The sequence below is a fragment of the Pseudomonas sp. 31 R 17 genome (assembly GCF_900004915.1).
GTDB classification, from domain to species: Bacteria; Pseudomonadota; Gammaproteobacteria; order Pseudomonadales; family Pseudomonadaceae; genus Aquipseudomonas; species Aquipseudomonas orientalis_A.
The window spans coordinates 1-57,671 of the sequence record NZ_CVTN01000035.1 but is presented as its reverse complement, the minus strand read 5'-3'; the positions used below and the strand labels follow the sequence as shown (position 1 = coordinate 57,671).

53 protein-coding genes (1 of these 53 running past the window's edge) are annotated in these 57,671 nt (G+C 60.1%); 24 read left to right on the top strand and 29 right to left on the bottom strand.

The window, feature by feature from the left end:
* A protein-coding gene (locus BFP89_RS02060; RefSeq protein ID WP_065883698.1) for an AEC family transporter crosses the window boundary here: on the bottom strand, window positions 1-491 show its 5' portion. Its footprint begins 451 nt before the window's first position; only the first 491 of its 942 coding nucleotides appear in the window; its start codon is at window positions 489-491; its stop codon lies off the left edge, out of view.
* A gap of 307 nt (window positions 492-798) precedes the next feature.
* On the opposite strand from BFP89_RS02060, the gene BFP89_RS02055 reads away from it, so the two are divergent.
* The 3 genes from BFP89_RS02055 to BFP89_RS02045 all read left to right on the top strand — a co-directional run bounded on the left by BFP89_RS02055 (window position 799) and on the right by BFP89_RS02045 (window position 2,991).
* Window positions 799-1,398: a GNAT family N-acetyltransferase gene (locus BFP89_RS02055; RefSeq protein WP_065883697.1), complete on the top strand. Its 600-nt coding sequence runs from the start codon at window positions 799-801 to the stop codon at window positions 1,396-1,398.
* A gap of 313 nt (window positions 1,399-1,711) precedes the next feature.
* Window positions 1,712-2,290, top strand: a complete 579-nt coding sequence (locus BFP89_RS02050) for a hypothetical protein (RefSeq protein ID WP_141689025.1) — start codon at window positions 1,712-1,714, stop codon at window positions 2,288-2,290.
* A complete protein-coding gene (locus BFP89_RS02045) occupies window positions 2,287-2,991 on the top strand; it encodes an HAD-IB family phosphatase (RefSeq protein ID WP_065883694.1) in 705 nt (234 codons plus the stop codon). The genes BFP89_RS02050 and BFP89_RS02045 overlap by 4 nt, the downstream gene beginning before the upstream one ends.
* Window positions 2,992-3,005: 14 nt before the next feature.
* Here BFP89_RS02045 and garD read toward each other — a convergent pair whose 3' ends face one another.
* The 4 genes from garD to kdgD form a co-directional block, all read right to left on the bottom strand.
* Complete coding sequence (gene garD, locus BFP89_RS02040; RefSeq protein WP_065883692.1) at window positions 3,006-4,559, bottom strand: galactarate dehydratase; 1,554 nt, start codon at window positions 4,557-4,559, stop codon at window positions 3,006-3,008.
* Window positions 4,560-4,569: 10 nt separating this feature from the next.
* Entirely contained in the window at window positions 4,570-5,934 is a 1,365-nt protein-coding gene (locus BFP89_RS02035) for an MFS transporter (RefSeq protein ID WP_065883689.1), read from the bottom strand.
* A gap of 178 nt (window positions 5,935-6,112) precedes the next feature.
* Complete coding sequence (locus tag BFP89_RS02030; protein WP_065883688.1) at window positions 6,113-7,558, bottom strand: aldehyde dehydrogenase family protein; 1,446 nt, start codon at window positions 7,556-7,558, stop codon at window positions 6,113-6,115.
* A gap of 54 nt (window positions 7,559-7,612) precedes the next feature.
* A complete protein-coding gene (gene kdgD / locus BFP89_RS02025) occupies window positions 7,613-8,524 on the bottom strand; it encodes a 5-dehydro-4-deoxyglucarate dehydratase (protein WP_065883685.1) in 912 nt (303 codons plus the stop codon).
* Window positions 8,525-8,964: 440 nt separating this feature from the next.
* Between kdgD and BFP89_RS02020 the strand changes: the two genes are divergently transcribed.
* Window positions 8,965-9,168 carry a hypothetical protein gene (locus BFP89_RS02020; protein WP_065883683.1) on the top strand — a complete coding sequence of 68 codons (204 nt, stop codon included), beginning with the start codon at window positions 8,965-8,967 and terminating at the stop codon, window positions 9,166-9,168.
* An 8-nt stretch (window positions 9,169-9,176) separates the two neighbouring features.
* On the opposite strand, the gene BFP89_RS02015 is transcribed toward BFP89_RS02020, so the two are convergent.
* The 8 genes from BFP89_RS02015 to rplM form a co-directional block, all read right to left on the bottom strand.
* Complete coding sequence (locus BFP89_RS02015) at window positions 9,177-9,926, bottom strand: FadR/GntR family transcriptional regulator (protein WP_065883681.1); 750 nt, start codon at window positions 9,924-9,926, stop codon at window positions 9,177-9,179.
* Between the two features lie 158 nt (window positions 9,927-10,084).
* Complete coding sequence (locus tag BFP89_RS02010; protein ID WP_065883679.1) at window positions 10,085-10,504, bottom strand: ClpXP protease specificity-enhancing factor; 420 nt, start codon at window positions 10,502-10,504, stop codon at window positions 10,085-10,087.
* Window positions 10,505-10,521: 17 nt separating this feature from the next.
* Window positions 10,522-11,139, bottom strand: a complete 618-nt coding sequence (locus BFP89_RS02005) for a glutathione S-transferase N-terminal domain-containing protein (protein WP_065883677.1) — start codon at window positions 11,137-11,139, stop codon at window positions 10,522-10,524.
* A 147-nt stretch (window positions 11,140-11,286) separates the two neighbouring features.
* A complete protein-coding gene (locus BFP89_RS02000; RefSeq protein WP_065883675.1) occupies window positions 11,287-12,066 on the bottom strand; it encodes a cytochrome c1 in 780 nt (259 codons plus the stop codon).
* The gene (locus tag BFP89_RS01995) at window positions 12,066-13,277 is read right to left on the bottom strand and encodes a cytochrome b (protein ID WP_003188526.1); all 1,212 of its coding nucleotides are present in this window, start codon (window positions 13,275-13,277) and stop codon (window positions 12,066-12,068) included. Before BFP89_RS01995 ends, BFP89_RS02000 begins: the two co-directional genes overlap by 1 nt.
* Entirely contained in the window at window positions 13,277-13,870 is a 594-nt protein-coding gene (petA, locus tag BFP89_RS01990; protein WP_065883673.1) for a ubiquinol-cytochrome c reductase iron-sulfur subunit, read from the bottom strand. Before petA ends, BFP89_RS01995 begins: the two co-directional genes overlap by 1 nt.
* 266 nt (window positions 13,871-14,136) lie before the next feature.
* Window positions 14,137-14,529 (bottom strand): 30S ribosomal protein S9, encoded by a 393-nt coding sequence (rpsI, locus tag BFP89_RS01985; protein ID WP_002555064.1) that lies wholly within the window; start codon window positions 14,527-14,529, stop codon window positions 14,137-14,139.
* A gap of 14 nt (window positions 14,530-14,543) precedes the next feature.
* On the bottom strand, window positions 14,544-14,972 hold the full coding sequence (gene rplM / locus BFP89_RS01980; RefSeq protein ID WP_003171742.1) for a 50S ribosomal protein L13: 429 nt from the start codon (window positions 14,970-14,972) through the stop codon (window positions 14,544-14,546).
* Window positions 14,973-15,221: 249 nt separating this feature from the next.
* Between rplM and BFP89_RS01975 the strand changes: the two genes are divergently transcribed.
* On the top strand, window positions 15,222-16,262 hold the full coding sequence (locus BFP89_RS01975; RefSeq protein WP_065883672.1) for an NADP(H)-dependent aldo-keto reductase: 1,041 nt from the start codon (window positions 15,222-15,224) through the stop codon (window positions 16,260-16,262).
* A gap of 162 nt (window positions 16,263-16,424) precedes the next feature.
* Here the strand turns inward: BFP89_RS01975 and BFP89_RS01970 are convergent, their stop codons facing one another.
* Complete coding sequence (locus tag BFP89_RS01970; protein WP_065883670.1) at window positions 16,425-17,561, bottom strand: acyl-CoA dehydrogenase family protein; 1,137 nt, start codon at window positions 17,559-17,561, stop codon at window positions 16,425-16,427.
* Window positions 17,562-17,781: 220 nt separating this feature from the next.
* Between BFP89_RS01970 and BFP89_RS01965 the strand changes: the two genes are divergently transcribed.
* Entirely contained in the window at window positions 17,782-18,702 is a 921-nt protein-coding gene (locus BFP89_RS01965) for a GlxA family transcriptional regulator (RefSeq protein ID WP_170827557.1), read from the top strand.
* Window positions 18,703-18,768: 66 nt separating this feature from the next.
* Here the strand turns inward: BFP89_RS01965 and zapE are convergent, their stop codons facing one another.
* From zapE to BFP89_RS01950, 3 genes are all read right to left on the bottom strand, one after another.
* Window positions 18,769-19,863 carry a cell division protein ZapE gene (zapE, locus tag BFP89_RS01960; protein WP_057724535.1) on the bottom strand — a complete coding sequence of 365 codons (1,095 nt, stop codon included), beginning with the start codon at window positions 19,861-19,863 and terminating at the stop codon, window positions 18,769-18,771.
* A gap of 79 nt (window positions 19,864-19,942) precedes the next feature.
* Window positions 19,943-21,295 (bottom strand): tryptophan--tRNA ligase, encoded by a 1,353-nt coding sequence (locus BFP89_RS01955; RefSeq protein ID WP_065883667.1) that lies wholly within the window; start codon window positions 21,293-21,295, stop codon window positions 19,943-19,945.
* Window positions 21,296-21,311: 16 nt separating this feature from the next.
* Entirely contained in the window at window positions 21,312-21,941 is a 630-nt protein-coding gene (locus BFP89_RS01950) for an alpha/beta hydrolase (RefSeq protein WP_065883666.1), read from the bottom strand.
* Between the two features lie 146 nt (window positions 21,942-22,087).
* On the opposite strand from BFP89_RS01950, the gene BFP89_RS01945 reads away from it, so the two are divergent.
* Window positions 22,088-22,525: a YhcB family protein gene (locus tag BFP89_RS01945; RefSeq protein ID WP_003171734.1), complete on the top strand. Its 438-nt coding sequence runs from the start codon at window positions 22,088-22,090 to the stop codon at window positions 22,523-22,525.
* Between the two features lie 551 nt (window positions 22,526-23,076).
* Here BFP89_RS01945 and BFP89_RS01940 read toward each other — a convergent pair.
* From BFP89_RS01940 to BFP89_RS01930, 3 genes are all read right to left on the bottom strand, one after another.
* Window positions 23,077-24,801 carry an ABC transporter ATP-binding protein/permease gene (locus tag BFP89_RS01940; protein WP_065883664.1) on the bottom strand — a complete coding sequence of 575 codons (1,725 nt, stop codon included), beginning with the start codon at window positions 24,799-24,801 and terminating at the stop codon, window positions 23,077-23,079.
* A 99-nt stretch (window positions 24,802-24,900) separates the two neighbouring features.
* Window positions 24,901-25,461, bottom strand: a complete 561-nt coding sequence (locus BFP89_RS01935) for a response regulator transcription factor (RefSeq protein WP_003171731.1) — start codon at window positions 25,459-25,461, stop codon at window positions 24,901-24,903.
* Window positions 25,454-26,716 carry an ATP-binding protein gene (locus tag BFP89_RS01930; protein WP_065883662.1) on the bottom strand — a complete coding sequence of 421 codons (1,263 nt, stop codon included), beginning with the start codon at window positions 26,714-26,716 and terminating at the stop codon, window positions 25,454-25,456. Before BFP89_RS01930 ends, BFP89_RS01935 begins: the two co-directional genes overlap by 8 nt.
* Before the next feature lie 205 nt (window positions 26,717-26,921).
* Between BFP89_RS01930 and BFP89_RS01925 the strand changes: the two genes are divergently transcribed.
* The 10 genes from BFP89_RS01925 to BFP89_RS01880 all read left to right on the top strand — a co-directional run bounded on the left by BFP89_RS01925 (window position 26,922) and on the right by BFP89_RS01880 (window position 40,328).
* On the top strand, window positions 26,922-27,635 hold the full coding sequence (locus BFP89_RS01925) for an SIMPL domain-containing protein (RefSeq protein ID WP_065883660.1): 714 nt from the start codon (window positions 26,922-26,924) through the stop codon (window positions 27,633-27,635).
* 91 nt (window positions 27,636-27,726) lie between these two features.
* Complete coding sequence (locus BFP89_RS01920; RefSeq protein ID WP_065883658.1) at window positions 27,727-29,328, top strand: ABC transporter substrate-binding protein; 1,602 nt, start codon at window positions 27,727-27,729, stop codon at window positions 29,326-29,328.
* A gap of 258 nt (window positions 29,329-29,586) precedes the next feature.
* A complete protein-coding gene (locus BFP89_RS01915) occupies window positions 29,587-31,215 on the top strand; it encodes an ABC transporter substrate-binding protein (RefSeq protein WP_065883656.1) in 1,629 nt (542 codons plus the stop codon).
* Between the two features lie 303 nt (window positions 31,216-31,518).
* On the top strand, window positions 31,519-33,123 hold the full coding sequence (locus tag BFP89_RS01910) for an ABC transporter substrate-binding protein (protein ID WP_065883652.1): 1,605 nt from the start codon (window positions 31,519-31,521) through the stop codon (window positions 33,121-33,123).
* Between the two features lie 172 nt (window positions 33,124-33,295).
* Window positions 33,296-34,690 carry an OprD family outer membrane porin gene (locus tag BFP89_RS01905; RefSeq protein ID WP_065883650.1) on the top strand — a complete coding sequence of 465 codons (1,395 nt, stop codon included), beginning with the start codon at window positions 33,296-33,298 and terminating at the stop codon, window positions 34,688-34,690.
* Between the two features lie 80 nt (window positions 34,691-34,770).
* Window positions 34,771-36,369 (top strand): ABC transporter substrate-binding protein, encoded by a 1,599-nt coding sequence (locus BFP89_RS01900; RefSeq protein WP_065883647.1) that lies wholly within the window; start codon window positions 34,771-34,773, stop codon window positions 36,367-36,369.
* A 76-nt stretch (window positions 36,370-36,445) separates the two neighbouring features.
* Entirely contained in the window at window positions 36,446-37,456 is a 1,011-nt protein-coding gene (locus BFP89_RS01895; protein WP_003171721.1) for an ABC transporter permease subunit, read from the top strand.
* A gap of 10 nt (window positions 37,457-37,466) precedes the next feature.
* Complete coding sequence (locus tag BFP89_RS01890) at window positions 37,467-38,378, top strand: ABC transporter permease subunit (protein ID WP_065883645.1); 912 nt, start codon at window positions 37,467-37,469, stop codon at window positions 38,376-38,378.
* A gap of 10 nt (window positions 38,379-38,388) precedes the next feature.
* Entirely contained in the window at window positions 38,389-39,357 is a 969-nt protein-coding gene (locus BFP89_RS01885) for an ABC transporter ATP-binding protein (RefSeq protein WP_065883643.1), read from the top strand.
* Complete coding sequence (locus BFP89_RS01880; RefSeq protein ID WP_065883641.1) at window positions 39,357-40,328, top strand: peptide ABC transporter ATP-binding protein; 972 nt, start codon at window positions 39,357-39,359, stop codon at window positions 40,326-40,328. Before BFP89_RS01885 ends, BFP89_RS01880 begins: the two co-directional genes overlap by 1 nt.
* A 200-nt stretch (window positions 40,329-40,528) precedes the next feature.
* Here BFP89_RS01880 and BFP89_RS01875 read toward each other — a convergent pair whose 3' ends face one another.
* The 3 genes from BFP89_RS01875 to BFP89_RS01865 all read right to left on the bottom strand — a co-directional run bounded on the left by BFP89_RS01875 (window position 40,529) and on the right by BFP89_RS01865 (window position 43,346).
* Window positions 40,529-40,774, bottom strand: coding sequence for a hypothetical protein (locus BFP89_RS01875; RefSeq protein ID WP_065883640.1), 246 nt, complete (start codon window positions 40,772-40,774; stop codon window positions 40,529-40,531).
* A 312-nt stretch (window positions 40,775-41,086) separates the two neighbouring features.
* Entirely contained in the window at window positions 41,087-41,503 is a 417-nt protein-coding gene (locus BFP89_RS28200; protein WP_141689024.1) for a hypothetical protein, read from the bottom strand.
* 259 nt (window positions 41,504-41,762) lie between these two features.
* Window positions 41,763-43,346: a peptide chain release factor 3 gene (locus BFP89_RS01865; RefSeq protein WP_065883636.1), complete on the bottom strand. Its 1,584-nt coding sequence runs from the start codon at window positions 43,344-43,346 to the stop codon at window positions 41,763-41,765.
* Between the two features lie 359 nt (window positions 43,347-43,705).
* On the opposite strand from BFP89_RS01865, the gene BFP89_RS01860 reads away from it, so the two are divergent.
* The 5 genes from BFP89_RS01860 to BFP89_RS01840 all read left to right on the top strand — a co-directional run bounded on the left by BFP89_RS01860 (window position 43,706) and on the right by BFP89_RS01840 (window position 48,785).
* Window positions 43,706-44,395, top strand: a complete 690-nt coding sequence (locus BFP89_RS01860; RefSeq protein ID WP_170827556.1) for an ABC transporter permease — start codon at window positions 43,706-43,708, stop codon at window positions 44,393-44,395.
* A gap of 37 nt (window positions 44,396-44,432) precedes the next feature.
* Window positions 44,433-45,326, top strand: a complete 894-nt coding sequence (locus tag BFP89_RS01855) for a glycine betaine ABC transporter substrate-binding protein (RefSeq protein WP_065883633.1) — start codon at window positions 44,433-44,435, stop codon at window positions 45,324-45,326.
* Between the two features lie 12 nt (window positions 45,327-45,338).
* Window positions 45,339-45,992, top strand: coding sequence for an ABC transporter permease (locus BFP89_RS01850; RefSeq protein ID WP_057726112.1), 654 nt, complete (start codon window positions 45,339-45,341; stop codon window positions 45,990-45,992).
* Window positions 45,989-47,146: an osmoprotectant ABC transporter ATP-binding protein OsmV gene (locus tag BFP89_RS01845; protein ID WP_005784718.1), complete on the top strand. Its 1,158-nt coding sequence runs from the start codon at window positions 45,989-45,991 to the stop codon at window positions 47,144-47,146. Before BFP89_RS01850 ends, BFP89_RS01845 begins: the two co-directional genes overlap by 4 nt.
* Window positions 47,147-47,621: 475 nt before the next feature.
* The gene (locus BFP89_RS01840; RefSeq protein WP_057013866.1) at window positions 47,622-48,785 is read left to right on the top strand and encodes a type III PLP-dependent enzyme; all 1,164 of its coding nucleotides are present in this window, start codon (window positions 47,622-47,624) and stop codon (window positions 48,783-48,785) included.
* Between the two features lie 61 nt (window positions 48,786-48,846).
* Here the strand turns inward: BFP89_RS01840 and BFP89_RS01835 are convergent, their stop codons facing one another.
* Window positions 48,847-49,122 (bottom strand): type II toxin-antitoxin system RelE/ParE family toxin, encoded by a 276-nt coding sequence (locus tag BFP89_RS01835; RefSeq protein WP_065883631.1) that lies wholly within the window; start codon window positions 49,120-49,122, stop codon window positions 48,847-48,849.
* Window positions 49,122-49,388: a CopG family ribbon-helix-helix protein gene (locus BFP89_RS01830; protein WP_065883628.1), complete on the bottom strand. Its 267-nt coding sequence runs from the start codon at window positions 49,386-49,388 to the stop codon at window positions 49,122-49,124. Before BFP89_RS01830 ends, BFP89_RS01835 begins: the two co-directional genes overlap by 1 nt.
* A gap of 70 nt (window positions 49,389-49,458) precedes the next feature.
* On the opposite strand from BFP89_RS01830, the gene BFP89_RS01825 reads away from it, so the two are divergent.
* Both BFP89_RS01825 and BFP89_RS01820 read left to right on the top strand, forming a co-directional pair.
* On the top strand, window positions 49,459-49,656 hold the full coding sequence (locus BFP89_RS01825) for a hypothetical protein (RefSeq protein WP_065883626.1): 198 nt from the start codon (window positions 49,459-49,461) through the stop codon (window positions 49,654-49,656).
* A gap of 1 nt (window position 49,657) precedes the next feature.
* A complete protein-coding gene (locus BFP89_RS01820; RefSeq protein WP_065883624.1) occupies window positions 49,658-52,183 on the top strand; it encodes a PepSY domain-containing protein in 2,526 nt (841 codons plus the stop codon).
* A 131-nt stretch (window positions 52,184-52,314) separates the two neighbouring features.
* Here BFP89_RS01820 and BFP89_RS01815 read toward each other — a convergent pair whose 3' ends face one another.
* From BFP89_RS01815 to ptsP, 4 genes are all read right to left on the bottom strand, one after another.
* On the bottom strand, window positions 52,315-53,856 hold the full coding sequence (locus BFP89_RS01815; RefSeq protein WP_065883622.1) for an alkaline phosphatase D family protein: 1,542 nt from the start codon (window positions 53,854-53,856) through the stop codon (window positions 52,315-52,317).
* A gap of 192 nt (window positions 53,857-54,048) precedes the next feature.
* Entirely contained in the window at window positions 54,049-55,752 is a 1,704-nt protein-coding gene (locus BFP89_RS01810; RefSeq protein ID WP_065883620.1) for a PTS fructose-like transporter subunit IIB, read from the bottom strand.
* Window positions 55,753-55,763: 11 nt separating this feature from the next.
* Window positions 55,764-56,684, bottom strand: a complete 921-nt coding sequence (pfkB, locus tag BFP89_RS01805; protein WP_065883618.1) for a 1-phosphofructokinase — start codon at window positions 56,682-56,684, stop codon at window positions 55,764-55,766.
* Window positions 56,685-57,671, bottom strand: a 987-nt coding sequence (gene ptsP / locus BFP89_RS01800) for a phosphoenolpyruvate--protein phosphotransferase (RefSeq protein WP_065883616.1), incomplete at its 5' end; no start/stop codon positions are given.

The window sequence follows — 57,671 nt, the reverse complement described above, 5'->3', positions numbered from 1 at the left end:
TTGAAGATACTCCACGGGTCGGACTTGATCACCGGGCTGTATACCGCCAGCACAATGGTCGATAGGGTGTTGTAGAACAGGATCACCAGCGCGGCGAGAATCGCACCGAGGGAAATCCCGTAGTCGCCGTACATGCTGGCAGCCAGCGCCAGGCCGATCACGCCGTTATTGCCGCGAAACGCGCCCTGGGTGTAGATGCCCCGGTCTTCGCGCTTGCAGCGAAAAATCGCCCAGCCCCACGCCATGGCGAAGCTCACCAGCGTGGCCACGGCAAAGTAAATCAGCAACCCCGGCTTGAGCGCCGAATGCAGGTCGGCATGCAGGATGCCCAGGAACAGCAGCGCCGGCATGGTGACATTGAACACCAGGGACGAGGCGGTATGGATAAAGTTGTCGTTGATCCAGTTGATACGCTTGAGCAGCACCCCGAGGAACAGCATGGCGAACACCGGCGCGGTGATGGTGAGCGTCGTAAGAAAAATGGCGAGCATGCTGTATTAGCCTTGAGTCCTGTTATCAGGGAGTCGTAATAATAAAGCACTGGGGTGCGCGGCTGACATTTCATTTAACAATAGGCCTGCAAATAAAATTCAGGATCGGAGAACTGCATCCATTTGTAGGATGTAACTCAGAGTTTTTGGCGAAGCTCAGTCCATCCCACAAAACGCTACACAAGCTCCTACACACTGATAAGAATCCGCGCCTCTGCAATATCGACATCCCCCCTGAAAATCCTCCCTGTAACATTTTAATTATCCGGTAGCGAACCATCATGTGTTCGAAACACAAGGGGTGACTATGCGTAGATCCTTCAGTCAATTGCACAATGTGCATATCAGGAGCTGGGACGATCAGGACATTGAAGGCTATGCCGACCTGCTCGCTGATCCGGAGGCAATGAAGTTCATTTCGGCCGGCACTACACGGGGCAGAGACGCCGCCGCCAATGAAATTTCGGTATTCACAAAAGAACTTATCGATCAGGACTGGTCACGCTGGGCTGTAAGCCTGGGCGTGGAAGGATCATTTATCGGTTATGCAGGATTCGCAAAAAAAGAATATGGCATCAACTTTGGCAACCGTTTCCTCAGGAAATACTGGGGCACGCCCTACCCCTTTATTGCGATTCATCTGGCGCTCGAATACGGTTTCCAACGCCTGGGATTTGAGCAGGTCTACACGCTTACCAATATCCACCATCACCGTGCGCTGGAAATGAACAGAGCATTTTTGCATATGCCCGCAGTGACGGGAGAAGTCATAGAGACCGCCTACGGTCCTCACATAAAAATTGATCTTACACGTGAGCGGTTCCAGGACATAAGGCTGGCAAATCTCGAGCGAATCACACGGTTCTCGCGCCGCATGAAAAAGCCTGAACACACCCAGTCCGCTTGACGAAAATCACCATTGAGTATTCGCTCCCTTGAAAACACAACCGGCTCCCGCTTGCCCTTTGCAATCCGTAGCGGACCTCTGTAGTCGAGAAACCTGGGCTTATCCTAGTTTCCCCAGGCAACTTTATATGCCCTTCGGCTACATGCTGGCCGTCCTTCGCATGCTCTTGATAGTTGTACTAAGCCTGTTAGCCTGGCCATTTCCACTTGCCGTCAGGCGCGTTATATACCGAGGTATTCTCTGGATAATGGGCCTGAGGGTCAGGTGCGCACTTTCAACGCGACAAATCGCAACACTGACCGACGGTTGTGTGGTGGCCGCCAATCACGTAAGCGTTATTGATCCGTTCGCCATACTGGCGATGCCTGGCGCAACACTTGTGGCCTCGAGCGGCTACAACAGGGTTATCAGCCTCACTGCATTCCTTTTGATCAAGTGCGCGGGTGGCCGCGTCTGGAACGGCGCGGATAAAAAGACGTTTTCACGTAACCTGCGTAGTCTGCGGGACGCCCCCCAAGGCACCGCCCTTTACACCAATCCCGAAGCAACCATCAACAATGGCCGTGGCTTGTATCGCTTCCGCCCCGGGCTGCTGAGCCGCGGGTTGCCTGTGGTGCCACTTGCGGGGCGCTTGATCCTGCCCTTTGGCCTGGTGGCGAGCCCGCTTCATGCGTCAGGTCTGGCGTGCTTCCTGCGCCTGCTGGCTATGCCCTGGATGACCGTCGAAATGGCCTATCTGGAACCGCTGGAGCGCAATGAACACCAAAGCGGCCAGGCTTTTTCGGACTTGATACAAGCGCGTATCGCCGAGCACCTGGGCATCGCAGCAACCCAGTGGACCCGAGAAGACAAACACCACTACCGTCGCACAGATGCGCAGGCACACCCATGACAACGAGCCGCGACACCCATGTCATTTTCGACTTCGACCAGACCCTGGTGAACCACGAAAGCACCCTGGAGATCGTCAAGTCGGCGATTGGCGAAAGCCCGAACGCCCAGCCAATGCTGGAGCAACTGCAACTCATCACGCCCAAGGCGTTGACGGGCAAGGCCAGCTTCTGGGAAATGCTGAGTGTGATGAAAATGATCCCGTATATCCGCAGGCATCATATTCAACGCTATGTCGATACCATCATTGGCAGCCTCGACCCGTCCCTGGAGCAGACAGTGCACAACCTGCAACGCGAGGGCACGCACGTGTACATCCTCTCCGGAGGGTACACGGAGTGCATTACCCCAATTGCTCGATCACTGAACATCCAAGCCCATAATGTCATCGCCAACCGTCTTTTCTGGGCCGGTTCGCGCGCAATGTGCCCCAGGCCATCACCGTTGATAAACCCCGGCAGAGGGAAAAGTAGCATCGTGCAGCGATGGCGCAAGGAAGGCCGGCTGACGGGTCGAGCCCTGATAGTCGGAGACGCCAGATCCGACTATCAGGTGTATGCCGATGGTTGGGTCGACGGTTTCGTTTGCGCCGACTATTACACCAGCCAGCCGATGCCCGAGCTGTCCGGGCACATCCTTCGAGCTGACACGCCCATCCAGGTTCACGCGCACATCCAGACGTTGATGAACGAGCGTTGCTGACGGAAACGACAGCCCTAGGTGATTGGCGCGGGGTTGAACAAGGTGATGTCGTTATGCAGCTTGTGCCGCTGCGCCCACGTCTGCTTCCTGCCGCTGGCCACGTCCAGGTAGAAGTGAAACAACTCCCAGCCCAGCTCCTCGATGCTCGCGCGTCCGGTGGCGATGCGCCCGGCGTCGATATCGATCAGGTCCGGCCAGCGCTGGGCCAGCTCGGTGCGCGTCGACACCTTGACCACCGGCGCCATCGCCAACCCATAAGGCGTACCCCGCCCCGTGGTGAACACATGCAGGTTCATCCCCGCCGCCAGCTGCAAGGTGCCGCACACAAAGTCACTGGCCGGGGTTGCGCAAAAAATCAGGCCCTTGGTCTTGAAGCGCTCGCCTGGGCCGAGCACACCATTGATCGCGCTGCTGCCGGACTTGACGATGGAGCCCAGGGACTTCTCGACGATATTCGACAGGCCGCCCTTCTTGTTGCCCGGCGTGGTATTGGCGCTGCGATCCGCCTCGCCCTTGGCCAGGTAACGGTCGTACCAGTCCATTTCACGCACCAACGCTTCGGCAACTTCCTTCGTCTCTGCGCGAGAAGTCAGCAGGTAGATGGCATCGCGCACTTCCGTCACTTCGGAAAACATCACCGTCGCCCCGGCCCGCAGCAACAGGTCGGATGCATAACCCAGCGCCGGGTTGGCGGTGATGCCGGAAAACGCATCACTGCCGCCGCATTGCATGCCCAGGATCAGCTCGGAGGCGGGCACCGTTTCGCGGCGGCGCTGGTCGAGCTTTTTCAAGCGGACTTCGGCCAGCGCCATGATCTCCTCGATCATTTCGCCAAAGCCGTGGCTGGAATCCTGCAACCGGTACAGCCAGGGCTCGCTCAGGTCGACGGAGCTGTCGTTGTCGTGCATCACTTGCCCGGCCTGCAACTTCTCGCAGCCCAGGCTGATCACCAGGGCTTCGCCGCCCAGGTTCGGGTTGCGCGCCAGGTTGCGCACGGTGCGGATCGGAATGTAGGCATCCGTGGCCGTGATCGCCACGCTGCAGCCGTAGCTGTGCGTCAGCGCCACCACATCATCGACATGCGGGTACCTGGGCAGCAATTCATCCTTGATGCGCTGGACGGCATGATCCAGCACGCCGGTCACGCACTGCACCGTGGTGGTGATACCCAGGATATTGCGCGTACCCACAGTGCCGTCGGCGTTGCGATACCCCTCGAAGGTGAACCCCTCCAGCGGCGCCTGGGGTTCGGGCACCTCGGTGGACAGCGGCAGGCTGTCCAGCGGCGGCGCTGTGGGCATGCGCAACTGGTCTTCCTGCACCCAGCTGCCACGCGGGATCGGCGCCAGGGCATAGCCGATCGTCTGGCCGTAGCGAATGATCCGGCCGCCTTCGGGGATATCTTCCAGGGTCACTTTGTGGCTTTGAGGGATGAAGTCCACGGTGACCAGGCCGTCCGGGAACTCGGTCCCGGCCGGTACGCCTTGGTCGTTCACCACGATCACCACATTGTCGCGCTCGTGCAGGCGAATCGAGCGCGGCGAGTCGGCATGTTCAATCAACTGCATCACATGAACCTCAGGAATGCGCTTGGGAAAGGTGGGTCAACTCAGGGCCTTTGCTTGGCGGGTCCTTGAGCACCACGCGCTTGATCGGGCCGACGATCACCAGATAGCTGAACACCGCCACCAGCGCGTTGGCGCCGACGAACACCAGGGCCCACTTGAACGAGCCGGTGGTGCTGATGATGTAGCCGATGACAATCGGCGTGGTGATGGAGGCCAGGTTACCGAAGGTATTGAACAAGCCACCACTGAGGCCGGCGATTTGTTTCGGTGAGGTGTCGGACACCACCGCCCAGCCCAGTGCGCCAACGCCCTTGCCGAAGAAGGCCAGCGCCATGAAGCCCACCACCATCCATTCAACGTCGACGTAGTTGCACGCAATGATGCTGCTGGACACCAGCAGGCCGGCAATGATCGGCGCCTTGCGGGCGAAGGTCAGGGAATGGCCCTTGCGCAGCAGATAATCGGAAATCACCCCGCCCAGCACGCCGCCGATAAAGCCGCAGATCGCCGGCAGCGAGGCAATGAAACCGGCCTTGAGGATGGTCATGCCACGGTCCTGCACCAGGTACACGGGGAACCAGGTCAGGAAGAAGTAGGTGATGCCGTTGATGCAGTATTGGCCCAGGTACACACCCAGCATCATGCGGTTGGTCAGCAACTGGCGGATGTAATCCCACTTCGGCCCATCGGTTTTCTTGCCCTGGCCCTTGTCCTGGTCCATATCCACCATGGCGCCATTGGCGGCAATGTGATTGAGCTCCGCTTCGTTGATCATCGGGTGCTGGCGCGGACTGTGGATAACTTTCAGCCAGATCAGCGAGAACACAATGCCAATCACGCCCATCACGATAAACACATGCTGCCAGCCGAAGCGATAAACGATCCAGCCCATCAGCGGTGCGAACAACACGGTAGCGAAGTACTGCGCCGAGTTGAAAATCGCCGACGCCGTACCGCGCTCGGCCGTGGGGAACCAGGCCGCCACAATCCGTGCGTTGCCCGGGAAGGATGGCGCTTCGGCCAGGCCCACCATAAAGCGCAGCATGAACAGTGCAACCACGGCGGTCGAGACACCGAACTCACCGACGTAGCCTTGCAGCACGGTGAACAGCGACCAGGTAAAGATGCTCAGGGCATAGACTTTTTTCGAACCGAACCGGTCGAGCAGCCAGCCGCCGGGGATTTGCCCGGCGACGTAGGCCCAACCGAATGCAGAGAAGATGTAGCCGAGGGTGACCGCGTCGATGCCGAGGTCTTTTTGCAGGCTGGAACCGGCGATGGCGATAGTTGCACGGTCGGCGTAATTGATCGTGGTCACCAGGAACAGCATGAGCAGGATCAAATAGCGGACGTGAGTCGGCTTGGTCGCTTGCATGTAGAAGTACTCCCACTAATTATTTTTTTTGCGGGTAATGGTTATGTCTTGCTGGGTGCTGCCTCTTGTAGGAGCGAGCTTGCTCGCGAAAAACGTCAACGAATACGCAGGCATTCAGGGTGCACGCGGTGTCCTTGGGTTTTTCGCGAGCAAGCTCGCTCCTACAGTGAAACGGGTGCTACGACCCGATGTAGCTGGTTTTCACCACGGTGTAGAACTCTTGCGCATAGCGGCCCTGCTCACGCGAACCGTAGGACGAACCCTTACGGCCACCGAACGGAACGTGATAGTCCACGCCGGCGGTCGGCAGGTTGACCATGACCATCCCGGCCTGGGAGTGGCGCTTGAAGTGGTTGGCATGTTTCAACGAGGTGGTGGCGATACCAGCCGAAAGACCGAACTCGGTGTCGTTGGCCATGGCCAGCGCCGCCTCGTAGTCGGCCACCCGCACCACGTTGGCCACCGGGCCGAAAATCTCTTCACGGCTGATGCGCATGGCCGCTTCGCTGTCGGCAAACAGCGTCGGCGCCAGGTAGTAGCCCTCGGTGTCGCAGGTCACCAGACCGCCGCCGCTGACCAGCCGCGCGCCTTCGCTCTGGCCGATGTCGATGTACTTCATGTCCTGGTCCAACTGAGCCTGGGAAACCACCGGGCCAATGTCGGTACCGCTGTGGAGCGCGTGGCCGACCTTGATCGACTTCATGCGCTCGGCCATGGCCGCGACGAACTGGTCATGGATGCCGGCGGTGACGATCAGGCGGCTGGAAGCGGTGCAACGCTGGCCGGTCGAGTAGAACGCGCTCTGCACCGACAGCTCGACGGCCTGCTTGAGGTCGGCGTCGTCGAGAATGATCTGCGGGTTCTTGCCACCCATTTCCAACTGCACTTTGGCCTGGCGCGCTACGCAGTTGACGGCGATCTGACGGCCCACACCGACGGAACCGGTAAAGCTGATGCCGTCGACTTTCGGGCTGTTGACCAGCACATCGCCCACCACGCGACCGCTGCCCATCACCAGGTTGAACACCCCGGCCGGGAAACCGGCGCGGGAAATGATGTCGGCCAGGGCCCAGGCACAACCGGGTACCAGCTCGGCCGGCTTGATCACCACGCAGTTGCCATAGGCCAGGGCCGGGGCGATTTTCCAGGCCGGGATCGCGATCGGGAAGTTCCACGGCGTGATCAAGCCGACCACGCCGAGGGCTTCACGGGTGACTTCAACGTTGACGCCGGGGCGCACCGACGGCACATAGTCGCCCGACAGGCGCAGGCATTCACCGGCGAAGAATTTGAAGATGTTACCGGCGCGGGTCACCTCGCCAATGGCTTCGGGCAGGGTCTTGCCCTCTTCCCGGGCCAGCAGCGTGCCCAGCTCTTCGCGGCGGGCGAGGATTTCGCTGCCGACTTTATCCAGCGCGTCGTGGCGCGCCTGGATACCCGAGGTGGACCAGGCCGGAAACGCTGCGCGGGCGGCGTCGATAGCGGCGTTGACCTGAGCGACGTCAGCCTTGGCGTATTCGCCGATCACATCGGAAAGATCCGACGGGTTGATATTGGTGCAGTAGTCGGCGCCGGTTACCCATTCACCGTTGATGTAGTTGTCAAAACGCTTTGCTTGGGACACGAATCTTCTCCTGACGCAAAAGGCCGCTGATTGCTCAGCGGCCTTGTTGATAAGTTATTGCGCGCCTTGCTTGTCGATCAGCGCGGCCAGGGCTTCGTATTCTTCCGGCAGCAGATCGGTCAGCGGCGTGCGCACCGGGCCTGCGTCGTAGCCGGCGATTTTCGCACCGGCCTTGACGATGCTCACGGCATAACCGGCCTTGCGGTTACGGATGTCGAGGTAAGGCAGGAAGAAATCGTCAATGATTCTGGAAACGGTGGCGTGATCATCCCTGGCAATCGCGTGGTAGAAATCCATTGCGGTTTTGGGAATGAAGTTGAACACCGCCGAGGAGTACACCGGCACGCCCAGGGCCTTGTAGGCAGCGGCGTAAACCTCTGCAGTCGGCAGGCCGCCGAGGTAGCTGAAACGATCGCCGAGACGACGGCGGATCGACACCATCAACTCGATGTCACCCAGGCCATCCTTGTAGCCGATCAGGTTCGGGCAGCGCTCGGCCAGGCGTTCCAGCAGCGGCGCGGTCAGGCGGCAGACATTGCGGTTGTACACCACCACGCCGATCTTGACCGATTTGCACACCGCTTCAACGTGGGCGGCAACCCCGTCCTGGCTGGCTTCAGTCAGGTAGTGCGGCAGCAACAGCAAGCCTTTGGCACCCAGGCGTTCGGCCTCTTGAGCGTACTCGATGGCCTGGCGGGTCGCGCCGCCGACACCGGCAAGAATCGGCACGCTGGTGGCGCAGGTATCAACAGCGGTCTTCACCACCTGGGAATATTCGCTGGCGGCCAGGGAGAAAAACTCACCGGTGCCGCCTGCGGCGAACAGCGCAGTGGCGCCGTACGGGGCCAGCCATTCCAGGCGCTTGATATAGCCCGCCTGGTGAAAGTCACCCTGGGCATTGAAATCGGTCACCGGGAAAGACAGCAGACCGTGGGAGAGGATGGACTTCAGTTCTTGTGGATTCATTATTCGAACACCCTGGCGAAGACTTTCTGAGGAAAGCATTGTTGTTGGTTTAAATCATGTCGTACGTCATCGTACAACTATAAAAAGATTCGTCAACTGCAATTCATCAGGCCTCATCTCAAGCTCAGCGTTGAAACAGGTGATCAGGGAAGGGAGACGACGTCATAAGATCCATGACGCCTGGGGTACAGGTTGTCCGAAGACGGACGATTGGTGAGGTGGGGTTTTATCTGCCAGGGGACTACACGCAGACCAGATACACCTTGAGAGAGACGAGTAACTGACTTGACCGTCTGTCGCTACTGTCAATTCTGACAGTAGCGCGCTCTCCGCTACGTTCATAAGTTACCTCCTACTTTCCAATAGCTCAGTGCAGAGCCCTCTTGAAGCACTGCGATATTGGAAAGCATGCCAACTCTCACGATTTTTGGAGGTACACCATGTCCAAGACCTGGAAAACGAATACCGTCAAGAAAGGCAATAAAAAGCGCTCGCTTGATTACGAGCCAAACATTGGTGACGAGATCTACTACGACGATATAGGGGGTAACCCTGCGCTGGAAAAAGTCGTACGCAAAATCTACGACGAGACGATTGGCGAAATTGTCATCTACCTCGAACCGTCGCAAAATCCCTATCCTTGACCGAGCGTCTACCCGCGCTGCGCTTGCGCCTCTTCATGGGCATGGCGCAGCCTCTCCCGGCTATTGGTCAAATGCAAGCGCATCGCCGCACGCGCCGCGTCCGAATCCTGACGCGCGATGGCCTCATAAATCTCTTCATGCTCGCGACTCAAGCGCCCCATGTAATGCTGCTGGTCGTCATGGGCCAGGCGCGCCGAATTCAAGCGGGTACGCGGAATGATGCTGGTGCCCAGGTGGGTCATGATGTCGGTGAAGTAACGGTTGCCGGTGGACAGCGCAATTTCCAGGTGGAATGCAAAGTCCGACGCCACCGCATCACCGGCATGGGCCGCACTTTCATTCAGCGCGTCGAGGGCGGCACGCATGGCTGCCAGTTGTTCCTCGCTGCGGCGCAAGGCGGCCAGGCCTGCGGACTCCACTTCCAGGCTGATCCGCAACTCGAGGATCGCCAACACATCGCGCAGCGTCACCACGGTGGCCGGGTCGATGCGAAAACCGCTCGGGCTCGGCGTGTCCAATACGAACGTACCGATACCGTGCCGCGTCTCCACCTGCCCCGCCGCCTGCAAGCGCGAAATCGCCTCGCGCACCACGGTCCGGCTGACGCCATGGGCCTCCATGATTGCCGACTCGGTAGGCAGCTTGTCGCCACGCTTGAGTTGGCCGTCGCGGATCTGTTCGGACAACACCGTGACCAATTCCTGGGCAAGGCTGCGACGCTTGCGGGGAAGACGTGGGACGGCGTTGGCGTTTTCCATGATGAGTCATCTTTCTCGGTGAACTGAAGACGCATCATAGCCCATGGCGGTTGTACGATCACCGTCCCTGTCGCGACTTTCATACCTGTACGGCAGGCAAAAAAAAGCCCCGGCAACCGCCGAGGCATTTTTCAGGCTAGCCCGAAGGCGGCAGCCGCTTACTTCACCACTTTCAAGCTCGGCCGGCCAGTAGGGCGCGGCGGCTCGTTATCCGGTGGCGGCACATCATCGCCGCCTTGCCCTTCGATCGTTTCGTCGTCCTCGAAAGGCGACTCCAGATCGAACACCATGCCCTGGCCGTTCTCACGGGCATAAATCCCGAGGATGGCGCCGATCGGCACGAACAGCGTATGCGGCACACCGCCGAAACGCCCTTCGAAACTGACCGCTTCGTTGTCCATGTGCAGGTGGCGCACCGCACTGGGCGATACGTTCAATACAATCTGTCCGTCACTGGCAAAACCCTGCGGAACCTGCACCGCAGGAAATTCGGAGTTGACCAGCATGTGCGGGGTGCAATCATTGTCCACAATCCACTCATAGAGCGCGCGGACCAGGTAGGGTCGACTGGAGTTCATCAGCGGCTCCTTAAGCCTTAGCGCATATCGCGTTCGACACCAGACAGACTCGCCTGGAAAGCCTCACGCGCAAATTGGCGCTCCATGTAATCAAGCAACGGCTTGGCCGGCCGTGGCAGTTCAATGCCCAGAACCGGCAAGCGCCAGAGTATGGGTAATAGGCAGCAATCGACCAAACTTTGTTCCTCACTGAGGAAAAAAGGTTTATCGGCGAACAGCGGCGAAACGCCGGTCAGGCTTTCGCGCAATTCCTTACGCGCCTGTACGCGCGCGGCCTCTTTACTGCGGGTATCGAGAATCACATCCACCAGCCCGCACCAGTCACGCTGGATCCGATGGATCAGCAGGCGGCTGTTGGCACGCGCCACCGGGTAAACCGGCAGCAAAGGCGGATGCGGGTAACGCTCATCCAGATATTCCATCACCACGGTTGACTCCCACAACGCCAGGTCACGATCGACCAGGGTGGGCAAGCTGCCGTAAGGGTTCACTTCGATCAGCTTCGGCGGCTGACGGCCCGCCTCCACACTGATGATCTCGGCGCTGACACCCTTCTCTGCGAGCACGATGCGTACTCGGTGGGAATAGTGGTCGGCGGGGTCGGAGTAACAGGCCAACCGGTTGGTCACGCCCATGGCGGTCCTCCTCGCTTGTTGAAATTATCGAAAGCTCAAAAACGAGCGCGCCCAGAGAGCATCCCTGTAACGCCCGGTAAAACCGGCGCTACGTGTTCAGAGATGCCGCTGGGCGCGCAAGATTAACAGCAATTGCTTACGGTTGGATCAATGCACATCCTTCCAGTACTCGCGTTTGAGCAGATAGGCGAATACGAAGAAGAAAGCCAGGTACAGCAAGACGTACGTACCGATGCGCTGGTGCTGCAGTTTGACCGGGTTGGCCGAGTAGGCCAGGAAGGTCACCAGGTTCTTGACCTTCTCGTCGAACTGCTCTTCGTTCAGCGTACCGGTCTTGGGCACGATGGTCAGTTGATCGCACGCTTCATGGGTCAGCGGCGTGCCGGTCAACGGATCATATTGCTTCTTGCCGTCTTCAACGACCTGAACCTGCTTGCATCCTACCACCTGGCGACCCTGCAGGCCGACCAGAACGTTGGGCATGCCGACGTTCGGGAACACTTTGTTGTTCACGCCCCACGGCCGGGTCGGGTCTTCGTAGAAGGATTTGAGGTAGCCGTAGAGCCAGTCGGTGCCCCGCACACGTGCTACCAGGGTCAGGTCCGGCGGTGCCGCACCGAACCAGGCCTTGGCGTCCGCCGGCTTCATGCCGATGTTCATGTGGTCGCCGATCTTGGCCCCGGTGAACACCAGTTTTTCCAGCATCAACTCATGGGGGATGCCCAGGTCGTCGGCCACCCGCTCGTAGCGCTGGAACTTGGCGCTGTGGCAGCCCATGCAGTAGTTGGCGAACGTGCGCGCACCGTCCTGCAGAGCGGCTTTATCGGAGACGTCGATGTCGACCTTTTCCAGCTGCGCGCCATGCTCGGCGGCCCAAGACAGGAGCGGCAGGGCCGCAAGCACTAATGCCACGAATAATTTTTTCATCAGCCAGTCACCCTTTCCGGAACCGGTTTGGTCTTCTCGAGCCGGGTGTAGAACGGCATCAGAATGAAGTAGGCGAAGTACAGGAAGGTGCAGACCTGCGACAGCAACGTGCGCTCGGGGGTCGGCGCCAGTACGCCCAGCACGCCCAGGATCACGAACGAAATGCAGAACACCCACAGCCAGATCTTGCTCAGCCAGCCCTTGTAGCGCATGGACTTGACCGGGCTGCGGTCGAGCCACGGCAGCACGAACAGCACCGCAATCGCCGCGCCCATGGCGATGACGCCCATGAGTTTGTCGGGGATCGCACGCAAGATGGCGTAGAACGGCGTGAAGTACCAGACCGGGGCAATATGCTCGGGCGTCTTGAAGGCGTTAGCCTGTTCAAAGTTAGGCTTCTCCAGGAAATAACCACCCATCTCCGGGAAAAAGAACACGATCGAACAGAATACGAACAGGAACACGACCACACCGACAATGTCTTTCACGGTGTAGTACGGGTGGAATGGAATGCCGTCCAGCGGGATGCCGTTCTCGTCCTTGTGCTTCTTGATATCCACGCCATCCGGGTTGTTGGAGCCGACTTCATGCAGCGCCAGGATGTGCAATACCACCAGGCCCAGGATCACGATCGGCAAGGCCACCACGTGCAAGGCGAAGAAGCGGTTCAGGGTGATGCCCGAGATCAGGTAGTCGCCGCGAATCCACTGGGTCAGGTCGTTGCCGATCACCGGGATGGCACCGAACAGCGAGATGATCACCTGGGCGCCCCAGTACGACATCTGGCCCCATGGCAGCAGGTAACCCATGAAGGCTTCGGCCATCAGCGCCAGGTAAATCAGCATGCCGAACACCCACACCAGCTCGCGGGGTTTCTGGTACGAACCGTAGAGCAGGCCACGGAACATGTGCAGGTAGACCACGATAAAGAACGCCGATGCGCCGGTAGAGTGCAGCAGGCGCAGGATCGAGCCGTACTCGACGTCACGCATGATGTACTCGACGGAGGCGAACGCCTCTTCCGCCGAAGGCGTATAGCTCATCGTCAGCCAGACACCGGTGACGATCTGGTTGACCAGCACCAGCAGCGCCAGGGAGCCGAAGAAGTAGAAGAAGTTGAAGTTTTTTGGCGCGTAATATTTGCTGAGATGGTCTTCCCACATTTTGGTGGCGGGGAAGCGCGCATCCACCCAATCCATGAACTTGCTCATCACGCGTTCTCCTTATCGAGGCCAATGACAATAAGGTCGTCAGTTTCGTAGGTGTGCGGAGGAACCGGCAGGTTCAAGGGTGCAGGCTGGGACTTGTAGACACGGCCGGCGAGGTCGTAATGGGAACCGTGGCAGGGGCAGAAGTAACCGCCAACCCAGTCCTTGCCCAAGTCAGCGGGCGCGACTTCCGGGCGAAACGTAGGCGAGCAACCCAGGTGGGTACACAGCCCCACCAGCAGCAGGATCTCCGGCTTGATCGAACGTGCTTCGTTCTTGGCGTAGGCGGGTTGGTCGGACTTCTCGGATTGGGGGTCAGACAACTGGCCTTCAATCTTCTTGAGATTCCCCAGGATTTCCTCGGTACGACGAACAATGAAGACCGGCTGGCCGCGCCATTCAGCAATCATCTGCTGCCCTGGCTCGATCTTGCTGACATTCACCTTCACCGGTGCACCTGCGGCTTTCGCCTTGGCACTGGGAAACCATGACCCCACGAACGGGACCGCAGCCCCCACCGCTCCTGCAGCACCCACCACGGATGTGGCTGCTACCAGAAAGCGACGCCGGCCTGCATTCACGCCGTCATTGCTCATTCAGTCCTCTCCCATCAGCTTTTTGGCCTGTTAAATCAGGCGTCTACTAAGTGTTGAATCTTTACTTATAAAAATTTTGACGGATGGTAATGAAAAGCCCCACGTATGACAAGGGAATTACCCGGAGCTCCACCCCCAGGCCTTGTAGTATAGGGGGTCTACGGATGTGGCAAGTTGTCACGGCGAAAAATCTGCATAAATCCCAGGCAATAAAAAACGCCCAGCTCCGTGAGGAGGCTGGGCGTTTTTGTGGAACGTAAAGCGAATTAACGCTTCGAGTACTGCGGACGCTTACGCGCTTTACGCAGACCGACTTTCTTACGTTCAACTTCACGAGCATCGCGAGTTACGAAGCCAGCTTTGCGCAGAGCGCCACGCAGGGTTTCGTCGTACTGCATCAGAGCGCGAGTGATACCGTGGCGGATTGCGCCAGCTTGACCACTTACACCGCCACCGATAACGGTGACGTAGATGTCGAACTTTTCAACGGTCTCGGTCAATTCCAGCGGCTGACGAACTACCATGCGGGCAGTTTCGCGGCCGAAGAAGTTGTCCAGGGAGCGGTTGTTGATCGAGATGTTACCAGTGCCCGGACGCAGGAAAACGCGTGCGGTTGCGGTTTTGCGACGGCCAGTGCCGTAATTTTGAGTCGCCGACATAATGAACTATTCCGTTAAAACTTCAGTTCTTGGGGCTGCTGAGCAGCATGAGGGTGTACAGCGCCCGCATAGACTTTCAGCTTGCGAAACATATCGCGACCCAGTGGGCCCTTAGGCAGCATGCCTTTGACCGCGATTTCGATCGGGGCTTCAGGCTTCTTGGAGATCAGGCCTTCAAAGTTGGAAGACTTGATACCGCCTGGGAAACCGGAGTGACGGTAGTACATTTTGTCTTGCGCTTTGTTGCCGGTAACACGTACCTGCTCAGCGTTGATGATGACAATGTAGTCACCGGTATCAACGTGCGGGGTGTATTCAGGCTTGTGCTTGCCACGCAGACGGCTGGCGACTTCAGTGGCCAGACGACCCAGGGTCTGACCAGCGGCGTCGACGACAAACCAGTCGCGCTGAACTGTTTCCGGTTTTGCAGTAAAAGTTGTCATTCTTTAATAGCCTCAGGGGCCGCCCTGTAAATTAGACGGCGGATCTTACTGAATAGTGCGTACTTTGACAAGGTCAAAGGCAGCCGGATACAGACGCTATCGGGGGCTCGGGTCAGCGCGTCCGTTCAACGGCAAGATTCTTCGGCAGGCGGCGCATCACTTCCACTGCAGAAAGAGGTGGGCAATTATGCAGATTGCGAAAAAAAATTCAACCTGCTTTTATGATTGTTTTCCCCGAAGGAGTACCCGATGGATTATCGACAGCTGGGCCGGACCGATCTGAACGTAAGCGCGATCGCCCTGGGCACCATGACCTGGGGTGAGCAGAACAGCGAGGCAGAGGCCTTCGCCCAGATCGAACGGGCCAAGGCGGCCGGAATCAACTTCCTCGATACGGCGGAAATGTACCCGGTACCGCCCAAGGCCGATACCTATGCCACGACCGAGCGTTATATCGGCAATTACTTCAAAAGCCGTGGCGACCGCGCCGACTGGATCCTCGCCAGCAAGATCGCCGGCCCCGGCAACACCATCGATTACATCCGCGACGGCCACCTGCGCCATAACCGCAAGCACATTGTCGAGGCACTCGACGCCAGCCTCAAACGCCTGCAGACCGACTGGATCGACCTCTACCAACTGCACTGGCCGGAGCGCAGCACCAACTTTTTCGGCCAATTGAGCTACAAGCACAAGGACGAAGACGACCTCACCCCGCTGGAGGAAACCCTCGAAGCGCTGGATGAGCAGGTCAAGGCCGGCAAGATCCGCCACATCGGCCTGTCCAACGAAACGCCGTGGGGCACCATGAAATTCCTTGCCCTGGCCCAAGCCCGTGGCTGGAGCCGTGCGGTGTCGATCCAGAACCCCTACAACCTGCTCAACCGCAGCTTTGAAGTGGGCCTGGCGGAAATCGCGATTCGCGAACAATGCGGCTTGCTGGCCTACTCGCCCCTGGCGTTCGGCATGCTCAGCGGCAAGTACGAGGGCGGCGCGCGTCCGGCCAAGGCGCGCCTGACGGAGTACAGCCGCTTCAGTCGCTACTTCAATCCGCAGTCGGAGGCGGCGTGCAGCCGTTATGTGGCATTGGCGCGGGAACATGGCCTGGACCCGGCGCAGATGGCGCTGGCGTTTGTGACGCAACAGCCGTTTGTGACCAGCAATATCATCGGCGCCACGAGCCTTGAGCAGCTGGACAGCAACATTGCCAGTGCCGAGCTGAAACTGTCGAAAGAAGTGCTGGAAGGAATTGAGGCGATTCAGAAGGATCATCCGAATCCGGCGCCCTGATTGACCTTCAGGCCGCCATCGGGGGCAAGCCCCCTCCCACACTTGACCCTGTTCACAGATCAAAATGTGTGGAAGGGAGCTTGCCCCCCACCTGACCCTGTTCACAGATCAAAATGTGGGAGGGGGCTTGCCCCCGATGAGGCCATCAGCCACACCACACAATCAAAGCGCCCGCGCAATGATCTCCTTCATGATCTCATTGGTCCCCGCATAAATGCGCTGCACCCGCGCATCCGCCCACGCCCGCGCAATCGGGTATTCCCACATGAAGCCGTAGCCGCCGTGCAGTTGCACGCACTCATCGAGCACCTTGCATTGCAGGTCTGTCGCCCAATATTTGGCCATCGCCGCAGTGGGCACATCCAGCTTGCCTTCCAGGTGCAGTGCCAGGCATTTATCCACGAACACGCGGCCGATTTGAATCTCGGTGGCCATCTCCGCCAACTTGAACCGGGTGTTCTGAAAGTCGGCAATCGCCTTGCCGAACGCCTTGCGCTCGCGGGTGTAATCCAGCGTCCACTGCAGCGCCGCCTCCGCTGAAGACAGCGCGCCAATCGCCACGGTCAGCCGCTCCTGGGGCAGTTCCTGCATCAGGTACGCAAAGCCCATTCCGGCCTGGCCCAGCAGGTTTTCCTTGGGCACACGCACATCCTGAAAGAACAACTCCGAGGTGTCCTGGGCCTTCATGCCGACCTTCTCCAGGCGCTTGCCCTTGGCGAAGCCCGGAGTATCGGCTTCTACCAGGAACAGGCTGGTGCCCTTCGCGCCGGCCTTGGGATCGGTCTTGGCGACCACGATCACCAGGTCGGCCAGATAGCCGTTGGTGATGAAGGTCTTGGAGCCGTTGATCACATAGTCATCGCCGTCCGGCACCGCCGTGGTCTTCACCCCTTGCAGGTCGGAGCCGGCCCCCGGCTCGGTCATGGCAATGGCCGTGACCTTCTCGCCCGAGACCAACTTGGGCAAGTATTTGTGTTTCAGCGTTTCGCTGCCGTAGTGAAGGATGTACGGCGCGACAATGTCCGAATGCAGTGAAAAACCAATGCCGGTCAAGCCCAGGCGACTGATCTCTTCGATCACCACCGCGCTGTAGAGAAAGTCCGCGCCGAGCCCTCCGTATTCTTCCGGCACGTGCGAACACAGCATCCCCGCCTCCCCCGCCTTGTTCCACAGACTGCGGTCGATATGACCCTGTTTTTCCCATTGCCCGTGGAAGGGCGCCGCCTCCTTTTCAAGAAAGGTGCCCACGCTGTCGCGAAAGAGTTCGTGCTCCGGGCTGAACAAGGTTCTGGCAATCATGGGTCACCTGCATGGATTGTCGGACAAAATCGATCCCACAGAGCCTATGCCGCGAATGCGTCACGGGACACTGGACACATGCGACAAAAAATAAGACGATCCAGCCGTCTGGTGACCACTTTCCCCTATAAGAATAAATGAAATTATGTCTAACCAAATCTCCACGCCCCTGCGGCGCGTCAGCATTCTGGCCATTGATCGGGTATTCGCTTCCACCCTCATGCAAGCCAAGGATTTTTTCCACCTCGCCAGCCTGCGTTATGGCAAGCAACAAGGCCTGGGCCTGACCCCTGCCTTTGAAACGCGCCTGGTCAGTCCCGACGGGCAATCGGTGCGCAGTTTCAGCGATGTGATCATGCCGGTGGACGGCGGCCTGGAAGACGCCGACATCATCGTGCTGCCGGCCTTCTGGGACGACTTCGACGCCATGTGCACCCGCTACCCCCAGGTGCTGCCGTGGCTGCGCGAACAACACGCCCGCGGCGCCGTGCTGTGCGGCGAAGCCACCGGGGTATTCTGGCTGGCCGAAGCCGGCCTGCTCGATGGCAAGGAAGCGACCACTTACTGGCGCTTCTTCACTGTATTCAGCGAACGCTTCCCCCAGGTGCAGCTCAACCAGGACAAGCACCTGACCGACGCCGACAACCTGTACTGCGCCGGCGGCACCACCTCAGCCTGCGACCTCTACATTTATCTGATCGAACGCTTCTGCGGGGCCAACATCGCCCAGGCCGTGGCCCGCGACATTCTGTATGAAGTGCAACGCAGCTATTCGCCGGGGCGCATCGGTTTCGGCGGGCAGAAGCTGCACCAGGATGTGATCATCCTGCAGATCCAGCATTGGCTCGAAGAACACTTTGCCGACAAGTTCCGCTTCGAAGACGTCGCCAGGGAGCACGGCATGAGCATCCGCAACTTCATGCGCCGCTTCCAGGCCGCCACCGGCGACAAGCCGCTGCATTATCTGCAACGCTTGCGCATCGAGACCGCCAAGGGCCTGCTGTCGGGCAGCCGCAAGAGCATCAAGACCATCAGCTATGAGGTGGGTTACGACGATGCGAGCTTCTTTGCGCGGTTGTTCAGGCAGCACACGGAGTTGTCGCCGAATCAATACCGCCAGCAATTCCAGCAGGCCGCCTAACTGGATATACACAAAACCAATGTGGGAGGGGGCTTGCCCCCTCCCACAGTTTGATTTGCATTGATCTTAGGGTTTGTGTCCGCGCGACAGGAATTCGTGGGACTGCATTTCCAGCAAACGGCTCAAGGTGCGCTGGAATTCGAAGTTCAAGCGCCCGCCGGTATACAGGTCCTTGAGTTCGACTTCCGCCGAGATGATCAGCTTGACGTTACGGTCGTAGAACTCGTCGACCATGTTGATAAAGCGCCGCGCGATGTCGTCGGTGGTCACGCCCATCTGCTCCACACCGCTCAAGATCACCGCATGGAAGATCTTGCCCAGTTCGATGTAGTCGTTCTGGCTACGCGGGCCGTCGCACAGTTGACGGAATTCGAACCAGGCCACGTCATCGCAGGTACGCAAGGCGATGATTTCGCGGTTCTCGATCATCAACTTGTCGTTTTCCACCGCCTGGGTGCATTCTGGCGTCAACGCGCGGAAGCTTTTCTTCAGGCTTTCGTGAGCCGCTTCGTTGAGCGGAAAGTGGAACAGCTCCGCCTGCTCGAGGTGACGCAAACGATAGTCGACGCCGCTGTCGACATTGACGATATCGGTGTTCTGCTTGATCAACGCAATGGCCGGCAGGAAGCGCGCGCGCTGCAGGCCGTCCTTGTAGAGGCCATCGGGCACGATGTTCGAGGTGGCGACCAGGGTCACGCCGTTCTTGAACAGCTCTTCCATCAAGGTGCCGAGGATCATGGCGTCGGTGATGTCGGAGACGAAGAACTCATCGAAGCAGATCACCCGCGCTTCGTCGGAGAAACGCTTGGCAATGATCGTCAGCGGGTTCTTTTCCCCCGGCAGGGTCTTCATCTCTTCATGCACACGCTTCATGAAGCGGTGGAAGTGGGTACGCACCTTTTCCTTGAACGGCAGCGCTTCGAAGAAAGTGTCCACCAGGTAAGTCTTGCCCCGGCCGACGCCACCCCAGAAGTACAGGCCCTTGACCGGCGTGTGGTCTTTTTTGCCAAACAGCTTGCTGAACATCCCCGGCTTGGTTTGCGAGGCCGCGACCAGGTCTTCATACAGGCGCTGCAAATGACGCACCGCATTTTCCTGGGCCGCATCATGGAAGAAGTCAGGGCGTTTCAGATCAGCTTGATATCGTTCTAGGGGCGTCATAATTTCGTTAGCAAGGCAACAAAAACGGGCCGTCACTGTAACGACGGCCCTGGATAATGGCAATCAACCCTTGGTCGGGTTAATCCTCGGAAGGCGCCAACGCGACGCGCAATGCAGCGATGGCGGCATCGCGAGAGGCTTCGTCGGCGAACTCGGCGCTGTCGGCCACAGCGGCGTCATCCAGCCATACGCTGAAGCGCCGGGCCTCGGTGCGTATGTCCAAATCACCGCTCTGCAATTGCCTGGTCACCGCGCCGGCCGCTTTGCCGTCGGCGAAGTGGCGCGACAGCAGCAGTTGCTCGCCGTCAGCCGCCAGCAGGCGGAAGCGGAAGCTGCCGTCGTCCTCACGAAAGCTCACGAAGCGCGCAGCCTTCGCTGCTTTCTTCTTGGTGGCGACCGGCGCCGCAGCCTGGTTGACGAACGAGCGCAGGCCCACCGCTTCGCGCAGCTCAGCCAGGAACGGCGCCGCCACGGCACGGGCTTTTTTCGCGCCGACCAGCAGCAGGTCTTCCATGTCGGACGGGCGCGACATCAGTTGGTGATAACGTTCGCGCGCCTCACCGAGTTGCCCGTCGAGCAGTTGGAACAGACGGTTCTTCGCCTCGCCCCAGCCCAGGCCTTGCAGCAGCTCACCACGGAATTCTTCTTCCTGGGCCTTGGTCGCGAATGCCTGGTACAGGGTGAACAGGTGCGAGTTGTCCGGGTCCTTGGCTTCGCCTGGCGCGCGCGAATCGGTGACGATCCGCGAGATCGACTCCTTCATGTCCTTGGCGCTGGTGAACAACGGGATGGTGTTGTCATAGCTCTTGGACATCTTGCGCCCGTCCAGGCCCGGCAAGGTGGCGACGCTTTCTTCGATCAACGCTTCAGGCATGGTGAAGAATTCTTTACCGTTGCCGAACAGGTGGTTGAAACGCTGGCCGATATCACGGGCCATTTCCACGTGCTGGATCTGGTCGCGGCCGACCGGCACCTTGTGCGCGTTGAACATCAGGATGTCCGCCGCCATCAATACCGGGTAGCTGTACAGGCCCATGCTGATGCCCGCGTCCGGGTCTTCGCCGCTCTCCACGTTTTTGTCCACCGACGCCTTGTAGGCGTGGGCGCGGTTGAGCAGGCCCTTGGCGGCCACACAGGTCAGCAGCCAGGTCAGCTCGGGGATCTCGGGGATATCGGACTGGCGGTAGAACGTCACTCGGTTCACATCCAGGCCACCGGCCAGCCAGGTCGCGGCGATTTCCATGCGCGAGCGCTGGATGCGCTGCGGGTCATCGCACTTGATCAGGGCGTGGTAGTCGGCCAGGAAGTAGAAGGAATCGGCATTGGCGTCTTCGCTGGCAAGGATCGCCGGGCGGATCGCACCGGCGTAGTTGCCCAGGTGCGGCGTGCCGGTGGTGGTGATGCCGGTGAGGATGCGGGTACGGGTCGTCATGGGTGATCGCTTGTCGTCAATTCGAAAGGCGTGGCAGCACCAGATCCTTGAGATCGGTCAGCTTGCCATGAAAAAAGTGTCCGCATTCTGCCACTTTCAGCAGCGTATGGGGGCGATTCAAGGCGGCGGACCAGTCGTAGACAACTTGCGGGTCGACCACTTCGTCGGTTTCCGGCTGGATCAGGGTCAACGGGCATCCCTGTGGCAGCACATCGGTGTCGCGCAGACGCATCACGGCGGCGGCGACCATGAACAGGTGCGCAAGCTTTTCGCCCTTGGCTTCCAGGCGGCCACCGAGGCTTGCGGCCACATAGCCGCCGAAGGAAAACCCCAGCAGGGTCAGCGGCAACTGCGGGTGTTTTTCACGCAACCAGGTGGCGGCCGCTTCGGCATCGTCGACTTCACCGCTGGCCATATCGTGGGAACCGGCGCTGGCGCCGACGCCACGATAATTGAAACGCAACGTAATCAAACCGGCATCGCGCGCGGTGCGCTGCAGGGTCGACACCACTTTATTGAGCATGGTCCCGCCCTGCACCGGGTTGGGGTGGCAGATCAGCGCCAGGCCACGTGGTTCGGGGTGATCCAGATACAGGGCTTCCAGTTGGCCCACCGGGCCATCAATCAAAACGGGGGTTTCACGCATGAGCAAGGATGAACTCCGTGACCTCTCAAGGGGTCGACTCGTCTAGCTAAAAGTCTGTGCATGGCATCATTGCGAGCTTAATCGCGGTATACAGCGCAGGTTTGAGCCGTTAACGTAAAGCAAAGCCGTTTATAGAGGAAGGACTCGTGGAACACTCGCTCTTAGTTTGGTTGTTGCCGACTCTTGCCCTGGTTGCCGGTGTCGCCATTGGATTCCTGGTTGCTCGCCTGCTGCCGAATGCCGCGCCTAACCGCACGCAACGTCAGCTGGATGACATTCAGGAACGTTTTGACAGTTATCAGAACGAGGTTGTTACCCACTTCAACAGCACCGCGACCCTGGTCAAGAAGCTCACCCAGAGCTACCAGGAAGTACAGGATCATCTCGCCGATGGCGCAAACCGCCTGGCCCTCGACGACATCACCCGCCAGCGCCTGCTGGCCGCGCTGCATTCCGATGCACCGCAAACCCCACGGGAACGCCTGACCCCGCCCCGGGAAAACCAGGAACCGCCGCGGGACTACGCGCCAAAAACGCCGAACGCCCCCGGCATGCTGGATGAGCATTACGGTTTGAAGAAGTAATTCATTCAAGCCATTAAAAAGCCCGGCTGATCGATGATCAGCCGGGCTTTTTTTGTGGACTCTCTCCAGAGAACAATCGAGATCCAATGTGGAAGGGGGCTTGCCCACGATGAGCATAGGTATCTACACAACTCAGCAGCGCCAACCGTAACCACGATGCGAAGCGAGTCGCTCTTGATCTGGCTTTTGATCTTGATCTGCTTGTGATCCTAGGCGCCCCGTTAAACCACGCTGGCCGAACGCAGGCTTGAATCCGTGGGTAACCCGGCAGGACGCCGGGTTAGCCGCACTGGGCCAGGGATGGCCCATTGCGGCGGCCCACGGATTCAAGCCGGAGAGAGGGCACACCGAGCCTAGGCGAGGTGCCGAGTGGTGGGGCAAGAGCGTTTTGCTTACTTTTGCGCTTTTCAAAAGTGAGCCGCTGTAAAAGCGGAACCATTAGCAGCCGTTACCGCAGAAACGGATATGTACTCGGTCTGATCCAACATCCTGGTCGGCCCAGAGGCCGCCATCGGGGGCAAGCCCCCTCCCACACTTGACCCCACATGACCTTAGGCCGGTTGTTGTTCCTGCAACCGCCCACCCTCGATCCGCACATGCCTTTCATGGAAGCGCTTGAGACTGCTGCGATGGCCGACGCTGACGATGCTCAACCCCGGCAGTTCATCGATCAGCGCCTGATACAACGTCGCCTCATCCTCCTCATCCATGGCCGAAGTCGCTTCGTCCATGTACAGCCACTGCGGCGCGAACAATAACGCACGGGCAAAGGCCAGGCGCTGTTGCTCGCCGGGCGAGAGCATGCGCTGCCAGTGGTTGGCTTCATCCAGGCGACCCACCAGATGCGGCAGGCGACAGGTTTCCAGTACTTGTGCATAACGTTCTGCCGGATAGACGCTGTCGTCCTGTGGATAACTCAACACGGCCTTAAGCGTGCCAATCGGTAAATACGGCTTCTGCGGCAGAAACAGATAGCGCGTCGCCGGCAGGCGAATGCTGCCATGGCCAGCCGGCCACAGATGCCCCATCGCCCGCAGCAAGGTGCTCTTGCCGCTGCCGGAACGCCCGCTGAGCATCACGCGCTGGCCAGGCTCCACGGTCATGTCGGCGTCGATGAGCAAGTGACGGCCGTCGGCCAGGTCCATGCCCAGATTCTTGATCACCAGGTGTTCGCCTTCAGGGCGCACATCGATGGCCGGGGCACGCTGCTCGTTGTCGCTCATGGCCTGCTGGAAACTCAGCAGACGGTCACTGGTAGCGCGCCACGACGCCAGTTCCGAGTAGGCGTTGATAAACCAGCTGAAGTTCTCCTGCACATTGCCGAACGCCGAGTTGATTTGCATCAGCTCGCCCAGTTCGATCTTGCCGGTGAAGTAGCGCGGCGCGGCCACGATAAACGGGAAAATAATCGCTATCTGACTGTAGCCGGCGGTAAAGAAGGTCAGGCGCTTGGACACTTTCATGATGTCCCAGAAGTTGTGCCAGACCTTGCCGAAGCGCGTGCTCAGGCGCTGCTTTTCATTCGATTCGCCGTTGTACAGCGCGATACTTTCGGCATTTTCACGTACCCGTACCATGGAGAAACGCAAGTCGGCTTCGAAGCGCTGTTGCTGGTTGCTCAAGCCGATCAGGCGACGCCCGATCAAGTGCGTCAGCCAACTGCCCACGGCGGCGTACAGCAGCGCGCACCAGAACATGTAGCCGGGAATGGTGAGGCCGAACACCTCGATGCTGCCCGACACGCCCCACAGGATGATCGAGAACGACACCAGGCTGACCACGTTGCGCAACAGCCCAAGGCCCAGGCTCAAGGTGCTGGAGGTGAACGTATTGAGGTCTTCGGAAATCCGCTGGTCCGGGTTATCGGTGTAGCCGCCCTGCTCCAGCTGGTAGTAGTTCTTGTGGGCGAGCCAGCGTGCGAAGTGCTGTTCGGTGAGCCAGGCACGCCAGCGGATGGTGAGCATCTGGGTCAGGTACAGGCGGTACACCGCGCCCAGGATCGCCACGGCCGCGATACCGCCGAAGTAAACGATCAAGTGCCAGAAAGCAGCCGTGTCCTTCTTCTCCAGCGCGTTGTAGAAATCCTTGTACCAGTGGTTGATCCACACCGAGATCGCCACGCTGAACAGCGACAAAGCAATTACGGCGGCCAGCAGCAACCAGGCCCTGCCCTTCTCTTCACTGCGCCAATACGGCGTGATCATGGCCCAGGTTCGGCGGAAGAATTGCCCGCGCACCGCATCGTTGACCGCGGAATATTCAGCGTTCTGATTCATTGTTCAGGCTCGGTAGGAAAACATCACAGGCGTTTGAACCGATCATAGGTGATCGGTTCGTGCATCCGTGCAGCCTGAAGCGGGTTGTTCAGTCGCCGTTCAGCGTCGTACCGGGCGCTTCTGCAACTTACGCTGCAAGGTACGCCGGTGCATGCCCAACGCGCGAGCGGTGGCGGAGATATTGCCTTCGTGCTCGGTCAGTACGCGCTGGATGTGCTCCCACTGCAGGCGGTCCACCGACATGGGGTTTTCCGGAACCAGGGTATCGAGGTCGGCGTGCTCGGACAGCAGCGCGGCGAGCACGTCATCGGCATCCGCCGGCTTGCACAGGTAGTTGCAGGCGCCACGCTTGATGGCTTCGACGGCAGTGGCGATGCTGGAATAGCCGGTGAGGATCACCACGCGCATTTCCGGGTCGAGTTCGAGCAGCTTGGGCAACAGCACCAGGCCCGAGTCGCCGTCCATTTTCAGGTCGAGCGCGGCGTAGTCCGGCAGGTCGGCCTGGGCGATGGTCAGGCCTTCTTCGGCCGAGCCTGCGGTGCTGACGCGAAAACCGCGACGGCTCATGGCACGCGCCATCACGCGGGTAAACGTGGCGTCATCATCTACCAGCAACAAATGCGGCAGTTCTTCGCCTTCGACTTGGATCTCGTCACTCATCGATATCTCCTCGTGCGACACGGGGCAGGCGCAGCTCGGTGAGCGTACCGCCTTCCTCATGACTATAGAGCTTCACTGAGCCGCCCGCGCGGGTCACGCTGGCCTTGCTCAAAAACAGGCCCAGGCCGAAACCTTTGCCCTTGGTGGTAAAAAACGGTTTGCCGATCTGCTCGGCAATGGCCAGCGGCACGCCCGCGCCGTGGTCACGAATGCTGATGGTGACGTTTTCCGCGTCCCAGTCCAACTGCACGCCCAGGCCTTCAGGGCAAGCGTCGGCGGCATTGTTCAACAGGTTGAGCAAGGCCTGGGTGAGGTCCGGCGGCGGCGCCATGCGCGGTACGCTGCCCTGGCCCAACAGAGTGAAACGGTAACTGGCTTCAGGGCGCATCAGGTGCCAGCGGTTCAGGGCTTCGTCGAGCCACTGGGTGACATCCTGCATCTCGACCGCCAGACGCCGATTGGCTTCGGCGGCGCGTACCAGTTGCTGCAGGGTCAACTTGCACTGCTTGACCTGTTCCTGCAGCACGCTGAGGTCATCCTGCAACGCCGGGTCGTGATGGTCCTGGGTCATTTCCTTGAGCAGCACGCTCATGGTCGCCAGCGGCGTGCCCAGCTCATGGGCGGCACCTGCCGCCTGCGTGGCGACCGCCAGCAATTGCTGGTCGCGCAGGCCTTCTTCGCGGCGAATCGCACGCAGCTCTTCCTGACGGCGCAACTCTTCGGCCATGCGCGCGGCAAAAAACGTGATAACGGCGGCGGACAAGGCAAAGCTGAGCCACATCCCGTAGATCTGCAGATTTTCCCGGGCGATCGGAAAGGTCTGCAGTGGATAGAATTGCGCCAGGAGCAGCGTGTACAGCGTCAGCGCGATGCCCGACAGCACTACCGAATAGCGCCACGGCAGGGTCACGGCGGCAATGGTCAGCGGCACCAGGTAATAAGACACAAACGGGTTGGTGGAACCGCCGGAGAAGTACAGCAACACACTGTGGATAAACAGGTCGCAGGCCAATTGCAGCGCGTATTCCAGCTCGGTGACCGGCCAGGTGGTGCGCAAGCGGATGGCGGTAAACGCACACAGCACGCTGGAAAAGCCAAGGGTCACGGCCAGTTGCAGCCAGGGCAGCGGCAGCAGGTCGAACCAATAGGCGAGCCCGACGGAACCGGCCTGTGCGGCCAATACCAACGTGCGGATGAACGTCAGGCGCCAGAGGTTCTGGCGGGTGGCGGAAGTCAGTTTTACGGCGGCGAGCATGAGCTCTCCCGATGAGCGCTGCAGGCGGATCGGCACGAGTATAAACGAAGCAGACCCGCCGGCACGGCGCGTGTGGCTCTTTGACGCAGGCGGGGCACATGACCGTTCGTCGGCGCCGTCACAACATGTAGGGAATATGTAAACCCGAAGAACCCGGCGCCACCGTCTACAGTCATACCGAACACGACAATCCCAAGGAGCTTTCATGTCCCGTTTCATTCGCAGTGCCGCTGTCCTAACCCTCAGCGCCAGCGCCCTGGCCAGCCTGCCGGCCATGGCCGCCGATGAACTGCATTACAACCAGATCTCCCTGCGCGCCGAAGTCAGCCAGGAAGTGGCGCGCGACAAGATGATCGTGACCCTCTACACCGAGTCGCAAAACGCCGACCCGGCCAAGCTTGCCGCTGAAATCACCACCACCATGAACACCGCCCTGGGCCAGGCGCGCGAAGTCAAGGCCGTGACCCTGCGCCAGGGCAGCCGCAACAGCTACCCGATCTACGACAGCAAAAACCAGAAAATCACCGGCTGGCGTGAACGCGCCGAACTGCGCCTGGAAAGCGCGGACTTCCCGGCGTTGTCCAAACTCACCGGCGAGCTGCTGAACACCCTGAAAATGGACAGCATGGACTTCGCCATCGCTGACAGCACGCGCAAGGCCAGCGAAGATGCGATGCTCAAAGACGCAGTGGCAGCGTTCAAGGCCCGCGCGCAACTGGCTACCGATGCACTCGGCGGCAAGGGTTACAAAATCGTCAACCTGAATTTCAACACCAACGGCTACCCGATGCCCTACGCGCGCGGCGCCATGATGATGAAAGCGGCGATGGCCGATTCGGCGCCCACGCCTGAAGTGGAAGCCGGCACCAGCCAGGTCAACATGAGCGCAGACGGCGTGATTGAAGTGCAGATGCAGTGACCCCTACCTGACAACCCTGAACGGCGGTAACCTCGGTGACCGCCGTTTTCATTTGCGCAGCTTTTACAGGGTTGCGATTTCAGGGGTCTCCATGGACAGAATTGCCTTCAAACCGCTCCTCCTTGCCGCAGGCCTCCTGGCCTTTATGCCGCTGGCTCACGCTTCCACCACACTGGTCTACTGCTCCGAAGCCAGCCCCGCCGGCTTCGATCCCAGCCAATACACCAGCGGCACCGACTTTGACGCCTCCGCCGAAACCGTATTCAACCGCCTCACCCAGTTCAAGCGTGGCGGCACCGAAGTCGAGCCCGGACTCGCCACCCGCTGGGAGGTGTCCGAAGACGGCCTCACCTACACCTTCCACTTACGTGATGGCGTCAAGTTTCACACCACCGACTTCTTCACCCCGACCCGCGACTTCAGCGCCGATGATGTGGTGTTTACCTTCACCCGTCTGCTGGATGCCGAGAGCCCGTTTCGCAAGGCCTACCCTTCCGAATCGCCCTACTTCACCGACATGGGCCTGAACACCACGATCAAAAGCGTCGACAAACTCGACGACCACACCGTGCGCTTCAACCTGAACAACGTCGATGCCTCGTTCGTGCAGAACCTGGCCATGAGTTTCGCCTCCGTGCAATCGGCCGAGTACGCCGCCCAGCTCCTCAAGCAAGGCAAGGCCGAGGACATCAATCAGAAACCGGTGGGCACCGGACCGTTCGTGTTCAAGCGCTACCAGAAAGACGCGCAGATCCGCTACGTCGCCAATAAACAGTATTGGAAGCCCGAGGACGTGAAACTCGACAACCTGGTCTTCGCCATTACCCCGGACGCCGCCGCGCGCCTGCAGAAACTCAAGGCCGGCGAATGCCAGGTCAGCGGCTATCCGCGCCCCGCCGACATCGAGGTGATGAAACAGGACCCCAACTTGCGCGTGCTGCAGCAGGCCGGCTTCAACCTGGGTTTCCTGGCCTACAACGTTACCCATCCGCCGCTGGACCAGCTCAAAGTGCGCCAGGCCCTGGATATGGCCATCGACAAGCCTGCAATCATCAAGGCGGTCTACCAGGGCGCCGGACAATTGGCGCATAACGCACTGCCACCGGCGCAGTGGTCTTATGACCCGGCGATCAAGGATGCACCGTACGACCCGACCAAGGCTCGGGCGCTACTAAAAGAAGCAGGGGTTGCACCTGGTACCACCATCGATCTTTGGGCGATGACCGTGCAACGCGCCTCCAATCCGAACGCGCGCATGTCCGCGCAAATGATCCAGCAGGACTGGGCCAAGGTCGGCATCAAGGCCAATATCGTCAGCTATGAGTGGGGCGAATACATCAAGCGCGCCAAAAATGGTGAACACGACGCGATGATTTATGGCTGGACCGGCGACAACGGCGACCCCGATAACTGGCTCGGCGTGCTCTACAGTTGTGCCGCAGTCAAGGGCAGCAACTACGCCAAATGGTGTAACCCGGCCTATGACAAGCTGGTGCAGCAGGCCAAGGTCAGCAACGACCGCGAACAGCGCATCAAGTGGTATCAACAGGCACAACAAATCCTTAAGGAACAAGTACCTATAACGCCTATTGCGAATTCGACGGTTTTCCAGCCAATGCGCAAGCAAGTGCGCGACTTCAAGATCAGCCCGTTCGGGCTGACACCGTTCTACGGTGTGAGTCTAGATAAGTAACAACAACGCCCCAATCGAGTGCACTAGACGCCTCGATTGGGCTTTTGCGGTGCGCCCGACGCACCGAAAAAAACCGCCAAACGGACACATTTATGTCGAAACTTTCATAAATGCGACATTCTTGTACGCCCGTCCCACTGTTTGGTGCTTGCAACCGTTCAACATCTTGCAATGGGTATGGCGCCTGCATAAGTATCCGCAGGCCGACTCACGAGGTCGCCCTCACCACCAAAAATGACAACAAATCATGAGGCCAACATGCTTAAACACGCAGTCCTTCCGTTATTAGTGAGCGCTGGCCTTATGGCCGCAGCCCCATTTGCCCAAGCGGCAACTAACCTGGTGTTCTGCTCCGAAGGGAGCCCGGCCGGTTTTGACCCAGGCCAGTACACCACCGGAACAGACTTCGATGCCTCGGCCGAAACCATGTTCAACCGCCTGAGCCAGTTCGAACGCGGCGGCACCGCCGTGGTGCCTGGCCTCGCCACCAGCTGGGACGTGTCCCCGGACGGCCTGACGTATACCTTCCACCTGCGCGAAGGCGTCAAGTTCCACACCACCCCGTACTTCAAGCCGACTCGTGAATTCTCGGCCGACGACGTACTGTTCACGTTCAACCGGATGATCAATAAAGACGATCCATTCCGTAAGGCCTACCCCACCGAGTTCCCGTACTTCACGGACATGGGGATGGACACCAACATCAAGAACATCGAGAAAATCGATGACCACACCGTCAAGTTCACCCTTGGCACCGTGGACGCCGCGTTCATTCAGAACATGGCAATGAGCTTCGCCTCGATCCAATCCGCCGAATACGCCGCGCAATTGTTGAAGGAAGGCAAACCTGCCGACATCAACCAGAAGCCGGTCGGCACCGGTCCGTTCGTGTTCAAGAGCTACCAGAAAGACTCGAACATTCGCTACACCGGCAACAAGGACTACTGGAAACCTGAAGACGTGAAGATCGATAACCTGATCTTCGCCATCACCACTGACCCGTCGGTGCGTATCCAGAAGCTCAAGAAAAACGAATGCCAGGTCACCCTGTTCCCGCGTCCGGCCGACCTCAAGGCGCTGGGTGAAGACAAGGACCTGAAACTGCCGCACCAGGCCGGTTTCAACCTGGGTTACGTGGCCTACAACGTGATGGACAAGGTCAAGGGCAGCGATCAGCCAAACCCGCTGGCAGACCTGCGCGTACGTCAGGCGCTGGACATGTCGGTGAACAAGCAGCAGATCATCGACTCGGTGTACCAGGGTGCCGGTCAATTGGCCGTCAACGCCATGCCGCCGACCCAATGGTCCTACGACACCACCATCAAGGACGCCGCCTACAACCCCGAGAAAGCCAAGGCGCTGCTCAAGGAAGCCGGCATCAAGGAAGGCACCGAGATCGTACTGTGGGCCATGCCGGTTCAGCGTCCGTACAACCCGAACGCCAAACTGATGGCTGAGATGCTGCAGAACGACTGGTCCAAGATCGGCTTGAAGGTCAAGATCACCAGCTACGAGTGGGGCGAGTACATCAAGCGCTCCAAGGGCGGCGAGAACCAGGCCATGATCATTGGCTGGAGCGGCGACAATGGTGACCCGGACAACTGGCTGAACGTGCTGTTCGGCTGCGACTCGCTGTCGGGCAACAACTTCTCCAAGTGGTGCGACAAGAAATTCGACGGCATCGTGAAACAAGCCAAGGCCACATCGGATGTCGCCAAACGCACCGAGCTGTACAAGCAGGCGCAACATGTACTCAAAGACGCAGTTCCGATGACACCTATCGCGCACTCGACGGTGTATCAACCCATGCGCAACACCGTGCAGGACTTCAAGATCAGCCCGTTTGGCTTGAACTCCTTCTACGGCGTGAGCGTAAGCGGCAAGTAAGGATCAATAACGGCGACGTTTCACAACGTCGCCGTTATTTCATCCGCCTAGATCGTAGGAAACAGACCACATTTTAAGCGCCGCCGTCCTACAGTAATGAACTGCGCTTCATGTCTCCGTTACCTACAAGGCCAGTCCGATTTGGCGCATTTACTGTGAAGTCCGCGACCCATAACGTCGTAGGACGGCAGAGGCCCCAATTTGAGAAAGGTACTCGCTGTGTGTGGGATCAGTGATGTCTCCCTGGCTGTGGCCAGTGGGACCGCTCGCTGTTGATAACTACAAACAAGGATCGGGATCGTCATGCGCCATACCACCGTTCTATCCGCACTGTTTGCCACCAGCCTTCTGGCCGTGGCCACAACGGCTGAAGCCGCCGACAAGAAGAGCCTGGTGTTCTGCTCCGAGGGCAGCCCGGCAGGCTTTGACACCGCGCAATACACCACCGCCACCGACAACGACGCTGCAGAGCCGTTGTACAACCGCCTGGTCGAGTTCGAAAAGGGCGCAACTGACGTCGTGCCCGGGCTGGCCACCAACTGGGATATTTCCGAAGACGGACTGACCTACACGTTTCACCTGCGTGAAGGGGTGAAGTTCCACAGCAACAAGGAATTCAAGCCGACGCGCGACTTCAACGCCGACGACGTGCTATTCACCTTCAACCGCATGCTTGACCCCGACCATCCGTTTCGCAAGGCCTACCCTACCGAGTTCCCCTACTTCAACGGGATGAGCCTGAACAAGAACATCGCCAAGGTCGAAAAAACCGACCCGCACACCGTGGTGATCACCTTGAACACGGTCGACGCCGCGTTCGTGCAAAACATCGCCATGAGCTTCGCCGCGATCCTCTCCGCCGAGTATGCCGAGCAGTTGCTCAAGGAAGGCAAACCCAGCGATATCAACCAGAAGCCGATCGGCACCGGCCCGTTTGTGTTCCAGCGTTACCAGAAAGACTCGCAGATTCGCTACGTGGCGAACAAACAGTACTGGGACCCGAGCCGGGTCAAGCTCGACCAACTGATCTTCGCCATCAACACCGACGCTTCGGTGCGCGTGCAGAAGCTCAAGGCCGGCGAATGCCAGATCACCCTGCACCCGCGCCCTGCCGATGTCGACGCGCTCAAGGCCGACCCGAACCTGCAACTGCTGACCAAGCCGGGCTTCAACCTCGGCTACATCGCCTACAACGTGCGCCACAAGCCGTTCGACCAGCTTGAGGTGCGCCAGGCGCTGGACATGGCGGTGAACAAGCAGAGCATCCTCAACGCCGTCTACCAGGGTGCGGGACAACTGGCCGTCAACGCCATGCCGCCGACCCAGTGGTCCTACGACGACAGCATCAAGGACGCCGCCTACAACCCGGAAAAAGCCAAGGAACTGCTCAAGGCCGCCGGCGTGAAGGAAGGCACCGAGATCACCCTCTGGGCGATGCCGGTACAACGTCCGTACAACCCCAACGCCAAGCTGATGGCTGAAATGCTGCAGAACGATTGGGCCAAGATCGGCCTGAAAGTGAAGATCGTCAGCTACGAATGGGGCGAATACATCAAGCGCACCAAGAACGGTGAGCATGATGTCAGCCTGATCGGCTGGACCGGCGACAACGGTGACCCGGACAACTGGCTGGGCACCCTCTACAGCTGCGACGCCATCGGCGGGAACAACTACTCCATGTGGTGTGACCCGGCGTACGACAAGCTGATCAAGCAAGCCAAGGTCGTCACCGACCGTGAACAAAGGACTGTTCTGTACAAACAGGCACAGCAACTGCTCAAGCAGCAGGTGCCGATCACGCCAGTCGCCCACTCGACGGTCAACCAGCCGTTAAGCGCCAAAGTCGAAGGCTTCAAAGTGAGCCCCTTCGGCCGCAACGTGTTCTCGGGCGTCAGTATCACCCCATAAGAAAAAATAACCGGATTGCGCAGGGCGATGTTGGCCCTGCGGCAAACGTGCAGGCTTTTGTTGGGAATTTTCCTACGCCAAACGTTTGCAACAGCTTGAACGAGTTACACACCCAATAGCCGGTTCACCTAAAAAGACCGGCATAAAAAAGAGAACCAAAGGAGCTTCACCCATGAAACTGAGCAGCAAAGCGCTTCTGGCCCTGGCCATCAGCAGCATCACGGCCACCGCCTACGCTGAAACCCAGAGCCAGGACTTCGTTCCTACCACTCTGGCCGGCACCAGCGCCCAAAGCGAGGCCAAGGGCTTCATCGAAGATTTCAGCCTGGGCGGCACCACGCGTAACTGGTACTCCCATGAAAGCAAATACCGTGGGGGCACCTTCTCGTACCAGAAGCATGGTGAAACCCGTACCGACCGCAACCGTACCAACTGGGTACAGGGCACCATCCTCAACGCCAGCTCGGGTTTCACCCAGGGCACTGTCGGCGTCAAGACCGAAGTGGCGGTGTACAACGCACTGGTCCTGGACCGCAGCAAGCGTGATATCAAGGGCGGCTCCAACCGCACCCTGGCCGACTCCAACGGTGATGCCGTCGACCAATGGAGCAAACTGGGCCTGGCCAACGTGCAGTTCCGCGTGTCCAACACCACGCTGACCGCCGGTCGCCAGAACTTCAGCAGCGGCATCGTCGACACCATCGGCAACCGTGCGCTGCCTTCAAGCTTCCAGGGTGTGAGCTTCAACAGCGCAGAGTTCAGCAACCTGTCGTTCCAGGGCGGTATTTTCGATCGCGTTTCCCCGCGTACCGAACAGAGCCTGTCGAAATTCCGCAGCGAATACGGCAATGGCGCGGAAACCGACAAGGTCTCCACCCTGGGTGTGAACTACCAGCCGCTGAAAAGCCTGAAGACCAGCTTCTTCGCCGCCAACGTGAAAGACTTCTGGAACCAGTACTACTTCGGCGCGACCCACGAACTGGGCGACGCTCAGCAACTGGGCCTGACCACCGGCTTCAACTACTACAAGACGGTCGATGAAGGCAAAAAAGAGATGGGGGAAATCGACAACGATACCTTCTCCCTGTCCCTTGGCCTGACTCACCAGGCCCACAGCCTGACCTTCGGCTACCAGCAAGTGAACGGTAACGAGTACTTCGACTACCTGCACGAAACCAACGGCATCTACCTGGCCAACTCCCTGACGTCTGACTTCAACGGCCCGAACGAGAAATCGTTCCAGATCGCCTACGCCATCAACATGGCCGAATACGGCGTGCCAGGCCTGAAGTTCAACGCCTACTCGGCCCGCGGCTGGGGCATCGACGGTACCCACTACACCGGCAACAATGGTCGCGCCAAGTTCGCCTACGACGGTATCCAGTCCCAGGACGGCGAGAAGCACCAGGAATACGGTGTAGGTGCTTCTTACGCCCTGCAAAGCGGCCCGCTCAAAGCCACAACCGTGCGCGCAACCTATGTTGAGCACCGTGGCAGCGAGTTCCAGTCCGACGGCAGCATCAAAGAGTTCCGTCTGGTCACCACCATCCCGTTCAACATTCTTTAATTAGCGCCAGGTAAGCGGCGGGCTCAGGACGAGCCCGCCGTCTTCGCGTTTCTGGCTCCATCGATTGCAGAGGGCTCTGAATGAAAATGCTCCCGTTACAAGCTGCCATGGCCGCTGCGCTGTTGAGCGTGGCGATCGGCGTTTCGGCCAAACCGCTGGTGGTCTGCACCGAAGCCAGCCCGGAAGGTTTTGACCCGGTCCTGTACACCACCGCCGTGACCGCTGACGCCGCAGCCGAAACCATGTTCAACCGCCTGGTGGACTTCAAGCCCGGCACCACTGAAGTGGTCCCGGCGCTGGCCAAGGACTTGCCGGAAATCAGCGCCGATGGCCTGACCTACACGTTCCACCTGCGTGACGATATCAAGTTCCACACCACCGACTATTTCAAACCCACGCGCAACCTGAACGCCGACGACGTGCTTTGGAGCTTCCAGCGCCAGCTGGACCCGAATCACCCGTGGCATAAAAAGTCGCTCGTAGGCTACCCGTACTTCGAAAGCATGGGCTTCAAGGAACTGCTCAAGAGCGTAGAGAAGACCGATGATCACACTGTCGTCTTTACCCTGACCCGTCCTGAAGCACCGTTCCTGGCCGACCTGGGCATGGCATTCTCTTCAATCCACTCCAAGGAATACGCCGACCAGTTGCTCAAGTCCGGCAAGACCGATGACCTTAACGCCAAGCCCATCGGCACTGGCCCGTTCATCTTCATCCGTTATCAAAAAGATGCCCAGGCGCGCTTCAAGGCCAACCCTGAGTACTTTCGCGGCAAACCGGCAGTTGATCCGTTGATCCTGGCGATCAGCACCGATAACAACGTGCGCCTGCAGAAGCTCAAGGCCAATGAATGTCAGATCGCGTTGTTCCCCAAGCCGGATGATATTCCTAGCATCAAGAAAGACCCGAACCTGAAAGTCGACGAACTGGCGGCAATGACCACCAGTTACACCGCGATGAACACCACCCACAAATACATGAGCGATGCCCGGGTACGTCATGCGATCAACATCGCGTTCGACAAGGCCGGCTATACCGATGCCCTGTTCGGCAAAGGCAATGCGGTAGTGGGTACCGGCCCCTACCCACCGACCTTGCTGGGTTTCAACGATAAACTGAAAAACCCGCCCCGCGATCTGGACAAGGCCCGCGCCCTGCTCAAGGAAGCCGGCGTACCGGAAGGCACCGAATTCACCCTGTTCACCCGCAACGGCGGCGGCCCGACCAACCCCAATCCAATGCTCGGCGCCCAGCGCATGCAGGCGGATCTGGCGCAGGTTGGCCTGAAGGTCAATATCAAAGTCATGGAATGGGGCGAAATGCTCAAGCGCGCTAAAAACGGCGAGCACGACATGGTTTCGGCTGGCTGGGTCGGTGATAACGGTGACCCGGACAACTTCCTCACACCCAACCTGAGTTGCGATGCGGCGAAAAACGGCGAAAACTACGCACGCTGGTGTAACAAGGAGTTTCAGGACTTGATCGACAAGGCCCGTGCAGAAAAGGAACCGGCCTCACGGGCTGCGCTCTATGAACAAGCACAGGATGTTTTCGAGAAGGACCAGCCATGGCTTCCCATGGCTTATCCGAAACTGTTCACCGCCATGCGCAAGAACGTAGAAGGCTTCACCCAAAGCCCTCTGGGTACAAATAACTTCGCCACCACCCAGGTGAAGTAAATAAGAAAAACGCTCGGCGCCGTCGACCCTGACGGCGCCGAACCTGCCTAACCGGCTGATTGAGGTATACACCAAGATGTTTAGTTTTATTGCCCGCCGACTGGGGTTATTGATCCCCACGTTCTTCGGCATCACGTTGCTGACCTTTGCGTTGATTCGCATGATTCCAGGCGACCCCGTAGAAGTCATGATGGGCGAGCGTCGGGTTGACCCCGAAATGCATGCCCAGGCAATGGAACGCCTTGGCTTGAACAAGCCGTTGTATGCGCAATACCTGGACTATGTGGGCAAACTTGCCCAGGGCGACCTTGGCGAATCCCTGCGCACCCGCACCAGCGTGTGGACCGAGTTCACCGCACTCTTTCCGGCGACCCTGGAACTGTCCATGGCCGCCCTGTTGTTCGCCGGTATCCTGGGCCTGTTGGCCGGGGTGATCGCGGCACTCAAGCGAGGATCGCTGTTCGACCACGGGGTGATGGGCATCTCCCTGGCGGGTTATTCGATGCCGATCTTCTGGTGGGGCCTGATCCTGATCATGTTCTTCTCGGTGAGCCTGGGCTGGACCCCGGTTTCCGGGCGTATCGACCTGCTCTACGACATCGAGCCGCGCACCGGCTTCATGCTCATCGACACGCTGCTGGCCGACGAGCCGGACGCGTTCTGGGACGCCTTGCACCACTTGATCCTGCCGGCCATCGTGCTGGGCACCATCCCGCTGGCGGTGATCGCACGCATGACCCGCTCGTCGATGCTCGAAGTGCTGCGTGAAGACTACATCCGCACCGCCAAGGCCAAGGGCCTGTCGCCGGCGCGCGTGGTGTTCGTGCACGGCCTGCGCAACGCACTGATCCCGGTGCTGACCGTGGTCGGCCTGCAAGTCGGCACGCTGCTGGCCGGTGCGGTACTGACCGAAACCATCTTCTCGTGGCCCGGCATCGGCAAATGGCTGATCGAAGCCATTGGCGCGCGGGACTACCCGGTGGTGCAGAACGGCATTCTGCTGATCGCCTGCCTGGTGATCCTGGTGAACTTCGTGGTGGATATCCTCTACGGCTTCGCCAACCCACGCATCCGTCACCAGCGCTGAGATCATGACCATGACTACCTCTACTCCAGTGTCAGCAGTCGATCAGAGCCTGCTGTACCCGTCTCCGTACAAAGAATTCTGGCAAGCCTTCTCCAAGAACAAAGGCGCGGTCGCCGGCCTGTTGTTCATGCTGCTGATCGTGTTCTGCGCAATCTTCGCACCCTGGGTTGCACCGCATAACCCGAGCGAGCAATACCGCGACTTCCTGCTCACTCCGCCTGCGTGGCTGGAAGGCGGGCAGATGCAGTTTCTGCTCGGCACCGACGAACTGGGCCGCGACCTGCTCTCGCGCCTGATCCAGGGTTCGCGCCTGTCGCTGCTGATCGGCTTGTCGTCGGTGGTGATGTCGCTGATCCCGGGCATCCTGCTGGGCCTGTTCGCCGGGTTCTTCCCGCGCCTGCTCGGCCCGACCATCATGCGTTTGATGGACATCATGCTGGCCCTGCCTTCGCTGCTGCTGGCGGTGGCGATTGTCGCCATCCTCGGCCCTGGCCTGATCAACACCGTGATCGCGATCGCCATCGTGTCGCTGCCGTCCTACGTGCGCCTGACCCGCGCTGCGGTGATGGGCGAGCTGAACCGCGACTACGTGACGGCTGCGCGCCTGGCCGGTGCCGGCCTGCCACGCCTGATGTTCGTCACCGTGCTGCCCAACTGCATGGCGCCGCTGATCGTCCAGGCGACCCTGAGCTTTTCCTCGGCGATTCTCGATGCCGCGGCCCTGGGCTTCCTTGGCCTTGGCGTACAACCGCCAACGCCTGAGTGGGGCACCATGCTGGCTTCGGCCCGTGACTACATCGAACGCGCCTGGTGGGTAGTGAGCTTGCCTGGCTTGACCATTTTGCTCAGCGTGCTGGCAATCAACTTGATGGGTGACGGCCTGCGCGACGCGCTGGACCCGAAACTCAAGAACGCCGCCTGAGGAGATTCCCATGTCACTGTTAGAAATCAAGAATCTCAACGTGCGCTTCGGCGACAAGACCGCCGTACCGGTGGTCGATGGCCTCGACATTACCGTCGACAAAGGCGAAGTCCTGGCAATCGTTGGCGAGTCGGGCTCGGGTAAATCCGTGACCATGATGGCGCTGATGGGCCTGATCGAGCATCCCGGTATCGTCACCGCCGACGCGCTGAACTTCGACGGCAAGGACATGCTCAAGCTGAGCAACCGCCAGCGCCGCCAGATCGTCGGCAAAGACCTGGCGATGGTGTTCCAGGACCCGATGACCGCGCTGAACCCCAGCTACACCGTGGGTTTCCAGATTGAAGAAGTGCTGCGCCTGCACCTGAAAATGTCCGGCCGACAAGCGCGCAAGCGCGCCATCGAACTGCTGGAAAAAGTTGAAATCCCGGGCGCCGCCAGCCGTATGGATGCCTACCCGCACCAATTGTCCGGCGGTATGAGCCAGCGTGTGGCCATCGCTATGGCGATTGCCGGCGAGCCGAAACTGCTGATCGCCGACGAACCGACCACCGCCCTGGACGTAACCATCCAGGCGCAGATCATGGACCTGCTGCTGGCCCTGCAGAAAGAACAGAACATGGGCCTGGTGCTGATTACCCACGACCTCGCGGTCGTGGCTGAAACCGCCCAGCGCGTGTGCGTGATGTACGCAGGCCAGGCGGTGGAAGTCGGCCAGGTGCCGCAACTGTTCGACATCCCGGCGCACCCGTACAGCGAAGCGCTGCTCAAGGCGATTCCGGAACACAGCCTGGGCGCCACGCGGCTGGCCACGCTGCCCGGCATCGTGCCGGGCCGCTATGACCGCCCGCAGGGTTGCCTGCTGTCGCCGCGCTGCCCCTATGTGCAGGAAAACTGCCGCACCCAGCGCCCGAGCCTCGATCCGAAAACCAACAGCCTCGCGCGCTGCTTCTACCCCTTGAACCAGGAGGTGGCGTAATGGCCGTCGTTCTTACCGCCCGCGACCTGACCCGTCACTACGAAGTGTCCCGTGGCCTGTTCAAGGGCCACGCCACGGTGCGTGCCCTTAATGGTGTGTCCTTCGAACTCGAAGCCGGCAAGACCCTCGCCGTGGTAGGCGAGTCGGGTTGCGGCAAGTCCACCCTGGCCCGCGCCCTCACGCTGATCGAGGAGCCGTCTTCGGGCTCGCTGAAAATCGCCGGCCAGGAAGTAACCGGTGCCGACAAGGCCCAGCGCAAGCAGTTGCGCAAAGACGTGCAGATGGTATTCCAGAGCCCGTACGCCTCGTTGAACCCACGCCAGAAGGTCGGCGATCAGCTCGGCGAGCCGCTGCTGATCAACACCAATCTGTCCGCCGCCGAACGCCGCGAAAAAGTGCAGGCGATGATGAAGCAAGTGGGCCTGCGCCCCGAGCATTATCAGCGCTACCCGCACATGTTCTCCGGTGGCCAGCGCCAGCGTATCGCCCTGGCCCGGGCGATGATGCTGCAACCCAAGGTGCTGGTGGCGGATGAGCCGACCTCGGCGCTGGACGTGTCGATCCAGGCCCAGGTGCTGAACCTGTTCATGGATTTGCAGCAGGAATTCAACACCGCCTACGTATTCATCTCCCACAACCTGGCGGTGGTGCAACACGTCGCCGATGACGTGATGGTGATGTACCTCGGCCGCCCGGTGGAAGTCGGCCCCAAGGAAGACATCTACGCGCGTCCTCTGCATCCCTACACCCAGGCATTGCTGTCGGCGACCCCGACGATTCACCCGGACCCGAACAAACCGAAAATCAAAATCGTCGGCGAACTGCCCAACCCGCTGAACCCGCCGCCTGGCTGCGCGTTTCACAAGCGCTGCCCGTACGCGACAGCGCGCTGCAGCACCGAGGAGCCGCTGTTGCGGCCGTTGGATAATCGCCAGGTGGCGTGCCACTACGCAGAGCAGTTCGTCGCCTGAATCATGTAGGAGCGAGCTTGCTCGCGAAAAGCGTCAACAATTACGCGGGCATCTGGTTTATCACAGTGCCCTTGCGTTCTTCGCGAGCAAGCTCGCTCCTACAGGGGTGATGCGGCGTCAGTGAGTTCTACAGCCCTTTCCGTCAGGTTGCGCATCAGCCTGGCGGGAGGGGCTTCTTTTTTTCGGGTTAGCGCGGCGTCTCAGGTTTCGCCGTCGTCGAAGGTCACACTGTCTTCCCCTTCGTTGATCGGGTTTTCCGGATCTTTAACGTCTGTGGGCTGGGGCTGCGGTTTCCAGCTGCCGGAATTGACCTCGTTGGCCTTTCTCTTGGTGACAGGGCCGGTGTCCTTCCATTGGGGCGTGCCATCGACGGCGAGTGCCGGGAGCGTCGTCAGCCCCGGGCCTGCCAGTAGCATCAGACAAATAGCGTATCGAACATTTCGCACGGAGGTCTCCTTCGCAGTCAATGTGTGAACGCTAGACCCGATGCAGGGTTCTCGCCAATTCCCAGCCGTATAGAGGGCAAAATGTAGGAGGGGGCTTGCCCCCGATAGCAGTGGGTCAGGAGGTTACATGCCACTGATAGACCGCCATCGGGGGCAAGCCCCCTCCCGCATTTGATTGTATTTCACAGCCAAAAAAAGGGCGAAGCCATGACAGCTTCACCCTTCTCTCAACCGCTAAGATCTTAATGATGCTCACCTTCCACTATCACCTGATGGCCCAATGCTGGAGCCAGGCGAGAGAGCCTTTCAAGACTATGCAGTAACGTTTTGCTTCAATATAAAGAACCCTTCGACGCGTCTCGTCGAACCCGCAATATCCACATTGAGATCAAACTTAAAAAACCCGGCTTTATCTGAAGGATTTATCATTCCAGTAATAAAACCAGACTTAACTTCAGTACTAATCCCTACTGTCCAATGCAGCACAGTGAATCCCTGACCGACAGGAACATTGACACCCCAGAAATCATACGAGTTGAATGCAAAGGTAAGACCCGTTTCACGAATACTATTTTGAGTATCCCGACCTTTAAAAATCGGTGGAATCGGTTGCGGCCCCTCTTCAAGATATACGTACTTATACTGCGGGGTTACAAGCCCCCCGCCTTCAACACGATATTCAAAATGCCCGGTAGCATTCTGTACCTGCTCTTCCTCATGATTGACCATGATCCAATCTCCATGCTAGGTGACCTGATATAAAGCTCTGTACTTTAAAAGCGCCCGAGCCAAGAAAATGCCATTGAACTTCTACTTATAAGCATTGGCGGTAGGCCTCACGACGTTCTTGCCTATCTAACGGCTGAACACTATAAAAATCTACTGTCAAACTTCACAGTTGACTCTTAGCCGTTTACGAAGTAAAAAAAAGCCCTAAAGATAAAATCTGTAGGGCTTTCAGTTAGTTGCTAAAAATCAGGGGCCTAACTCAATGGTGTTCGCGCGTCGCCCGGAACTTCACATCCGGCCAACGCTCTTCCATCAGCGCCAGGTTGACCCGCGTCGGGGCCAGGTAGGTCAGGTGACCACCGCCATCCACCGCCAGGTTTTCCACGGCCTTGTTGGAAAACTCTTCCAGTTTTTTCTTATCGCTGCACTCGATCCAGCGCGCCGAATACACAGTGATCGGCTCGTAGGAGCATTCCACCTTGTATTCCTCTTTCAAGCGGCTGGCGACCACATCGAACTGCAGCACACCGACGGCGCCGAGGATGATGTCGTTGCTGCGCTCGGGGAAGAACACCTGGGTGGCGCCCTCTTCCGCCAATTGCTGCAAGCCCTGGCGCAGTTGCTTGGATTTCAGCGGGTCACGCAGGCGTACGCGGCGGAACAGTTCCGGGGCGAAGTGCGGGATACCGGTGAAGCCCAGCGCTTCGCCTTCGGTGAAGGTGTCGCCGATCTGGATGGTGCCATGGTTGTGCAGGCCGATGATGTCGCCGGCGTAGGCTTCTTCGAGCTGTTCACGCTCGGAGGAGAAGAACGTCAGCGCGTCGCCGATGCGTACGTCCTTGCCGGTGCGCACGTGGCGCATCTTCATGCCCTTTTCGTAGCGGCCGGAGCAGATACGCATGAAGGCGATACGGTCGCGGTGCTTGGGGTCCATGTTCGCCTGGATCTTGAACACAAAGCCGGTGAATTTCTCTTCGACCGGTTCCACGGTGCGCTCGTTGGCGACCCGGGCCAGAGGCTTGGGTGCCCAATTCACCACGGCGTCGAGCACGTGGTCGACACCGAAGTTGCCAAGGGCAGTGCCGAAGAACACCGGGGTCAACTGACCGTCGAGGAATTCCTGCTGGTTGAACTCATGGCAGGCGCCCTGCACCAGTTCCAGTTGGTCGACAAAACGGTCGTACTCGTCGCCCAGGTGGGCGCGGGCTTCGTCGGAGTCGAGCTTTTCGATGATTTTCACATCGGTGCGCTCATGCCCGTGGCCGGCGGTGTAGACGATGATGTAGTCATCGGCCAGGTGATACACGCCCTTGAAATCGCGGTAGCAACCAATCGGCCAGGTGATCGGCGCGGCCTTGATCTTCAGGACGGCTTCGATTTCATCCAGCAGCTCGATGGGATCGCGGATATCGCGGTCGAGTTTGTTGATGAAGCTGACAATCGGTGTGTCGCGCAGACGGCAAACGTCCATCAGCGCAATGGTGCGCGGCTCGACGCCCTTACCGCCGTCGAGGACCATCAATGCCGAGTCCACCGCAGTAAGGGTGCGGTAGGTGTCTTCGGAGAAGTCTTCGTGGCCCGGGGTGTCGAGCAGGTTGACCATATGGTCGCGATACGGGAACTGCATGACCGACGTGGTAATGGAAATACCCCGTTGCTTTTCCATTTCCATCCAGTCGGATGTCGCATGGCGGTCGGATTTACGCGATTTCACCGTGCCGGCCACCGCGATTGCCTTGCCCATCAGCAGCAGCTTTTCGGTGATGGTGGTTTTACCGGCATCGGGGTGGGAAATAATGGCGAAAGTGCGGCGTTTCGCGACTTCGGCGGCCTGGTGGGTCATGGGAAATCGCCTGGCAGGTGAGTCAAAAAAGGGCGGCGAGTATAGCGCAAACGCGAGGGTACGGACCACCGTTGAGCCCATTGGGGGTGGCTAAATGCTCCCAAGTGTGGAACCTTTTAAAAGGTAGAGACGTCCACTCCTCTGCTTACGCACTCGGAACAGGGGCTGGAAAATCAGCAAGTTAGCCTGACGAGGCTGCGCTTATGGCTCGAACTCATGCCGCTTTTGACGGCATTGGCGAGCTGCATTTCGCGATCACATTTCGCTGACAGCCAGCAATGGCTTGCCACGCGGGAATGTGTTCGTCGACAGAAGAAAAAAGGAGTCCGCCTGTGGCTATTCGCTATGGCAAAGGGCTTATGGGAGCAGCGGTTGTCGTCGCGCTCCTGGCCCTGCTGGTCCACTGGATCGGCATCAACACGATCGAACTGTACCGCGACGATTTATTGTTTTACCTGCAAGCTCATTTGATTCTCGTCCTGGTCTCCATGCTGGCCGCCCTGATTGTGGGGATCCCCGCCGGTATCCTGCTCAGTCGACCGAACATGGTCGGGCGCGCAGAACGCTTCATGCAGATTTTCAACATCGGCAACACCGTCCCTCCCCTGGCCGTACTGGCCATCGCCCTCGGCGTCCTCGGCATCGGCAGCGGCCCGGCCATCTTCGCGTTGTTTCTCGCCTCTCTCCTGCCCATCGTGCGCAACACCTACGAAGGCCTGAAAAATGTGCAGGGCTCACTCAAGGAAGCCGCCACCGGCATCGGCATGACGCCGCGCCAGGTGCTGTTTCGCGTGGAATTGCCCAACGCCGTGCCGATCATCATCGGTGGCGTGCGGGTGGCCCTGGCGATCAACGTCGGCACCGCACCACTGGCGTTCCTGATCGGCGCCAACAGCCTGGGCAGCCTGATCTTCCCCGGCATCGCCCTGAACAACCAGCCGCAACTGCTGCTCGGCGCCGCCTGCACCGCGCTGCTCGCATTGCTGCTTGATGGTCTGGTGACCATGGCCAGCCGCCTCTGGCTGGAACGCGGGTTACGTCCGTCTTAAGGCTTGGCGCCGTTTTAGGCCTGAAACAGGAATTCACATGAAAACACTAAGCTTGATATTAGGCTGCGTCCTGCTGTTTGCAGGGAGTGCGCAAGCCGCTGAAAAACCGGTGATTCGCATCGGCGCCCGGGTGTTCACCGAACAGACCCTGCTCGCCGAAATCACTTCCCAGTACCTGCGCAGCAAGGGCTACGACGCCCGCGTGACCGGCGGCCTGGGCAGCAACCTGGCGCGCAGCGCCCAGGAAAGCGGGCAACTGGATCTGATCTGGGAATACACCGGCGTGTCGCTGGTGGCCTACAACCATATCGACGAGAAGCTCGACAGCGAACAGTCCTACGCGCGGGTCAAGGAACTCGACGCGAAAAAGGGCCTGGTCTGGCTGTCGCCATCGCGCTTCAGCAACACCTACGCCCTGGCGTTGCCCGAGAAAGTGGCTCAGGAACACCCCGAGATCAACAGCATCAGCGATCTCACCAAAGCCATGGCCGAAGACGCCAGGGATCACCGCCTGGTCGCCCTGGACACCGAGTTCGCCAACCGCTCCGACGGCCTGGCAGGCATGGTCAAGCTGTACGACATGAACCTGACGCGCAAGAACACTCGGCAGATGGACGCAGGCCTGGTCTACACCGCGTTGCGTAATGGCCAAGTGTTTGCCGGCCTGGTCTACACCACCGACGGTCGCCTGAACGCGTTCAAGTTGAAGCTGCTCGAGGACGACAAGCACTACTTCCCGGACTACACCGCCGCGCCTGTGATCCGCCAGGACTACCTCGACAAGCACCCGCAACTGGCCGCCGAGCTCAAGCCTCTGGCCACGCTGTTCGACGACCAAACCATGCGCCAGCTCAATGCGCGGGTCGACGTCGACCATGAAAGCCCGTCCGCCGTTGCCGCCGATTTCCTGCGCCAACATCCAATCAACTAACGAGGAGAAGACATGGAATTTTTGAACGCCTTTTCCCATCTTGATTGGGCCCAGGTCCTGCACCTGACCTGGCAGCACATCACCCTGGTCGGTATCGCTGTGATTCTCGCGATTGTCGTCGGTGTGCCCCTGGGCGTGCTGATGACCCGCTACCCGACCCTCGCGGGCCCCTTGCAAGCCAGCGCCACGGTATTGCTCACGGTGCCTTCCATCGCCCTGTTCGGCCTGTTGCTGCCGTTCTACTCCAAGTTCGGCCAGGGCCTGGGGCCGATGCCGGCGATTACCGCCGTGTTCCTCTACTCCCTGTTGCCGATCATGCGCAATACCTACCTGGCGCTCACCGGTGTCGAGCCGGGCATTCGCGAGGCGGCCAAAGGCATCGGCATGACCTTCGGCCAGCGCCTGCGCATGGTCGAGCTGCCGATTGCCGTGCCGGTGATCCTCGCCGGCGTACGCACCGCCGTGGTGATGAACATTGGTGTGATGACCATCGCCGCCACCATCGGCGCCGGTGGCCTGGGTGTACTTATTCTGGCTTCCATCAGCCGCAGCGACATGTCGATGCTGATTGTCGGCGCCGTGCTGGTCAGTCTCCTGGCCATCTTCGCCGACCTGCTTCTGCAATGGCTGCAACGCTCGCTGACTCCAAAAGGATTGCTCAAATGATCGAACTTCAAAACCTGTCCAAGACTTTTCAAAGCAACGGCAAGACTGTCACCGCCGTCAACGATGTAAGCCTGACCGTCAACGAAGGCGAAATTTGCGTATTCCTCGGCCCGTCGGGCTGCGGCAAGAGTACGACGCTGAAGATGATCAACCGTCTGATCAAGCCTTCCTCGGGCAAGATCCTGATCAACGGCGAAGACACCACCGACCTGGACGAAGTGACCCTGCGTCGCAACATCGGCTACGTGATCCAGCAGATCGGCCTGTTCCCGAACATGACCATCGAAGAAAACATCGTGGTGGTGCCCAAGCTGCTCGGCTGGGACAAGCAGAAATGCCACGACCGCGCCCGCGAACTGATGAGCATGATCAAGCTCGAACCCAAGCAGTACCTGCACCGCTACCCGCGTGAATTGTCGGGTGGCCAGCAGCAGCGCATCGGTGTGATTCGTGCCCTGGCGGCCGATGCACCGTTGCTGCTGATGGATGAGCCGTTCGGCGCGGTCGACCCGATCAACCGCGAGATGATCCAGAACGAGTTCTTCGAAATGCAGCGTGCGCTGAACAAGACCGTGATCATGGTCAGCCACGACATCGACGAGGCCATCAAGCTGGGCGACAAGATTGCGATCTTCCGCGCCGGCAAGCTGCTGCAGATCGACCACCCGGACACGCTGCTGGCGCACCCGGCGGACGAGTTCGTCAGCAACTTCGTCGGCCAGGACAGTACGCTCAAGCGCCTGTTGCTGGTCAAGGCCGAAGACGCGGCGGACAACGCGCCGTCGGTGAGCCCGGAAACCCCGGTGGCCGATGCGCTGGAACTGATGGACGAGCACGACCGCCGCTATGTGGTGGTCACCTGCGCCGAGAACAAGGCGCTGGGCTATGTACGCCGTCGCGACCTGCACCGCCAGACCGGTACCTGCGGCCAATACCTGCGCGAGTTCAACGCCACGGCGGCGTATGACGAGCATTTGCGCATCCTGCTGTCGCGCATGTACGAGTTCAACCGTTCATGGTTGCCGGTGATGGATGCCGAGCGGGTGTTCCTGGGCGAGGTGACCCAGGAGTCGATTGCCGAGTACCTGAGTTCCGGCAAGTCCCGTGGCGGCAAGACCAGTATCGTCTCGCCGGCCGAGACCGCTCTGGCCTGACCTGACGCGACACAGGTCAAAATGTGGGAGGGGGCTTGCCCCCGATGAGGGTGGGTCAGTTGATAACTGTTTAACTGACCCACCGCTATCGGGGGCAAGCCCCCTCCCACATTTGCCCCCCCAGGGTGTCAGTGAAATACAGTCGATTTGCCCCATCCGGGGAACATCAATCCGTCACACCGGTCGGTTACATAAGTAGCTGCACGGGGTCGCGCGACGAACGCGTGCAAAAACGCGACATTTTTAGTTGATCCCACGCCCATCAAGCCCTAAAGTTCGCGCCGAACGTCCATGCTGGAAACGATCCATCCGGCTCAAGTACTGACGACGAGACAGCAAGGCCAAGGGACGCGTATCCCATGGCCTTTTTGCTTTCGGCGACATGCCTTGGGAAGTAGGCGAACCAAAGTGGGGATACGGAGGACGTTCATTTGCACCCATTGATTAATACAGTTTGCCCTTAGGAGTTCCCAGCATGTCGATCAACGTCGAAGATTATTTCGCGCGCGCCACCTTTGACAAAATGAAGGCGTTCGCCGACAAACAGGAAACCCCGTTCGTGGTGATCGACACCGCGATGATCAGCCAGGCCTACGATGACCTGCGCGCCGGTTTCGAATTCGCCAAGGTGTATTACGCGGTCAAGGCCAACCCGGCCGTCGAGATCATCGACCTGTTGAAAGACAAGGGTTCGAGCTTCGACATCGCCTCGATCTACGAGCTGGACAAGGTCATGGACCGTGGCGTCAGCGCCGACCGTATCAGCTACGGCAACACCATCAAGAAATCCAGGGACATCCGCTACTTCTACGAGAAGGGCGTGCGCCTGTTCTCCACCGACTCCGAAGCCGACCTGCGCAACATCGCCAAGGCCGCACCGGGTTCGAAAGTGTATGTGCGCATCCTCACCGAAGGCTCGACCACGGCCGACTGGCCTTTGTCGCGCAAGTTCGGCTGCCAGACCGACATGGCCATGGACCTGCTGATCCTCGCCCGTGACCTGGGCCTGGTGCCCTACGGCATCTCGTTCCACGTCGGCTCGCAACAGCGCGACATCAGCGTGTGGGACGCGGCGATCGCCAAGGTCAAAGTGATCTTCGAACGCCTGAAGGAAGAAGACGGCATCGAGTTGAAGTTGATCAACATGGGCGGTGGCTTCCCGGCCAACTACATCACCCGCACCAACAGCCTGGAAACCTACGCTGAAGAAATCATCCGCTTCCTCAAGGAAGACTTCGGTGACGACCTGCCGGAAATCATTCTGGAGCCGGGCCGTTCGTTGATCGCCAACGCCGGTATCCTGGTCAGCGAAGTGGTGCTGGTAGCGCGCAAATCGCGTACCGCCGTCGAGCGTTGGGTATACACGGATGTGGGCAAGTTCTCCGGCCTGATCGAAACCATGGACGAAGCCATCAAGTTCCCCATCTGGACCGAGAAGAAAGGCGAGATGGAAGAAGTGGTCATCGCCGGCCCCACCTGCGACAGCGCCGACATCATGTACGAAAACTACAAGTACGGCCTGCCGCTGAACCTGGCGATTGGCGATCGCTTGTACTGGCTGTCGACCGGTGCCTACACCACCAGCTACAGCGCGGTTGAGTTCAATGGGTTTCCGCCGTTGAAATCGTTTTACGTGTAAGACGGCTGCAACTAAAAAGCCCATGACGTTTCATGGGCTTTTTTGTGCGTGCTCCGGGGTTTCAGCGGTCCTCGCGAACGTGCCATAACCGTAAAACATAGAGTGTCGACTGTTGAATTTCGTAGCGCATTTCGTAACGGCCAACCAAAAGTCTTCTTACGTCGCGCGGCGAAAACTCTTCAATTCTTTCCCCGATACGCGGATTACTGAGCAATGTGTCCGGCGCCCGGGAGAGTGCCTGCACGGTGCGGGCGGCCGCTTGGCGGTTCACCACAGAGAGGAAGTCGTACAATCGAGCCAAGTCGGATAAGGCTTTACTTGTCCACTTCAGCTCCATCAGCGCGGAACCGGCAGCGGCGAGTCGGTGCCCAGGCTATCAGCCCAGGCCTGCACTGCCTGGTGATCAATCACACGCTCCGCATCGACATCCGCCATCGCTTCAAGCGTCAAGCGACTGCGCTCTTCCTCTTGATCGACCCAATCGGTAAGCGCTTGCTTGACCACCCATCCACGTGAGCGATCCATCCGCGCGGCCATCTGGTCGACTTTCTGAGCAAGCGCGGTGGGAATGTGAGCGGTCATTACTTTGGTATCGGCCCCCATGGACACTCTCCTCGGGATATCTGGCGCATGTGATTAAATATGATTCAAGCTTAATCATAGTGATTTAACGTTGAGCAACAACCTCAATTCTTCGCCGTTCATCGACTTTGTTCCAGACTTGCGCAACACCCGGGCCGACATCAGCACGTTCTCCATCAAGCACAACAAGCCCCACGCATCAGATGCGCGGGGCTTTTGCGTGTTTTTCGGCAACTCACGGCATAATGCGCGCCGTGACACCTCTATCCAGCTAAGCGAGGCGCTTTGACGTGTTGAAGAAAACCCTGTTTCAGTTGCACTGGTTCTTCGGCATCACGGCCGGGCTGGTGCTGGCCTTGATGGGGATCACCGGGGCTGCGTACTCGTTCCAGGATGAAATCCTGCGCGCGCTCAACCCCACGGTACTGAACGTGCAGAAGCGCGAAGCCGGCGTGCTGCCGCCCGCCGAGCTGGTGCGCAAGCTGGAAGCCGCCGAAGGCAAGCGCGTGGCCATGTTGTGGGTGGAAGACCACAGCGGCAAAGCCGCCCGCGTGTCCTTTACCCCGCCGCCAGGCGAGCAGCGTGGCCCGTTGCGTTACTTCGATCCGTATACCGGCGACTACCTGGGTGACGCCGTCGGCCAGGATGTGTTCGGCTTCATCCTGCAGTTGCACCGCTTCCTCGCCATCGGCGACACCGGCCGCAACATCACTGGCGCGTGCACCCTGATCCTGCTGTTCTTCTGCCTTTCCGGCCTGTACCTGCGCTGGCCGCGCCAGGTCAGGAACTGGCGTGTATGGCTGACCATGGACTGGCGTAAAAAGGGCCGCAGCTTCAATTGGGATTTGCACTCGGTGTTCGGCACCTGGTGCCTGCTGCTTTATCTGCTGGCAGCGCTGACCGGGCTGTATTGGTCCTACGACTGGTACAGCCGTGGCGTGACCCAACTGCTGTCCGATGCGCCGCAGAACGAGCGCATGCGCAAGCGCGGCCCGCCACCCGCAGGCCCTGCGCCCGCGGCCAACTATGAAGCGATCTGGAGCAGCATCTACAGCAATGCAGGCCCTGGCTTGAGCGCCTACAACATCCGCCTGCCGGCCGTCGCCGGGCAACCGGCCACCGTGTATTACCTGCTCGACAGCTCGCCCCATGACCGCGCGCTGAACCAGATCAACCTCGACCCGGCCACCGGCGAGGTCACGGCCCATGAGCGTTACGCCAGCAAGAGCCTCAAGGCGCAGTTGCTGACCAGTGTTTATGCGCTGCACACCGGCAGTTATTTCGGGCTGGTGGGGCGAATTGTGCTCACCGTGAGCGCGCTGCTCATGCCCTTGTTCTTTATCACCGGCTGGCTGCTGTACCTGGACCGTCGGCGCAAAAAACGCCAGGTGCGTGACGCGCGCGACGGCCTGGTGGTCAGCCACAGCGACGCGCCGGACTGGTTGATCGGCTTTGCCAGTCAGAGCGGCTTTGCCGAACAGTTGGCCTGGCAAACCGCCGGGCAATTGCAGGCCGTCGGGTTTGGGGTGAAGGTGCAGCCCCTGGGCAGCGTCAGCCGCGATGACCTCGGCCAGGCGCAACAGGCGTTGTTCGTGGTCAGTACGTTCGGTGACGGCGAAGCGCCCGACAGCGCCCGTGGTTTTGAGCGCAGCGTGCTCGGCCAGGACCTGTCGCTCAAAGGCTTGAACTACTCGGTGCTGGCCCTGGGCGACCGACAGTACGCGCACTTTTGCGGCTTTGCGAGGCGTCTGCACTTCTGGCTGACCCATCAGGGCGGCAACCCGCTGTTTGCGCCGGTGGAAGTCGACAGTGGCGACACCGAGGCCTTGCTGACCTGGCAACAACAACTCGGCCAGCTCACCGGTCAAGCGCCGGCAGCGGCGTGGCAGACGGCCCGGTTTGAACACTGGACCTTGAGTCAACGCACCCTGCTCAACCCTGGCAGCGTCGGCGCCCCCGTGTACCTGCTGGGCCTCACGCCACCCTCGCCCAGCAGTTGGCTGGCCGGTGACCTGGTGGAAATCCTGCCGCGCAATGGCCCACGGGCCGTCGAGCACTTCCTGGAAGGGCTGGGCCTGGCCGGCAGCGACGGCGTATTGATCGAAGGCCTGGCGCAAACGCTGGACCAGGCCCTGGCCACACGCCAACTGCCGGACAACCGCACCCACCTGGTCGGCCTGCATGCCCAGGCACTGGTGGATGCGCTGGTGCCGCTGGGCATGCGCGAATACTCGATCGCCTCGATTGCCAGCGATGGCGTGCTGGAGCTGATCGTGCGCCAGGAGCGTCATCCGGACGGCAGCCTGGGCCTGGGCTCCGGTTGGCTGACTGAACACGCCGCCGTAGGCTCGAGCATCAGCCTGCGCCTGCGCCGCAACAGCGGCTTCCATCTGCCCGAGGCGCCCGTGCCGCTGATCCTGCTGGGCAACGGCACCGGCCTGGCCGGCCTGCGCAGCCTGCTCAAGGCGCGCATTGCCGAGGGCAGGCAGCGTAACTGGCTGCTGTTCGGCGAACGCCATATCGCCCACGACTACCTGTGCCGGGAAGAACTGCAAGGCTGGCTGGCCAGTGGCGACCTGGCCCTGCTGGACCTGGCGTTCTCGCGGGACCAGGCGGAAAAAATCTACGTGCAGGATCGCCTGCGCGAATCCGCCGACGTGCTGCGCAAATGGCTGGCCGACGGTGCGGCGATTTATGTGTGCGGCAGTTTGCAGGGCATGGCCACGGGTGTGGACCAGGCGCTGGTGGACATCCTCGGCAGTGAAGCGGTGGAGCGCCTGATCGAACAAGGCCGCTATCGTCGGGATGTGTACTGATCAATGTGGGAGGGGCTTAAGGCTTTTTGTAGGAGCGAGCTTGCTCGCGAAAAACTCACAGGCACCGCGTTCATTCAGAAAACACGCGTTATCGTTGACGTTTTTCGCGAGCAAGCTCGCTCCTACAGTTTTCAGGCGGGTTGCAGCTTCTGTTCGAACACTGAAAGCCCATCCAAGTCTCGCAGGATCACGGTCAACTCCGCCGTCTGCCCATCAATCTGCACCTCGCCGAAAAACTGAAACCCGGCAAACGGCGAGGTGTTCTGCGCCGGTGGTGCCTTCTCGAACACCACCTCGGGCCCGAAGGTCTTGTCCAACGGATTGGGCCCGAAGCTCCCCGCATTCAACGGCCCCGCGACGAACTCCCAGAACGGTTCGAAATCCTGGAACGCCGCCCGGTCCGGGTGATAGTGATGCGCCGCGCAATAGTGCACGTCAGCGGTCAGCCATACATGGTTACGGACCTTGTGCGCGCGCAGGAACCCCAGCAACTCGGCAATTTCCAGCTCACGTCCCTGGGCCGGGCCGGGATCACCGTTGGCAATCGCTTCCCAGCGCGGCACGCCGGGGCTGACTTCACCGTCGGGCACGCCCAGGCCGATAGGCATGTCGGCTGCGACCACTTTCCACTGCGCCTGGGACGCCTTGAGTTCGCGCTTGAGCCAGTCCAGTTGCTCGCGGCCGAGGAAGGGCTTTTCGCCGCCCAGGTTGTCGTCGTTCGGGCCGCGATAACTGCGCATGTCCAGCACGAACACATCCAGCAGCGGACCATAACCGAGCTTGCGATAAATTCGCCCGCCCGCGTCGGCGCTTTGCCGGCGCATGGGTGAATACTCCAGCCAGGCTTGGCGCGCACGGCCGACCAGGGTGTTGATGTCGCGAGTCTGGTAGCGCTCATCCAGCTGTTTACTCGACGACCAGTTATTGATCACCTCGTGATCGTCCCACTGCCAGATCTGCGGCACCTCGGCATTGAAGCGCCGCACGTTTTCATCCAGCAGGTTGTAGCGGTAATTGCCGCGATATTCATCCAGGGTTTCGGCGACTTTGCTCTTGGCTTCGGTGGTGATGTTGCGCCAGATGCGTCCACCTTCGGTGGCCAGTTGTGCCGGCACCGGGCCGTCGGCGTAGATGGTGTCGCCGCTGTGGATAAAGAAGTCCGGCAGGCGCAGGCGCATGGCTTCATAGATGCGCATGCCGCCGATGTCCGGGTTGATGCCGAAGCCTTGCCCGACAGTGTCGCCACTCCACACAAAACGGATGTCGCGACGCTGTTGCGGCACGCTGCGCAGGTGGCCGAACCACGGCTCGCTGGCGGTGCCGGTCTGGGCGTCTTCGAAATGCACGCGGTAGAAAATCGCCTGGTCGGCGGGCAACCCGGTGAGTTCGACGCGGGCGGTAAAATCGCTGCGGTTGTCGGCCAGGGGCGAGACGAATCGGCGGGGGTTGCTGAACACACTGCGGGTGTCCCACTCCACCACCATCCGTGCCGGGCGGTCGCTGCGGCTCCAGATCATCGCGCGGTCACCGAGCAGATCGCCTGATTGCACGCCATCGGTGAGCAGCGGGCGGTCCTTGACCGACGCAATCACCGCCGGCGCCAGGCCCGGCAATAACAGGCCGGCGCCGACAGCTTGCATCACGCGGCGACGGCCGAGATCGAAATGGCTCATGCGTGTGCCCTCTTGAGTATCAAAAGAGCCACTTAAGCACGGGCCGATGAAGCAGATATGACACCGCCCTTTACCGCCAATGCAAATCCAAATGTGGGAGGGGGCTTGCCCCCGATGGCAGTGTGTCAGCTGCAAATAAGCTGGCTGACACACCGCTATCGGGGGCAAGCCCCCTCCCACATTTTTACCGCGTCAGGCAGTGACGGCCAGCTCCGCCGCTTCCGGCCGCTTGATCAGCGCATACACCACACCGGTCAGCACACTGCCGGCCACAATCGCCAGCAGATACAGCAGCGCATGATTCATCGCGTTCGGAATCACCAACACGAACAACCCGCCGTGGGGCGCGGCCAGTTTGCAGCCGAAGTACATCGACAGCGCGCCGGTCAATGCGCCACCGGCGATGCTGGCCGGGATCACGCGCAATGGGTCCTTGGCGGCAAACGGAATCGCGCCTTCGGAGATAAAGCACAGGCCGAGAATCATCGCGGCCTTGCCGGCTTCGCGTTCAGTCTGGGCGAACTTGCGCCGGGCCAGGAACGTCGCGATGCCCATGCCAATCGGCGGCACCATGCCGGCGGCCATGGTCGCAGCCATCGGCGCCCCGCTCGACGCCGCCAGCAGGCCGACGGAAAACGCATACGCCGCCTTGTTGATCGGCCCGCCCAGGTCGACACACATCATGCCGCCCAACAGGATGCCCAACAGCACCGCGTTGGTGGTGCCCATGGTGCTGAGAAAATCCGTCAGCCCGGTCAGCAAGCGGGCCACCGGTGGGCCAACCAGATAGATCATGGCAAGGCCAGTGAACAAACTGGCCAGCAACGGGATGATCAGGATCGGCTTGAGCGCCTCCAGGCTTTGCGGCAGGCGCACTGCCCGCGAGATCAGCTTGACGCTGTAGCCGGCCAGGAAACCGGCGAAGATCCCGCCAATGAACCCGGCGCCCAGCGTGCCCGCCAGCAGGCCGCCGATCATGCCCGGCGCCAGGCCGGGGCGATCGGCAATCGAGTAGGCGATGTAGCCGGCGAGCAACGGCACCATCAGCATGAACGCCTGGTCGCCGACGGTTTTCAGCGCCGCCGCCAGGGTGCCTTTTTCTTCGAAGGCATGAATGCCGAACACAAAGGACAAGGCGATCAACAAACCGCCCGCCACCACCATCGGCAACATGAACGACACCCCGGTGAGCAGGTGTTTGTACACGCCGGTTTTTTCCGACTTGGCCACTGCGCCGCTGCCGGCGCTTTCCACCGCGCCTTCGGCCAGCGCCTTGTTGAGCGTGGCTTCCGATTGCTTGAGGGCAATACCGGTGCCGCAGCGGTAGATCTTCTTGCCGGCGAAGCGCTCGGTGGCGACTTCGATATCCGCCGCCAGCAGCACCACGTCGGCATCGGCGATGGCCTGCGGACTCAACGGCGTGCGCGCACCGACCGAACCCTGGGTCTCGACCTGCAAGTCGTAGCCCAGGCGCTTGGCCGTCTGCTGCAAGGCCTCGGCGGCCATGAACGTATGGGCAACGCCGGTCGGGCAAGCGGTAATCGCGACAATGCGCGGGGCATTCCCGGCCGGTGCCTCGGTCGCCACGTACACCTGCGCCTCCTCGGCGCCCCGACGCAACACCGCGTCGACATCCGCCAGCGCCTGGGCCGGCGTGCTCTGGAACACGCGCTTGCCGACAAAGCGGTGCATATCCACCGGCGTGCTGCTGACCAGCAACACCCACTCGGCGTCATCAAGGGTCGCCTGGGACAGCTGGCTGTCCGGGCGCTGCACGTCCACCACTTCGACACTGGTGCTCCAGCCCTGGCGCTGTGCGGCGGCGTCCAGCAAGCGGGCGCACAGCACACTGGTGACCATGCCGTTCGGGCAGGCGGTAACAATGGCTAACTTCATCACAAACCCTCTTATTGTTCTGTCAGCGTGCGCACATCGACGCCGCTTTCGAGACGCGCCAACTGCGCGTCATCGCTGATGCCGAAACCGATCTGCGTCACCGCCATCGCGGCAATCGCCGTGGCGCGGCGCAGGGTCTGCTCGGGCGCTTCGTCGCGCAGCAGGCCGTGGAGCATGCCCGCCAGCAGCGAATCGCCGGCGCCTACGGTGCTGGCAACCGTCACCTTGGGCGGCGTGGCCTGCAGGGTCGCCCCCGAGCTGTACCAGCTCACGCCGGCAGCACCGTCCGAGACCACCACATGTTCCACGCCCTGTTGATGCAACTGGCGGATGGCATCGGTGGCGTTGTCCAGCGCCTGGGCGAGCTCTTCAGTATTGGGCTTGACCATCCAGGGGCCCGCCTTCAACCCGGCGCGCAAGGCTTCGCCGCTGGTGTCCAGGGCCACTTTCAAACCGAGGTTTTTCAATTGCTCGATCAGTGCCTGAAACCATTGCGGGCTGACGCCACGCGGCAAGCTGCCGGCGACCACCACCGCGTCGAAGTCAGGACCGATCAGCGCAAGTCGCTTGAGCAGTTCGGCTTGCGCCTGCTCGCTCACCAGCGGCCCCGGTGCGTTGATGTCGGTGACCCGGCCATCCTGTTCGGCAATCTTGATATTGCTGCGGGTTTCCCCCGGCACGCGAACGAACGCGTCGCCAAGCCCACGGTGGGCGATCAGTGCTTCGAACGCCTGCGGGTTGTCTTCACCGAGAAAGCCGCCCACGGTCACCGCGTGGCCGAGGTCCGCCAGTACCTGCGCCACGTTCACGCCCTTGCCGGCGGCATGGGTGATGAGCGTTTCGCTGCGGTTGACTGCACCGGGTTCCAGGCGCGCCAGGCGTACCGTGAGGTCCAACGCCGGGTTCAGCGTCAGGGTCAAAATCCTTGCCATTTACACGGCCTCCACTAGAGCACGTACTTCGGCGGGCGAGCCCACCGCGAGTGCCTGTTGCGCCAGGCCCCGGGCCTGGCTCAGGCTGAATTCACGCACCCGCGCCTTCACTTCGGGGATGCTGCGGGCCGACACGCTCAGCTCGTCCACACCCAGGCCAATCAACACCGGCACCGCCAGCGGGTCCGCCGCCAGCTCGCCGCACACGCCGACCCATTTGCCATGGGCATGGGCGGCACGCACGGTGATGTCGATCAGTTGCAGCACGGCCGGGTGCAGACCATCGGCCTGGGCCGACAGCGTCGGGTGCCCACGGTCGATAGCCAGGGTGTATTGGGTCAGGTCGTTGGTGCCGACGCTGAAAAAGTCGACTTCCCGGGCGAGCACCGGCGCCAGCAGCGCGGCGGAAGGCACTTCGATCATGATCCCCAGTTGCAGGTCGGCCACCGGGATTTCCAGGCGCAGACGCTCGGTCATGTCCCGAGCCGCACGCCATTCATCCACGCTGCCGACCATGGGGAACATGATGCGCAACGGCCGGTTGTCCGCCGAACGCAACAGCGCACGCAGCTGCGCTTCCATGATCTGCGGGCGTTGCAAAGTCAGGCGAATGCCGCGCACGCCGAGGAAGGGATTTTCTTCCTCGGCAATCGGCCAGTACGGCAGCGGTTTATCGCCGCCCACATCGAGGGTGCGCACCACCAGCGGGCGCCCGTCGAGGCCGTCGAGTACGCGGCGGTATTCGGCTTCCTGGGTGGATTCGTCCGGCGCTTGCGGGTGGGCCATGAAAATCAGCTCGGTGCGTAACAGGCCGATGCCCTCGGCGCCCTGCTCTACCGCTGCGGCCACTCCGGCGCTTTCGCCGATATTGGCAAACACTTCCACCGCGTGGCCGTCGCGGGTCAGCGCCGGCTCATGGCGTTGCGCAGAGGCGGCTTGCAGGCGTTGCTCGCGAGTGTCGCGCTCGACGGTCGCGCGTTGCAGGGT

Bases quoted from the DNA above. Each gene is read 5' to 3' on its own strand.
- BFP89_RS01845 (WP_005784718.1), top strand. From the start codon at position 45,989: ATGATCGAACTTCAAAACCTGTCCAAGACTTTTCAAAGCAACGGCAAG.
- garD (WP_065883692.1), bottom strand. From the start codon at position 4,559: ATGCAGTTGATTGAACATGCCGACTCGCCGCGCTCGATTCGCCTGCAC.
- BFP89_RS01855 (WP_065883633.1), top strand. From the start codon at position 44,433: ATGAAAACACTAAGCTTGATATTAGGCTGCGTCCTGCTGTTTGCAGGG.
- BFP89_RS02035 (WP_065883689.1), bottom strand. From the start codon at position 5,934: ATGCAAGCGACCAAGCCGACTCACGTCCGCTATTTGATCCTGCTCATG.
- rplM (WP_003171742.1), bottom strand. From the start codon at position 14,972: ATGACAACTTTTACTGCAAAACCGGAAACAGTTCAGCGCGACTGGTTT.
- kdgD (WP_065883685.1), bottom strand. From the start codon at position 8,524: ATGAATCCACAAGAACTGAAGTCCATCCTCTCCCACGGTCTGCTGTCT.
- BFP89_RS02045 (WP_065883694.1), top strand. From the start codon at position 2,287: ATGACAACGAGCCGCGACACCCATGTCATTTTCGACTTCGACCAGACC.
- BFP89_RS01955 (WP_065883667.1), bottom strand. From the start codon at position 21,295: ATGACGACCCGTACCCGCATCCTCACCGGCATCACCACCACCGGCACG.
- BFP89_RS01865 (WP_065883636.1), bottom strand. From the start codon at position 43,346: ATGACCCACCAGGCCGCCGAAGTCGCGAAACGCCGCACTTTCGCCATT.
- BFP89_RS01840 (WP_057013866.1), top strand. From the start codon at position 47,622: ATGTCGATCAACGTCGAAGATTATTTCGCGCGCGCCACCTTTGACAAA.
- BFP89_RS01810 (WP_065883620.1), bottom strand. From the start codon at position 55,752: ATGAAGTTAGCCATTGTTACCGCCTGCCCGAACGGCATGGTCACCAGT.
- BFP89_RS02010 (WP_065883679.1), bottom strand. From the start codon at position 10,504: ATGAACTCCAGTCGACCCTACCTGGTCCGCGCGCTCTATGAGTGGATT.
- BFP89_RS01915 (WP_065883656.1), top strand. From the start codon at position 29,587: ATGCTTAAACACGCAGTCCTTCCGTTATTAGTGAGCGCTGGCCTTATG.
- BFP89_RS01815 (WP_065883622.1), bottom strand. From the start codon at position 53,856: ATGAGCCATTTCGATCTCGGCCGTCGCCGCGTGATGCAAGCTGTCGGC.
- BFP89_RS01940 (WP_065883664.1), bottom strand. From the start codon at position 24,801: ATGAATCAGAACGCTGAATATTCCGCGGTCAACGATGCGGTGCGCGGG.
- BFP89_RS01895 (WP_003171721.1), top strand. From the start codon at position 36,446: ATGTTTAGTTTTATTGCCCGCCGACTGGGGTTATTGATCCCCACGTTC.
- BFP89_RS01950 (WP_065883666.1), bottom strand. From the start codon at position 21,941: ATGCGTGAAACCCCCGTTTTGATTGATGGCCCGGTGGGCCAACTGGAA.
- BFP89_RS01890 (WP_065883645.1), top strand. From the start codon at position 37,467: ATGACTACCTCTACTCCAGTGTCAGCAGTCGATCAGAGCCTGCTGTAC.
- BFP89_RS01965 (WP_170827557.1), top strand. From the start codon at position 17,782: ATGCAAGCCAAGGATTTTTTCCACCTCGCCAGCCTGCGTTATGGCAAG.
- BFP89_RS01920 (WP_065883658.1), top strand. From the start codon at position 27,727: ATGGACAGAATTGCCTTCAAACCGCTCCTCCTTGCCGCAGGCCTCCTG.
- BFP89_RS02015 (WP_065883681.1), bottom strand. From the start codon at position 9,926: ATGGAAAACGCCAACGCCGTCCCACGTCTTCCCCGCAAGCGTCGCAGC.
- BFP89_RS01860 (WP_170827556.1), top strand. From the start codon at position 43,706: ATGGGAGCAGCGGTTGTCGTCGCGCTCCTGGCCCTGCTGGTCCACTGG.
- BFP89_RS02055 (WP_065883697.1), top strand. From the start codon at position 799: ATGCGTAGATCCTTCAGTCAATTGCACAATGTGCATATCAGGAGCTGG.
- BFP89_RS02020 (WP_065883683.1), top strand. From the start codon at position 8,965: ATGTCCAAGACCTGGAAAACGAATACCGTCAAGAAAGGCAATAAAAAG.
- zapE (WP_057724535.1), bottom strand. From the start codon at position 19,863: ATGACGCCCCTAGAACGATATCAAGCTGATCTGAAACGCCCTGACTTC.
- pfkB (WP_065883618.1), bottom strand. From the start codon at position 56,684: ATGGCAAGGATTTTGACCCTGACGCTGAACCCGGCGTTGGACCTCACG.
- BFP89_RS01830 (WP_065883628.1), bottom strand. From the start codon at position 49,388: ATGGGGGCCGATACCAAAGTAATGACCGCTCACATTCCCACCGCGCTT.
- BFP89_RS01935 (WP_003171731.1), bottom strand. From the start codon at position 25,461: ATGAGTGACGAGATCCAAGTCGAAGGCGAAGAACTGCCGCATTTGTTG.
- petA (WP_065883673.1), bottom strand. From the start codon at position 13,870: ATGAGCAATGACGGCGTGAATGCAGGCCGGCGTCGCTTTCTGGTAGCA.
- BFP89_RS01910 (WP_065883652.1), top strand. From the start codon at position 31,519: ATGCGCCATACCACCGTTCTATCCGCACTGTTTGCCACCAGCCTTCTG.
- BFP89_RS01995 (WP_003188526.1), bottom strand. From the start codon at position 13,277: ATGAGCAAGTTCATGGATTGGGTGGATGCGCGCTTCCCCGCCACCAAA.
- BFP89_RS01900 (WP_065883647.1), top strand. From the start codon at position 34,771: ATGAAAATGCTCCCGTTACAAGCTGCCATGGCCGCTGCGCTGTTGAGC.
- BFP89_RS01880 (WP_065883641.1), top strand. From the start codon at position 39,357: ATGGCCGTCGTTCTTACCGCCCGCGACCTGACCCGTCACTACGAAGTG.
- BFP89_RS01850 (WP_057726112.1), top strand. From the start codon at position 45,339: ATGGAATTTTTGAACGCCTTTTCCCATCTTGATTGGGCCCAGGTCCTG.
- rpsI (WP_002555064.1), bottom strand. From the start codon at position 14,529: ATGTCGGCGACTCAAAATTACGGCACTGGCCGTCGCAAAACCGCAACC.
- BFP89_RS01930 (WP_065883662.1), bottom strand. From the start codon at position 26,716: ATGCTCGCCGCCGTAAAACTGACTTCCGCCACCCGCCAGAACCTCTGG.
- BFP89_RS01885 (WP_065883643.1), top strand. From the start codon at position 38,389: ATGTCACTGTTAGAAATCAAGAATCTCAACGTGCGCTTCGGCGACAAG.
- BFP89_RS28200 (WP_141689024.1), bottom strand. From the start codon at position 41,503: ATGGTCAATCATGAGGAAGAGCAGGTACAGAATGCTACCGGGCATTTT.
- BFP89_RS01970 (WP_065883670.1), bottom strand. From the start codon at position 17,561: ATGATTGCCAGAACCTTGTTCAGCCCGGAGCACGAACTCTTTCGCGAC.
- BFP89_RS01975 (WP_065883672.1), top strand. From the start codon at position 15,222: ATGGATTATCGACAGCTGGGCCGGACCGATCTGAACGTAAGCGCGATC.
- BFP89_RS01925 (WP_065883660.1), top strand. From the start codon at position 26,922: ATGTCCCGTTTCATTCGCAGTGCCGCTGTCCTAACCCTCAGCGCCAGC.
- BFP89_RS02000 (WP_065883675.1), bottom strand. From the start codon at position 12,066: ATGAAAAAATTATTCGTGGCATTAGTGCTTGCGGCCCTGCCGCTCCTG.
- BFP89_RS02005 (WP_065883677.1), bottom strand. From the start codon at position 11,139: ATGGGCGTGACCAACCGGTTGGCCTGTTACTCCGACCCCGCCGACCAC.
- BFP89_RS01835 (WP_065883631.1), bottom strand. From the start codon at position 49,122: ATGGAGCTGAAGTGGACAAGTAAAGCCTTATCCGACTTGGCTCGATTG.
- BFP89_RS01905 (WP_065883650.1), top strand. From the start codon at position 33,296: ATGAAACTGAGCAGCAAAGCGCTTCTGGCCCTGGCCATCAGCAGCATC.